Annotated in this window: 52 protein-coding genes and 1 pseudogene (1 of these 53 only partly in view); 27 read left to right on the forward strand and 26 right to left on the reverse strand. The window is 42.5% G+C overall.

The features are described from left to right. Positions 1-114 precede the first annotated feature (114 nt). Together QE417_RS22995 and QE417_RS23000 are read left to right on the forward strand one after the other, a co-directional pair. Positions 115-2,838, forward strand: coding sequence for an outer membrane beta-barrel protein (locus QE417_RS22995; protein WP_311954268.1), 2,724 nt, complete (start codon positions 115-117; stop codon positions 2,836-2,838). An 86-nt stretch (positions 2,839-2,924) separates the two neighbouring features. Further along, positions 2,925-3,731 carry a hypothetical protein gene (locus tag QE417_RS23000; RefSeq protein WP_311954271.1) on the forward strand — a complete coding sequence of 269 codons (807 nt, stop codon included), beginning with the start codon at positions 2,925-2,927 and terminating at the stop codon, positions 3,729-3,731. A gap of 55 nt (positions 3,732-3,786) precedes the next feature. On the opposite strand, the gene QE417_RS23005 is transcribed toward QE417_RS23000, so the two are convergent. Together QE417_RS23005 and QE417_RS23010 are read right to left on the reverse strand one after the other, a co-directional pair. Continuing rightward, complete coding sequence (locus tag QE417_RS23005; protein ID WP_311954274.1) at positions 3,787-4,494, reverse strand: LOG family protein; 708 nt, start codon at positions 4,492-4,494, stop codon at positions 3,787-3,789. A gap of 23 nt (positions 4,495-4,517) precedes the next feature. Further along, positions 4,518-6,002, reverse strand: a complete 1,485-nt coding sequence (locus QE417_RS23010; RefSeq protein WP_311954277.1) for a sodium:solute symporter — start codon at positions 6,000-6,002, stop codon at positions 4,518-4,520. A 170-nt stretch (positions 6,003-6,172) separates the two neighbouring features. Here QE417_RS23010 and recR point away from each other — a divergent pair, with 170 nt between their 5' ends. The 3 genes from recR to QE417_RS23025 are packed head-to-tail and all read left to right on the forward strand — an operon-like array spanning position 6,173 to position 8,432. Next, positions 6,173-6,790 (forward strand): recombination mediator RecR, encoded by a 618-nt coding sequence (recR, locus tag QE417_RS23015; protein WP_311954279.1) that lies wholly within the window; start codon positions 6,173-6,175, stop codon positions 6,788-6,790. Between the two features lie 3 nt (positions 6,791-6,793). Continuing rightward, the gene (locus QE417_RS23020) at positions 6,794-7,633 is read left to right on the forward strand and encodes a glycosyltransferase family 2 protein (protein WP_311954281.1); all 840 of its coding nucleotides are present in this window, start codon (positions 6,794-6,796) and stop codon (positions 7,631-7,633) included. After that, complete coding sequence (locus QE417_RS23025; RefSeq protein ID WP_311954283.1) at positions 7,617-8,432, forward strand: SDR family oxidoreductase; 816 nt, start codon at positions 7,617-7,619, stop codon at positions 8,430-8,432. Before QE417_RS23020 ends, QE417_RS23025 begins: the two co-directional genes overlap by 17 nt. A gap of 119 nt (positions 8,433-8,551) precedes the next feature. Here the strand turns inward: QE417_RS23025 and QE417_RS23030 are convergent, their stop codons facing one another. Continuing rightward, positions 8,552-9,412 carry an SDR family oxidoreductase gene (locus QE417_RS23030; RefSeq protein WP_311954285.1) on the reverse strand — a complete coding sequence of 287 codons (861 nt, stop codon included), beginning with the start codon at positions 9,410-9,412 and terminating at the stop codon, positions 8,552-8,554. Between the two features lie 62 nt (positions 9,413-9,474). Further along, entirely contained in the window at positions 9,475-10,425 is a 951-nt protein-coding gene (locus QE417_RS23035; RefSeq protein WP_311954288.1) for an ion channel, read from the reverse strand. 309 nt (positions 10,426-10,734) lie between these two features. Between QE417_RS23035 and trpD the strand changes: the two genes are divergently transcribed. From trpD to trpA, 4 genes are all read left to right on the forward strand, one after another. After that, positions 10,735-11,721 (forward strand): anthranilate phosphoribosyltransferase, encoded by a 987-nt coding sequence (gene trpD / locus QE417_RS23040; RefSeq protein ID WP_311954289.1) that lies wholly within the window; start codon positions 10,735-10,737, stop codon positions 11,719-11,721. A gap of 97 nt (positions 11,722-11,818) precedes the next feature. Next, positions 11,819-12,439, forward strand: coding sequence for a phosphoribosylanthranilate isomerase (locus QE417_RS23045; RefSeq protein ID WP_311954290.1), 621 nt, complete (start codon positions 11,819-11,821; stop codon positions 12,437-12,439). Between the two features lies 1 nt (position 12,440). Then, entirely contained in the window at positions 12,441-13,622 is a 1,182-nt protein-coding gene (trpB, locus tag QE417_RS23050) for a tryptophan synthase subunit beta (protein ID WP_311954293.1), read from the forward strand. Positions 13,623-13,743: 121 nt separating this feature from the next. Beyond that, entirely contained in the window at positions 13,744-14,514 is a 771-nt protein-coding gene (gene trpA / locus QE417_RS23055; protein ID WP_311954296.1) for a tryptophan synthase subunit alpha, read from the forward strand. Between the two features lie 110 nt (positions 14,515-14,624). On the opposite strand, the gene QE417_RS23060 is transcribed toward trpA, so the two are convergent. Beyond that, positions 14,625-15,245 (reverse strand): L-threonylcarbamoyladenylate synthase, encoded by a 621-nt coding sequence (locus QE417_RS23060; protein WP_311954298.1) that lies wholly within the window; start codon positions 15,243-15,245, stop codon positions 14,625-14,627. Positions 15,246-15,481: 236 nt separating this feature from the next. On the opposite strand from QE417_RS23060, the gene QE417_RS23065 reads away from it, so the two are divergent. Then, entirely contained in the window at positions 15,482-17,827 is a 2,346-nt protein-coding gene (locus tag QE417_RS23065) for a PAS domain S-box protein (RefSeq protein ID WP_311954300.1), read from the forward strand. Here the strand turns inward: QE417_RS23065 and rpoN are convergent, their stop codons facing one another. After that, complete coding sequence (gene rpoN, locus QE417_RS23070) at positions 17,828-19,300, reverse strand: RNA polymerase factor sigma-54 (protein WP_311954302.1); 1,473 nt, start codon at positions 19,298-19,300, stop codon at positions 17,828-17,830. 166 nt (positions 19,301-19,466) lie between these two features. On the opposite strand from rpoN, the gene mscL reads away from it, so the two are divergent. Further along, entirely contained in the window at positions 19,467-19,856 is a 390-nt protein-coding gene (mscL, locus tag QE417_RS23075) for a large-conductance mechanosensitive channel protein MscL (protein WP_311954304.1), read from the forward strand. Here mscL and QE417_RS23080 read toward each other — a convergent pair whose 3' ends face one another. After that, positions 19,857-20,723: a ChaN family lipoprotein gene (locus QE417_RS23080; RefSeq protein WP_311954306.1), complete on the reverse strand. Its 867-nt coding sequence runs from the start codon at positions 20,721-20,723 to the stop codon at positions 19,857-19,859. 145 nt (positions 20,724-20,868) lie between these two features. Here QE417_RS23080 and rpmH point away from each other — a divergent pair, with 145 nt between their 5' ends. The 4 genes from rpmH to tsaB all read left to right on the forward strand — a co-directional run bounded on the left by rpmH (position 20,869) and on the right by tsaB (position 22,418). After that, positions 20,869-21,027, forward strand: coding sequence for a 50S ribosomal protein L34 (gene rpmH / locus QE417_RS23085; protein WP_158827814.1), 159 nt, complete (start codon positions 20,869-20,871; stop codon positions 21,025-21,027). Between the two features lie 77 nt (positions 21,028-21,104). Beyond that, positions 21,105-21,506 (forward strand): ribonuclease P protein component, encoded by a 402-nt coding sequence (rnpA, locus tag QE417_RS23090; RefSeq protein WP_311954310.1) that lies wholly within the window; start codon positions 21,105-21,107, stop codon positions 21,504-21,506. Next, positions 21,481-21,723: a membrane protein insertion efficiency factor YidD gene (gene yidD / locus QE417_RS23095; protein WP_311954312.1), complete on the forward strand. Its 243-nt coding sequence runs from the start codon at positions 21,481-21,483 to the stop codon at positions 21,721-21,723. The genes rnpA and yidD overlap by 26 nt, the downstream gene beginning before the upstream one ends. Before the next feature lie 8 nt (positions 21,724-21,731). After that, positions 21,732-22,418 (forward strand): tRNA (adenosine(37)-N6)-threonylcarbamoyltransferase complex dimerization subunit type 1 TsaB, encoded by a 687-nt coding sequence (gene tsaB / locus QE417_RS23100; protein ID WP_311954314.1) that lies wholly within the window; start codon positions 21,732-21,734, stop codon positions 22,416-22,418. 1 nt (position 22,419) lies between these two features. Here the strand turns inward: tsaB and QE417_RS23105 are convergent, their stop codons facing one another. Beyond that, positions 22,420-23,844, reverse strand: coding sequence for a DUF5723 family protein (locus QE417_RS23105; RefSeq protein WP_311954315.1), 1,425 nt, complete (start codon positions 23,842-23,844; stop codon positions 22,420-22,422). Positions 23,845-23,928: 84 nt separating this feature from the next. Beyond that, positions 23,929-25,494 carry a hypothetical protein gene (locus QE417_RS23110; RefSeq protein WP_311954317.1) on the reverse strand — a complete coding sequence of 522 codons (1,566 nt, stop codon included), beginning with the start codon at positions 25,492-25,494 and terminating at the stop codon, positions 23,929-23,931. Between the two features lie 92 nt (positions 25,495-25,586). Here QE417_RS23110 and QE417_RS23115 point away from each other — a divergent pair, with 92 nt between their 5' ends. Further along, complete coding sequence (locus QE417_RS23115) at positions 25,587-25,973, forward strand: DUF423 domain-containing protein (RefSeq protein WP_311954320.1); 387 nt, start codon at positions 25,587-25,589, stop codon at positions 25,971-25,973. Between the two features lie 5 nt (positions 25,974-25,978). Beyond that, a complete protein-coding gene (gene priA / locus QE417_RS23120) occupies positions 25,979-28,465 on the forward strand; it encodes a replication restart helicase PriA (RefSeq protein WP_311954323.1) in 2,487 nt (828 codons plus the stop codon). 3 nt (positions 28,466-28,468) lie between these two features. On the opposite strand, the gene QE417_RS23125 is transcribed toward priA, so the two are convergent. Beyond that, on the reverse strand, positions 28,469-28,798 hold the full coding sequence (locus QE417_RS23125; RefSeq protein WP_311954325.1) for a hypothetical protein: 330 nt from the start codon (positions 28,796-28,798) through the stop codon (positions 28,469-28,471). A gap of 280 nt (positions 28,799-29,078) precedes the next feature. Here QE417_RS23125 and QE417_RS23130 point away from each other — a divergent pair, with 280 nt between their 5' ends. From QE417_RS23130 to QE417_RS23155, 6 genes are all read left to right on the forward strand, one after another. Continuing rightward, on the forward strand, positions 29,079-30,911 hold the full coding sequence (locus QE417_RS23130; RefSeq protein WP_311954328.1) for a PAS domain-containing sensor histidine kinase: 1,833 nt from the start codon (positions 29,079-29,081) through the stop codon (positions 30,909-30,911). A gap of 230 nt (positions 30,912-31,141) precedes the next feature. After that, complete coding sequence (locus QE417_RS23135) at positions 31,142-31,645, forward strand: hypothetical protein (RefSeq protein WP_311954331.1); 504 nt, start codon at positions 31,142-31,144, stop codon at positions 31,643-31,645. Continuing rightward, on the forward strand, positions 31,642-33,084 hold the full coding sequence (locus tag QE417_RS23140; protein WP_311954334.1) for an ankyrin repeat domain-containing protein: 1,443 nt from the start codon (positions 31,642-31,644) through the stop codon (positions 33,082-33,084). The genes QE417_RS23135 and QE417_RS23140 overlap by 4 nt, the downstream gene beginning before the upstream one ends. Positions 33,085-33,094: 10 nt before the next feature. Next, on the forward strand, positions 33,095-33,826 hold the full coding sequence (locus tag QE417_RS23145; RefSeq protein ID WP_311954337.1) for an ankyrin repeat domain-containing protein: 732 nt from the start codon (positions 33,095-33,097) through the stop codon (positions 33,824-33,826). Next, a complete protein-coding gene (locus tag QE417_RS23150) occupies positions 33,819-34,061 on the forward strand; it encodes an ankyrin repeat domain-containing protein (protein WP_311954340.1) in 243 nt (80 codons plus the stop codon). Before QE417_RS23145 ends, QE417_RS23150 begins: the two co-directional genes overlap by 8 nt. A 146-nt stretch (positions 34,062-34,207) precedes the next feature. Next, complete coding sequence (locus QE417_RS23155; protein WP_311954344.1) at positions 34,208-34,936, forward strand: ThuA domain-containing protein; 729 nt, start codon at positions 34,208-34,210, stop codon at positions 34,934-34,936. A 91-nt stretch (positions 34,937-35,027) separates the two neighbouring features. On the opposite strand, the gene QE417_RS23160 is transcribed toward QE417_RS23155, so the two are convergent. The 6 genes from QE417_RS23160 to QE417_RS23185 form a co-directional block, all read right to left on the reverse strand. Continuing rightward, positions 35,028-36,965, reverse strand: coding sequence for a hypothetical protein (locus QE417_RS23160; protein ID WP_311954347.1), 1,938 nt, complete (start codon positions 36,963-36,965; stop codon positions 35,028-35,030). A 346-nt stretch (positions 36,966-37,311) separates the two neighbouring features. Continuing rightward, positions 37,312-38,886: a sodium:solute symporter gene (locus QE417_RS23165; protein ID WP_311954349.1), complete on the reverse strand. Its 1,575-nt coding sequence runs from the start codon at positions 38,884-38,886 to the stop codon at positions 37,312-37,314. A gap of 26 nt (positions 38,887-38,912) precedes the next feature. Next, positions 38,913-40,076 carry a four-carbon acid sugar kinase family protein gene (locus QE417_RS23170; RefSeq protein WP_311954353.1) on the reverse strand — a complete coding sequence of 388 codons (1,164 nt, stop codon included), beginning with the start codon at positions 40,074-40,076 and terminating at the stop codon, positions 38,913-38,915. Then, positions 40,073-41,116, reverse strand: coding sequence for a 4-hydroxythreonine-4-phosphate dehydrogenase PdxA (gene pdxA, locus QE417_RS23175; RefSeq protein ID WP_311954356.1), 1,044 nt, complete (start codon positions 41,114-41,116; stop codon positions 40,073-40,075). Before pdxA ends, QE417_RS23170 begins: the two co-directional genes overlap by 4 nt. Continuing rightward, positions 41,109-42,047 (reverse strand): dihydrodipicolinate synthase family protein, encoded by a 939-nt coding sequence (locus QE417_RS23180; protein WP_311954359.1) that lies wholly within the window; start codon positions 42,045-42,047, stop codon positions 41,109-41,111. The genes pdxA and QE417_RS23180 overlap by 8 nt, the downstream gene beginning before the upstream one ends. A gap of 54 nt (positions 42,048-42,101) precedes the next feature. Then, on the reverse strand, positions 42,102-43,250 hold the full coding sequence (locus QE417_RS23185; RefSeq protein ID WP_311954360.1) for an iron-containing alcohol dehydrogenase: 1,149 nt from the start codon (positions 43,248-43,250) through the stop codon (positions 42,102-42,104). A 324-nt stretch (positions 43,251-43,574) separates the two neighbouring features. On the opposite strand from QE417_RS23185, the gene QE417_RS23190 reads away from it, so the two are divergent. Then, positions 43,575-44,447 carry an AraC family transcriptional regulator gene (locus QE417_RS23190; protein WP_311954364.1) on the forward strand — a complete coding sequence of 291 codons (873 nt, stop codon included), beginning with the start codon at positions 43,575-43,577 and terminating at the stop codon, positions 44,445-44,447. An 89-nt stretch (positions 44,448-44,536) separates the two neighbouring features. Here QE417_RS23190 and QE417_RS23195 read toward each other — a convergent pair whose 3' ends face one another. Then, positions 44,537-44,965 (reverse strand): secondary thiamine-phosphate synthase enzyme YjbQ, encoded by a 429-nt coding sequence (locus QE417_RS23195; protein WP_311954366.1) that lies wholly within the window; start codon positions 44,963-44,965, stop codon positions 44,537-44,539. A gap of 158 nt (positions 44,966-45,123) precedes the next feature. Here QE417_RS23195 and QE417_RS23200 point away from each other — a divergent pair, with 158 nt between their 5' ends. Then, positions 45,124-46,350, forward strand: a complete 1,227-nt coding sequence (locus QE417_RS23200; RefSeq protein ID WP_311954368.1) for a sensor histidine kinase — start codon at positions 45,124-45,126, stop codon at positions 46,348-46,350. A 111-nt stretch (positions 46,351-46,461) separates the two neighbouring features. Here the strand turns inward: QE417_RS23200 and QE417_RS23205 are convergent, their stop codons facing one another. The 6 genes from QE417_RS23205 to QE417_RS23230 form a co-directional block, all read right to left on the reverse strand. Then, on the reverse strand, positions 46,462-47,445 hold the full coding sequence (locus QE417_RS23205) for a 2-hydroxyacid dehydrogenase (protein WP_311954372.1): 984 nt from the start codon (positions 47,443-47,445) through the stop codon (positions 46,462-46,464). Between the two features lie 25 nt (positions 47,446-47,470). Then, the gene (locus QE417_RS23210) at positions 47,471-48,433 is read right to left on the reverse strand and encodes a wax synthase family protein (RefSeq protein ID WP_311954374.1); all 963 of its coding nucleotides are present in this window, start codon (positions 48,431-48,433) and stop codon (positions 47,471-47,473) included. Further along, positions 48,430-48,861, reverse strand: coding sequence for a hypothetical protein (locus QE417_RS23215; protein WP_311954377.1), 432 nt, complete (start codon positions 48,859-48,861; stop codon positions 48,430-48,432). Before QE417_RS23215 ends, QE417_RS23210 begins: the two co-directional genes overlap by 4 nt. A gap of 428 nt (positions 48,862-49,289) precedes the next feature. Then, the gene (locus tag QE417_RS23220) at positions 49,290-50,141 is read right to left on the reverse strand and encodes an SDR family NAD(P)-dependent oxidoreductase (protein WP_311954379.1); all 852 of its coding nucleotides are present in this window, start codon (positions 50,139-50,141) and stop codon (positions 49,290-49,292) included. A gap of 35 nt (positions 50,142-50,176) precedes the next feature. Next, on the reverse strand, positions 50,177-51,016 hold the full coding sequence (locus tag QE417_RS23225; protein WP_311954380.1) for an SDR family NAD(P)-dependent oxidoreductase: 840 nt from the start codon (positions 51,014-51,016) through the stop codon (positions 50,177-50,179). 466 nt (positions 51,017-51,482) lie between these two features. Continuing rightward, a complete protein-coding gene (locus tag QE417_RS23230; RefSeq protein WP_311954382.1) occupies positions 51,483-52,388 on the reverse strand; it encodes a helix-turn-helix domain-containing protein in 906 nt (301 codons plus the stop codon). A 351-nt stretch (positions 52,389-52,739) separates the two neighbouring features. Here QE417_RS23230 and QE417_RS23235 point away from each other — a divergent pair, with 351 nt between their 5' ends. Continuing rightward, positions 52,740-54,641 (forward strand): HAMP domain-containing sensor histidine kinase, encoded by a 1,902-nt coding sequence (locus QE417_RS23235; protein WP_311954385.1) that lies wholly within the window; start codon positions 52,740-52,742, stop codon positions 54,639-54,641. Here the strand turns inward: QE417_RS23235 and QE417_RS23240 are convergent. Continuing rightward, positions 54,638-55,162: a hypothetical protein gene (locus QE417_RS23240; RefSeq protein WP_311954387.1), complete on the reverse strand. Its 525-nt coding sequence runs from the start codon at positions 55,160-55,162 to the stop codon at positions 54,638-54,640. The two genes, QE417_RS23235 and QE417_RS23240, sit on opposite strands and share 4 nt — an antisense overlap. Positions 55,163-55,218: 56 nt before the next feature. Next, positions 55,219-56,076 (reverse strand): chromate resistance protein ChrB domain-containing protein, encoded by an 858-nt coding sequence (locus QE417_RS23245; RefSeq protein WP_311954390.1) that lies wholly within the window; start codon positions 56,074-56,076, stop codon positions 55,219-55,221. A 140-nt stretch (positions 56,077-56,216) separates the two neighbouring features. Between QE417_RS23245 and QE417_RS23250 the strand changes: the two genes are divergently transcribed. Next, positions 56,217-57,302: a DUF5700 domain-containing putative Zn-dependent protease gene (locus tag QE417_RS23250; protein WP_311954392.1), complete on the forward strand. Its 1,086-nt coding sequence runs from the start codon at positions 56,217-56,219 to the stop codon at positions 57,300-57,302. A gap of 77 nt (positions 57,303-57,379) precedes the next feature. Here QE417_RS23250 and QE417_RS23255 read toward each other — a convergent pair. After that, positions 57,380-57,671, reverse strand: a pseudogene (locus tag QE417_RS23255) (NADH:flavin oxidoreductase) (it continues 816 nt past the right edge of the window).

A 57,671-nucleotide genomic window follows, 5' to 3' on the forward strand; every position in this document is an offset into this window, starting at 1 on the left:
ATGATTTTAACTTAATTTAACAAATCAAATATGTGGTTTTTATATATCTTGTGCCTGTGATTTCACCAACGATCACACCGTTTACACCTTAACATATCAACCTTACACAATTTGATGAAGAATATTCTTCTGGCCGCTTTGCTGGTTTTAACATTTAATACATCTTTTGCTCAAAATAAATCGGGAATTAAAGGTCTCGTTATCGATTCGGCCACCAATAAACCAATGGAAATGGTGACCATTGGCATTACCAACCTTAAAGATTCAACCTTTGTTTCCTATACCTCAACCACCCAAAAAGGTGAGTTTTCGTTCAGTAGTATACCTTCCGAAAAGCGGCTGGCCATTATTGCATCGCACACCGGTTTTGCCAATTTTGTAAAACTGGTTACCCTTAAAAAAGGCGAAACGCTGGATATGGGCACCATAATTCTGAAAACTCAAAGTAAAATGCTGGGCGAGGTAGTGGTATCGGGGCAGCGCCAGGCCATCACCGTAAACAAAGATACTATTGAATTTGCGGTAGAAGCTTTTAAAGTGCGACCTAATGCCGTGGTGGAAGAGTTGTTAAAAAAACTACCGGGCGTGCAAATTGACAATGATGGAAGCATTAAGGTAGGAGGAAAAGCCGTATCGAAACTCACTATTGATGGCAAAGAGTTTTTTAGCAATGATATACGTATTGCCACCAAAAACCTCGACGCCGCATTACTGGATAAGGTGCAGATTTTTGACGATCGCGAAAACGATCCTGACCATTTAATTGATGATTCGAAGGTGAGTAAGATCATTAACCTTAAATTTAAGCGGGCTTTTAAAAAAAGTATTTTTGGTAAAGTATATGGTGGGGGCGGCAGCCGCAACAGGTTTGAGTCGGGCGCATTGTTTAATGTGTTTAGAGATACCTTGCAGGTGAGCGTTATTGGCGTGGGTAATAACTTGAATAAAACAGGCTTTTCAAGCAATGATCTTTCGCAACTGGGAGGTTTTAATCGTAGTGGGCAAGATGGCATTTACAACGGTACGGCAGCAGTGGGGGGCAATGGCTGGGGCGGTATCGAAAAGATACTTTCGGGTGGTTTTAACCTTAATAATGATTATGGTAAAAAGCTTAAAATGAACCTCATTTATTTTTACAGTAACTCACAGATAAAACGGGTTAGTTCGTCATTTACCCAACAGTATTTAAATGCCGATACGCTATTATCAAATAATACTTACAATGCAACGTCGGTAACCAGCAAACATAATGCTACCGGCCTGGTAAGATGGATGCCCGACAGCACCCTTACCATTACCTACACGCCCAAATTATCATTTACAGGTGATAAAAATGAAGCAAGTGGAGATGCCACCCAATTAAATCGTATTAAACCGCTTACCCAAAGTTTTAACTCTGTTAGTAATGATAACAGCAGTTTGCAGTTTCAGCATACTTTTACCTATCATAAAACATTAAAACGTAAGCGCGAATCGCTTACCATTAATCATAACCTCAATATTAACCCCGACCAATCCACTGATTTTAATTATCTGGCCCTGGCTTCACAAACCGCGGCCATTAAGTCTGAAACGCTGGACAGGCTTACCGATAATGCTAACCGCAATACATCTGCCGGGCTCGACGTAAGTTACCGTTATCCGTTTTCGGAAAAAATAATTGCTAATGTGGGTGCCAGTGGCCGTTACAGCTATGATGCACGCAGGTTAATTGTATTTGATAAAAATCTGCAAACTGGCCAGTATACCGCCTATTTAGATGATCAAAGCACCGATCTTAACCGTAACCAATGGAGCGAGGGAATTAAAGGAGGTGTGTTTTATCAAGTTACCAAAAAAATATCATTTGATGTAAACCTGGCTGGCGAGTTTTTGCAAATACGTAACCGCTTCAACAAAAACGTGCCCGATGCCAAACAAAACTATTTTAACTTTTTACCCTCGGTAAGGTTGCAGGCTTATGATTTTTCGGTTAACTACAACACCAGTGTATCGCTGCCGTCGGTTTACAACATACAGCCTATCACCGTTCGTACTACGCAACTTTACGCTTTTACGGGCAACCCTTCCTTAGTTCCTACCCGTAACCACAATTTCAACGTAAGCTATAACAAGTATATTCAAAAAAGCGAAATGTTTATTTATAGTAACGCCAGTGCTTCGTTTGATGAGAACAGCGTAATTAACAAATCGCAAATTAGCCCCGAAGGTATAACGGTAAACATGCCGGTTAACCGAAGCGGGCAATCCAATTTTAACTTTAGCATAGGTTTAAGCAAAAAGTTAACTACCTCTAAAGTTTGGCAAATAAGCTTCAACCCGTACATGTATTTTTACCGCGCGCGCACATCCGTAATCCTCAATCAAAACGAAGGTTATCAAAATGCAAGCTATTTTTCAATAGGCCAATCGGCAAGTATTGGCTGGAGAGAGATTGTTGAAATAACACCGCAATACGCTGTTATACCACAAATAACCTCGTATAGCGGTGTTAATTTCGAGAAAATTAAATTCACCTCGCATCGTGCAGGTGCCAATTACACAGTAAGGTGGCCTAAGCACATTTATTGGGAAGGAAACTATAATTACAATTATAACCCGTTGGCCGCAGCGGGTTTTCAAAAGAGCTCAAACCTGCTTAATTTGAGTGTGGCACTGCAAATGCTGAAAAAGGACAGGGGAGAGCTTAAGTTATCATGCTATGATCTGCTCGATCAAAACATCAATACTTATCGTTACGCCGGCACCAACTCTATAACCGATAGCCAAAACCATATTTTGAAACGCTATTTTTTGCTAACCTACATGGTTAAGTTTAATAAAACCACTACTAAGTAGCCGATAACATTATAATCTAATATTTGAGCACGTAGTTAAAACAAAATGCCTTTTTAGTACTTGCTTCATAATATTAAAAACGGTAAATGAAGCGTAACGAAAAAATTGTGCTGGCAGTTATTGTCGCAGTTTTTACCCTCGTGTATATAGTTGCTGAGTGTGCTTTTGAAATGACCGATCAACGGCATGAGTACCAAAACGGGTTACCTATATTTATCATATGCTTTTTAATAACGGCTTATTACAGCTTTAGGTACCATGGCTTTAAAAAGTGGGAAGCCTACACCACTTTACTTTTTGGAAGCGCATTTTTTTGGCTTGGAATAGTAACGACTACAGATAAGCTACACTATTTATACGATGCCATGGTTCACAAACAAGACGAGGCGGTTGTGAAGGTGTTAAGCGTTAAAAAGCATTTTGTAAAAAGTTCTTTTTCATACACTAATGTGGTTATCTCCTATGATAATAACGAGGTGGAGATGCAAACCTCGCGCATAAACTTCTTTTTGCTGGAACACAAAAAAAATATACGAATTGTGATAGGTAAAGCAGATGGTTACGGCTATTATGTTACTAAACTTTATGATGAGCCGGGAGAAAGAAGCGCAGCCCGTTATAAGTACTGGAAGTTTTGGTGGAGCCGCAACTGGTTTTGGCCGGCAGCACTCTTGGCTTTTATACTGGTAGTTGCTTTGATGGTTAAGTTCGGTAAACCGCCCAAAACTTATAATTACAATGAAATTCGTGACAAAAAGCCTGTATCATTTTGGCGAATGATGGCTATTCTCATGGCTGTATTGCTAAGCTTAGCATTATTGCTTTACGTTGGTTTAATAGCTTACGTTTACCTTGTACATGGCGGTTGCCCGCATTGCAATTTCTGGAAATAAAGATGGTTCATAATCCTTCCTTGAACTATGAACCATCAACCATGAACAAATGAAATTAAAAGTTGGGTTTCAATAAATACTTGTTGTAGAAACGGAAGATATGCTCGCAAGCTTCTTCGGGGGTATCTACCAAACGGTAAAGGTTTAAATCATCGGGGCTAATATTGTTTTCTTTGCCCAGCATGGTTTTCTCTACCCATTCAAATAAACCTTTCCAATAATCAACACCTACAAACACAATTGGGAAACGGGCAATTTTACCGGTTTGTATGAGGGTAATAGCCTCAAACGATTCGTCGAGCGTACCAAAGCCGCCTGGTAGTACAATGAAACCCTGCGAGTACTTCATAAACATTACCTTGCGCACAAAAAAGTAATCAAACTCCAGCAACTTATCGCGGTCGATGTACTTATTATGAAACTGTTCAAAAGGCAGGTCGATATTTAAACCTACTGATTTGCCACCGGCCTCGTAAGCGCCTTTATTGGCTGCTTCCATAATACCCGGACCACCGCCCGAAATAACGCCGTAGCCCTGCTCCGATAGTAAACGGCCGCATTCAACCGCCATTTCGTAATAAGGGTTTTCGTTCTTGGTACGTGCCGATCCGAAGATGGAAACGCAGGGACCAATCTTGGCCAGTTTCTCAAAGCCATCCACAAACTCGGCCATTATTTTAAATATGGCCCACGAGTCTGACACCTTTATTTCATGCCAGTTTTGATTCTGGAAAGCTCTTCTTATTTTATCATCACCTGTCATATATCAAATCAAATTATAAATAGTTACAACGCTGCAATATGCTTTTTAGCCTTTGAGGTAAGCAGCAAGCCCGCAAAGGTAATTAAACCATTAACGATGATAAGTTCGTTATCAAATACATAACCACCCAGCAGCTCTTTTGATTCGGTACTTAAAAAGTAACATACAGCCGGCGATATTAAACATATAAATGGCACCAGCTTATCATTAACCTGCCTGCTGCTCATAAACAAGCCAAAGCCATATAGGCCAAGCAGCGGCCCGTAGGTGTACGATGCTACCTTAAATATAGCGCTCACCACGGCATCATTATTTACGGCATTAAACAATATAATGGTTAAAAACATTAACGCAGAAAATGCAATGTGCACATAATGCCGCATTTTTACCATGGCAGGGCTGTTAACATCGGCGCGTTTGTTAAAGTTTAAAAAATCAACACAAAAAGACGTGGTTAAAGCCGTAAGCGCCGAATCGGTAGTGGCAAAGGTAGCAGCCGTTAATCCCAGCATAAACACAATGGCGGGTAAAGTGCCTAAGTATTTGAGCGCAATAGTGGGGTACAGGTAATCGGTTTTTTCGACCGTGATGCCATTTTTAGCCGCATAAATGTATAGCAGGGCTCCCACACTTAAAAAGAAAATATTAATGATGACAAATACCGTGGTAAAGCTGAACATGTTTTTTTGTGCTTCGCCTATGTTTTTACAGCTCAGGTTTTTTTGCATCAGGTCCTGGTCAAGACCGGTCATGGCTACAGTAATAAACAATCCGCCCAAAAAGTATTTAACAAAATGGAACTTGCTGGTAACAAAATCTTCCCAAAAGAAAATCTTGGAATAACTGCTGTTTTTAATAGCTTCGGCAGCCTGCAAAATGTTGAAATCTAGACTACGACAAATAAAGTAGATGGATAAAAACACCGATGATACCAGGAACAGCGTTTGCAAACTATCGGTTATAATAATGGTTTTTAAGCCGCCTTTAAACGTGTACGACCATATAAGCACTAAACAAATAAGTACCGTAGCGGCAAATGGAATTCCATAACTATCGAATATAAATCGCTGTAAAACAATAACTACCAAGTACAACCTGAACGATGAGCCAATAGTGCGACTGATTAAAAAGATAGTTGCTGCTGTTTTATAGCTCCATTTACCCAGGGCACTTTCAATATAACTATAAATTGACGTAAGCTGCATGCGGTAATAAAGCGGCAGCAAAACCGTAGCTATAATAATAAACCCCGCCGCGTTGCCCAGTACAAACTGAAAATATGCAAACTGGTCGCCCCCGGGCGAGCCAACCTTGCCCGGTACCGATATAAAGGTAACGCCGCTTAGCGCCGTGCCAATCATACCAAACGCTACCAAATACCACTTGGAGTTACGGTTGGCCACAAAAAAGGTATCATTATTGGCCGATTTGCGCGACGTGAGATAAGATATGAGTATGAGCACCAAAAAGTAGGCGGCTATAAATAAAAGTAAAACTCCTGGCGACATAGTTTCAGTTGTTAATTTTGAATTTTTAAACGTTGAAAAATTAAGCCCTCTCCTCCGGGGAGGGTTTGGGAGGGGTTAATACTTTCGCATATTTACGAAATTTAGTAAGTATAAATTAAACCTGTACGCAATGCACCGGTTATTATTATGCAATTTATTAATTTTGAGCAATGAATTTTTCGTCGAAGTTGCTGGAGAATGCGGTTGCAGAGTTTTCAAAACTACCGGGAGTGGGGCAAAAAACAGCTCTGCGTTTAGTGCTGCACCTGCTTAACCAGGATAATGCCGATGTTGAGCGCTTTAGCATAGCCATGACCAAGCTGCGCAACGAAATACAGCACTGCCGCACCTGCCATAATATATCTGATTTACAGGTTTGCGAAATATGCGCATCCCGCAAGCGCGACCACGGTACCATTTGCGTGGTTGAAGACACGCGCGACGTAATGGCCATAGAGAATACAAATCAGTACACTGGCGTTTATCATGTACTCGGCGGACTAATTTCTCCCATGGATGGCGTAGGCCCGTCTGACCTGCAAATTGATTCATTGGTAGAAAGAATGAAGGCCGGTGAGGTTAAAGAAGTAATATTTGCGCTTAGCGCAACCATGGAAGGCGACACTACGATTTTTTATTTGCATAAAAGGTTAAAAGATTACAAAATAAACATATCAACCATTGCTCGTGGCATAGCATTTGGAGGAGAACTGGAGTACGTGGATGAAATCACCTTAGGACGGTCGATTGCCACCCGCGTACCTTACGAGAGTTCTCTATCCAAATAACATATGCAGCTTTCTACTATCATCATTAATCATAACCAATGCCGCCAGTTAAGGCAGGCGTTAGCTGCACTAAAACAGGCTACCCTGCATTTGGATGCCGAAGTTATTGTGGTAGATAACGCTTCTGAAGACTTATCGCTCAGGATGCTGAAAGCTGAGTTTCCGGAGGTGCAGGTTATTGCTCATGATAAACCTCAGGATTTTGCAAAAGCTGCCAACAGCGCGTTAGATAATGCCAGAGGCAGCTATGTGCTCGTGCTTAATCCTTCGGTTATTGTTGGTGATGAAACTCTCGACAAGTTGCATGAGTTTATGGAACTGCACACCGATACAGGCGGACTTTCGGTACGAATGCTGGATGCGGAAGGAAACTTCATTGAAGGTTCGAATAAAAACATGCCGCCAGAATGGGTTAAGTTTTTTCAGCTATCAGGATTATCGCGCCTGTTCTCCAAATCACGCTTATTTAGCAAACATTACCAGGCCGGTTGGATAGAAGAGTTTGAAAACACCGAAATGGATGTACTGAATAACTGCTTTATGATGCTGCGCAAATCGGTATTAAACGAGATTGGTGTTTTTGATGAACGCTTTAAGTCTTATGGTTGTGATATTGATTTATCCTATCGTATACGTTTGGCCGGGTTTAAAAATTACTATTATGCCAAAACCTTTGTAATACAGCAGGGACAGGTTCAGATAAATAAATTAAGCTGGCAATACATCAAAAACTTTTACGGTGCAATGTTTACTTTTGCAGCTAAATACTTATTCAGGCTGCCCGAGTTGCGTTTAAAAACCTTACCAGGGTGGTCGTCTCCGGCCTATGAGCTTAAACAATAAAGTTATTATTATTACCGGTGCTTCATCGGGTATTGGTAAGGCGCTGGCTTATGAACTGGCTTCGCGCGGTGCAAACCTTGTACTGGGTGCCCGCCAGTTTGTAACCCTTTGCGAAATTACCAGCGATATACAAAAACAATTTAACGTAAAAGCCTTAGCCGTACAATGTGATGTAACGGTTGAAGACGATTGTGCACTGTTAGTAAAGCAAGCCAAATTAACCTTTAACCGGGTAGATGTGCTCATTAACAATGCAGGCATCTCTATGCGTGCCCTCTTTCAAGACCTCGACCTGCAGGTGCTGAAATCCTTAATGGATGTAAATTTTTGGGGAACGGTATATACAACCAAACATGCCCTGCCCGAAATTTTAAAAACCCAGGGTAGCATCGTAGGCGTATCATCAATAGCCGGTTATAAAGGTTTACCCGGCCGTACGGGTTACTCGGCATCTAAATTTGCCATGAACGGTTTTTTGGATGCATTACGGGTAGAAAACTTAAAAACCGGTGTGCACATCATGACGGCCTGTCCGGGTTTTACGGCGTCCAACATCCGTAATACCGCACTTAATAAAGATGCCAAACAACAAGGCGAAAGCAGCCTTGAAGAAGATAAAATGATGACCGCCGAAGAAGTGGCCAAAGCTATTGCAAAAGGCCTTGAAAATCGCTCACGCACACTGGTTTTAACCGGTCAGGGTAAGCTCACGGTATTCCTAAGCAAGTTTTTCCCGGCCTGGTTAGATAAGCTGGTTTACAATGTTTTTGCTAAGGAGAAAGATCCGTTGTTGAAGTAACTATAAACACGTCATTGCGAGGTACGAAGCAATCTCTGAAGTATGTATGACAGACTTGCATCTGCAGAGATTGCTTCGTACCTCGCAACGACGAGATCGTATAATAAGTTATAAAGAACTCACCCATTCACCACTTCACCCCCATTTACATGAATAATTTGCCCGGTGATGTACGATGCATCCTGCGAAGCCAAAAACACGTAAGTAGGGCCAACTTCTGAGGGCTGACCAGCGCGGGCCATAGGTACGTCTTTACCAAATGATTTTACTTTCTCCTCATCAAAAGTTGAGACAATGAGCGGTGTCCAGATCGGGCCGGGAGCAACGCCGTTTACCCTGATCTTTTTTTCGGCCAGGTTTTTTGAAAGCGAGCGGGTAAAGGTTACAATAGCGCCCTTGGTCGATGAGTAGTCAATCAACCCCGGCGATGCACGATACGCCGTTACTGATGTGGTATTGATAATGGTATCGCCCTCGCTTAAATGCTTTAATGCCGCTTTAGCAAAACGGAAGTAAGAGTAAATATTAGTTTCGAAGGTGGTTTCCAGTTGCTCATCATCAATTGCCTCCAACTCTTCCTGCGGAAATTGTACAGCGGCATTATTTACCAATATATTGAGCTTACCTAATTCGGTAACGGTTTGTTCAACAGCTTGTTTACAAAAATCGCTATTGCGTATATCGCCTTTAATCAGGATGCATTTTCGGCCTGCTTCTTCCACTAATGTTTGGGTTTCCTGGGCATCGGTATCTTCATCAAGATATACAATGGCCACATCTGCACCTTCTTTGGCGTAGTGTACGCTTACTGCCCGGCCAATGCCGCTGTCGCCGCCGGTTATTAATGCTACTTTGCCTTGTAATTTGCCTGCGGCCTTATAATTGGAGTTGATGTATTCCGGCTGGGGTGTCATCGCACTTTCGTTGCCGGGTTGATGTTCTTGTGTTACTGCTGGGAATTCTGTGAGTTTATTTTCCATAGTTTAGTAGTTTAAATACTAAACCGGTTTATTAACTAATAGTTTATTTTTAATTTAAATTATTAACTCAACGAAATGTCTGCCTGTGCAAAGTCACTTATCTTACCTAAATCCAAAATCATCTTGCCATCCTCACCTGCATAAAAGGCAGGGATGAACCGCGCTCCCCAAACTACCTCATCGTATTGATATGAAGTGCGCGAGTGTACGGTTTCCGAAAATGCATCATCATAAGCCTTTAACAACACGGCAAAGTTGGCATTGCTGCGTTCCAATTCCTCTTGCGTAATATCTCGTAGCGGGCTATCATCATTCAGCGGGTGTACAACCGTCCAGCTCAAGGTTAGTATGTTAGCCTTAGTGCGCTCAAGTGCCAGCGGAAAAAACTTGCGGACGGTTTTACCGTCAACCTCTTCGTTGTACGAGAAAACCACGCTAACATCAAGGTCAATCAGCGTATTAGCCCGCATATTGGCAAGCCTGAACATCAGGCCACGCTCGCCCTGCAAGTAGGGAGCAACCAGCAAGTTTTCACTAAAAACAATTTTAGCCGAGGGGCGCGAAAACCGTCCGTATAACAAGCCCGTAGCCAAAGCAAAGGCCAGCAAACCCAGCATCGACTCAAAGGCGGCAATGGTATTGGTTACAAACCCTTTAGGGCTAATATGCCCATAACCCACGGTAGATAGTGTTTGCGCCGAAAAAAAGAAAGCATTATAATAATGCTCAATGGAATTTCCGCCATCGGCACCTCTCAGGTTTTGTATGCCGGTTAAATTGTAAACGGCTGCAAAAAACAGGTTGGTTACCAGGTACCCGCTAACAATAATTACCCAAAAGCGGGTCCAGCTCATGCTAATCAAATGGTTGTAAATATCGGTAGTACGAAAAAAGGGTAGGCCCCGGCGGGTTACATTAATTGAACCATCTTTATTAATAGTACGCTGCCTTACCGCCTCACGGCCAAAACCTAAATCATCTTCAGCGTTGCCTGCTTTTTTACCAATTGCCATATAGGGTTGTAGAGAAAAATATATTTGCTATAAAAATAGAGGTATGATTTGCATTTCAAAAAATCAATAATATATTTGCCAACACAAAATCAATAATGAAATTACAAAACAACAACTGGTGGTGGCTTAACGAGAAATCGTAAGGCAATCTCCTGTTTTTGTAAATACAAAATATTACGAAGGGTTGCCCAAAAGGCAACCCTTTTTTTTGCCCCCCAGCCCCCTGAAGGGGGAGCAAAAGATGACTTGATACAGGGACATTATTAAACAATTTAAAAAGGCAGCTCCCCCTTTAGGGGGCTGGGGGCTATGAAAGCTATACTTAACCACTTATTCGAACATAAAACATTCAGCCGCGAGCAGTCGAAAGAAATTTTGACCAATATTGCTCAAGGCAAATACAACACCTCGCAAATGGCGGCGTTTATGACTGCCTATTGTATGCGTATGATTACCGTTGATGAGCTTGAGGGCTTCCGCGATGCCATGCTGGAACTGTGCCTGCCGGTTGAATTACAGGCCGATAATTTGATTGACCTGTGCGGAACGGGTGGCGATGGTAAAGACACGTTCAATATATCAACGCTGGCCTCATTTGTAGTGGCCGGGGCGGGGTATAAAGTGGCTAAACATGGTAACTACGGTGTATCGTCGGGCTGCGGATCAAGTAATGTGATGGAGTACCTGGGCTACCAGTTTACCAACGATATGGATAAGCTGAACGGTAGTTTAGATAATGCGGGAATTTGCTTTTTACATGCACCGTTGTTTCATCCGGCTATGAAAACGGTAGCACCCATACGTAAGGAGCTTGGCGTAAAAACATTTTTTAACATGCTGGGCCCAATGGTAAACCCGGCGAGGCCAAACAACCAGATGGTAGGCGTGTACAACCTCGAACTGGCAAGGCTGTATGCTTACCTTTACCAAAAGGCCGACGTTAATTATACCATTGTAAATGCGTTGGATGGTTACGACGAAGTTTCATTAACAGGTGATTTTAAGACGTTTTCTGCTGAGGGAGAAAAGATAAACAGTATTGCGGGGTTAGGGTTTGATAAGGTAGATGCTGCCGACATAACCGGCGGGCATACCGTAGCCGATTCGGCTGGTATATTTATGCAGGTGCTTAATGGCGAGGCCACTACGGTGCAAAACAATGTGGTACTGTGCAATGCGGCATTGGCTATACGTACCATAGAGCCTGCCAAATCATTTGCCGATTGTTTTTATGAGGCGGAAGAGTCGTTGTTGAAAGGGAGTGCTTTGAAGAGCTTTAAGGCATTGTTGAATTGATATTCAGTTCATGGTTCATAGATGATGGTTCATAGTAAGAATTATCAAGCCAATAGGAGCTACTATGAACTATGAACCATCATCTATGAACTATTAAATGAAAATAAAAGTATGCGGCATGAAAATGCCCGGTAACATAAAAGCCATTGCCGGTTTAGAGCCCGATTACATGGGGTTTATATTCTATGGCAAATCGCCCAGGTACGTGGGTAGCTTGCCTGCCAATGAATTGGCTGCATTACCTGCATCTATTGTTAAAACGGGTGTTTTTGTGAATGAGGATTTGGAAACGGTTAAGCAACTGATCAACCAATATCAGCTTGCTGCCGTACAATTACATGGCGGCGAAAGCCCGGAATACTGTGCTGAATTACGCGAACAGGTTACGGTACTTAAAGCTTTTGGTGTAGATGAAACTTTTGATTTTGAGGTGTTAAAAGACTATGCCAACAGTGTCGATTACTTTTTATTCGATACCAAAACCGCAGCACATGGCGGGTCGGGGCAGGTGTTTGATTGGCAGGTGCTGGATAGGTATAATTTAGAGGTTCCTTTCTTTCTTTCGGGAGGATTGAGTGCTGAAAATTTACCGGAAGTAAAACAACTTAAACACCCTGCGTTTTATGGTGTTGATTTAAACAGCCGCTTTGAAATAGAGCCGGGTTTAAAAGACGAGGAGAAACTTCGCAGTGCTTTTACATTATTGAGAACAAACTAACATGAAATATACGGTTAACGAACAAGGTTATTACGGCGATTTTGGCGGTGCTTACATCCCCGAAATGCTGTACCCCAACGTAGAGGAACTACGCCAGCAGTACCAAAATATTATTACCGACGAAAGTTTTAAGGCAGAGTTTGAGTCGCTTTTGAAAGACTACGTGGGGCGCCCGTCGCCTTTGTACCATGCCAAGCGCCTGTCTGAAAAGTATGGAGCCAACATTTTCCTCAAGCGTGAGGATTTAAACCATACCGGTTCGCACAAAATAAATAACGCCATTGGGCAAATACTTTTGGCGCAGCGTTTAGGCAAAAAACGCATTATTGCCGAAACAGGTGCCGGTCAGCATGGCGTGGCTACAGCTACCGTTTGCGCGCTGATGGGGATTGAATGTGTGGTGTATATGGGCGAAATTGATATGGAGCGCCAGGCACCAAACGTTGCCCGTATGAAAATGTTGGGTGCTAAAGTGGTTCCGGCTACATCGGGCAGTAAAACGCTGAAAGACGCTACCAATGAAGCCATGCGCGACTGGATTAACAACCCGGTTGATACGCATTACATTATTGGTTCGGTAGTGGGACCATACCCTTACCCCGAAATGGTGGCTAAGTTTCAATCCATTATTTCGTTAGAAGCCAAAAAGCAACTGCTTGAACATACCGGTAATGAGTTACCGCAATACGTGTTGGCCTGTGTAGGTGGTGGCAGTAACGCCATGGGCATGTTCTATCATTTTTTAGAAGATGAGCAAGTAAAACTGGTTGCCATTGAGGCCGCTGGAAAAGGGGTAAACAGTGGCCACTCGGCTGCTACATCTGTTTTGGGTAAAGAGGGTATACTGCATGGCAGCCGCACCATTTTAATGCAAACCGAAGACGGGCAGGTGGTGGAGCCTTACTCCATTTCGGCCGGATTGGATTACCCTGGTATTGGTCCGCAACATGCGCATCTGCATAAAATTAAACGCGCCGAATATGTGAACATTACCGATGATGAAGCTTTGCAAGCCGGCTTATTGTTATCACAACTGGAGGGCATCATCCCGGCCATTGAATCGGCACACGCCTTTGCCTATCTCGAAAAGATGAAGTTTGAGCAAACCGATAACGTGGTCATTTGCCTCTCAGGCCGTGGCGATAAAGATTTGAGCACTTATATTAAACATTTCGGATTTTAACACTACAAACCGTCATTGCGAGGTACGAAGCAACCTCTGCGTAGAAAAGCAATCCTGCTAAGCATAGTTTAGAGATTGCTTCGTACCTCGCAATGACGAGACGTTATATAATAAAATAATAATGAACCGACTAAACAGCATGTTCAACCAAAAGAAGAACAACCTGCTATCTGTATACTTTACTGCGGGCTACCCCGAACTTAATACCACTGTCGACATTGCTGAGGCTTTAGAAAAAGCCGGTGTCGATTTTTTAGAAATAGGCTTCCCGTACTCAGACCCGGTAGCCGATGGGCCAACCATTCAGCACAGTTCGCAACAGGCGTTAGATAATGGTATGACGCTGAACGTATTGTTTGACCAACTGGGCGAACTACGTAAGCGCGTTAGCATCCCTGTATTACTCATGGGTTATGCTAACCCCATGGTGCAATACGGTGTTGAACGCTTTTGTGCCAAAGCTGCTGAAGTGGGGGTAGACGGCGTTATTGTACCCGACCTGCCCATGTATGAGTACGAAACCCTGTACAAGGAATGCTTTGCCAAACACGGCTTAAGCAACATTTTCCTGGTAACGCCGCAAACGGCCGAAGAACGTATTCGCAAGATTGACGGCCTGAGCAATAGCTTTATCTATCTGTTATCATCAGCTTCGATAACCGGCGGGAGCCTTAATCTTTCAGATGTTACCGAAACTTACTTTAAACGCATTAAAGATATGGAGCTGAACAACCCATTAGTTATCGGTTTCGGCATCAGCAATAAAGCTGCGTTCGACAAGGCTACTGCTTATGCCAATGGTGCTATTGTGGGCAGCGCGTTTGTGAAATTTCAGGCAGAGGAAGGGTATTTGGAGCGGATACCTGATTTTGTAAAGAGTATAAGGAGTTAAATTTTAAATAGGTTGTCATTTCGAGTGATAACGAGAAATCCTATACAGTGTGCAATGTCTCGCGTATAAGATTCCTCGCTATCGTTCGGAATGACATTTTATTTATATAACTACAAATACGCCTCCAAATCACCCTTACCCTCACGTATTACCTCAAACTCACCCGAGGTTACATCTACTACCGTCGAGGCCACGTTGCCGCCGTAGCCACCGTCAATTACAATATCTACCAAATCCTGGTATTTTTCATATATAAGTTCGGGGTCGGTTGAGTATTCTATAATATCATCATCATCTTTTATAGAGGTAGATAGGATAGGGTTGCCTAACAAATTTACGATCTCGCGTGCTATGGCGTTATCAGGCACACGTATACCCACAGTTTTCTTCTTGGAACTAAGTAGCTTAGGTACCAGTCCGCTCGCATTTAAAATAAAGGTAAATGGACCAGGCAGGGCTTTCTTTAACACCCTGAATACGGTATTATCAATAGGTTTGCTATAATCGGCTAAGTTTCTCAAATCGTAGCAAATAAAAGAAAAATTGGCTTTTTCGGGCTTTATATTGCGTATACGGGCCACAGCTTCAATAGCACGATGATTAGTAATATCGCAGCCCAAACCATAAACCGTGTCAGTGGGGTAAATTATTAAACCGCCACGGCGCAATACTTCCACCACCTGCTCTATAGCTTTAGGATTGGGGTTTTCGGGATATATTTTAAGTAACATAATATTTATTTAGCAAATATATAGTGTAAATAGTTTTAGCAATCGTATAACATAATATTGCCTATATGTTTTTTTGACGGTCATTTAACCAATAGGCACTAATTTAATTGGCAAAAAACTTTTAAGTACCTGGAGGTTAAATATTAAGTGAAAATTTGTACTCCCAATAATGATGTTCTACTTTCGTATGGTAACGTTTTCCTGCCTTATAACGTAAAAATACCCACACTGTGAAAATGAGGTTAGGAGAAGTCGGAATTTCTATAATTTATTTAACTGTTTGCAGCTTATGGATAGCCATTAGCGATCGCATATTGTTCCTGTTTAGTGAGCAATTTACTCCCGCGCAAATAGAATTAATTGCCAGTAGCAAAGGTGTGTTTTTTGTGCTGATTACTACTGTTTTGTTGTGGTATCTTATCAAACGCAATAATAAAAAGCTTATTGACGGCGAACGCCAGTACCGGCAAATGTATGAGGGTAGCCCGCTGCCTAAATGGATCTACGACCCGCAAACACTCCAAATAGTATCTGTTAACGATACAGCAATAGCTTGCTACGGTTACTCGCGCGAAGAATTTCTACAAAAAAGCATACTTGACATTAGGCCCGAATGTGATAGGGAAAGGGTTTTAGAGGGCGTTAAGACAGTAAGTCCGAATCTCAGGCAATCCGGTTTGTTTACACATAATAAGGCCGATGGTAGTTCGATATCTGTTTCCATAGGATCACAGCAAATTGAGTTTGCAAATAAGCCCCATGTTATGATAACGGCGCAGGATGTTACCGAAAAGCTGTTATATGAAACCAAACTCAAATTACTTAATGAAGAATTGCTTGAAGAACGCAACAAACTGAGCGAAACACAGCAAATAGCTAAAGTAGGTGGCTGGGAATTTTATTTGGATAACCGGCACCTGGTATGGTCAGACGAAATGTATATCATTGCTGGGCTATCACCAGATAGCGGACTGAATTTATACGATCTTTTTTTACAACAGGTTAACCAGGAAGACCGTCCTCTGATCGTATCAGGTATTGAGGAACTGATAAAAACCGGGAAGCAATTGGATGTTGTTCACCGTATAGACTTGCTTGATGGCAATACCCGATACATCAGGCAAATGGCCAAACTGGTACGTACACCCGATGATAAGCCCTATAAGCTAATTGGATCGGCACAGGATGTAACGGAGGTTAAATTGTTAGAGCAGGAGCGTAATAAATACCTGTTTAACTTAGAAGATACGCTTAACAGCATCAACGAGGGCTTTTACACCCTAAATTACGACCTGGTATTTACCAAGGTAAATAAGAAATTTGAATTAGAAACCGGGCTTACCAGTGCCGATGTTATAGGCAAGGGCTTAAAAGAAGTTTTCCCTGGCATTGAGGGGCGACTAACTTATACACAGTATAGTAAAGCGCTCGAAAACAATATGCCTGTGAGGTTTGAGGCATACTGGCGTCACTTTAAAAAATGGCAATATGTAGAGGCCTATCCAACCGGCGAGGGTATTGCAGTTTACTTTATTGATATTACCGATAAAAAAGAGAAAGATATTTTGCTTAAAGAGGCTATATCCCGTTATGAAACAGTATCTAAAGCAACCAAAGATGTAATTTACGATTTAAACGTATTAAATGGCGAGCTCAAGTTTTACACAGATGTATCGGGTTTATTAGGATGTGAGCCTGAGGATATTGGTAATACGTTGGAATGGTGGCGCTCTCAAACGCATCCCGATGATATTAAGAAAGTATTGGATAGCCAGCGTATGGTTTTAAATAAAGGAGAAACCAACTGGCAATGCGAATACAGGGTAAGGTGCGGTAAAAGTAACGAGTATAGAAATGTGTATTCGCAAGGTTTTTATGTGTATAATTCTGATTATGAAGCCATAAAGCTGATTGGTGCCGTTAAAGATATTGATGAATTAAAGCGCACGAGCGAGGAAAACAAACGCCTGGCCGACATCATCACTAAAATTAATAATATGGTTATTTTAATGGCGGTTGACCATAGTATAACCTGGGCCAATAAGGCGTTTGAAGAATATACCGGTTATACCTTGAATGAGCTGAAAGGTAAAAGTCCGGGTTCGGTGTTAGGAGGGGATAGGCTGCCGCCGGGAACAATTGAAGAAATTCGCCGGCGTAAAGAGAACCTGGAAACATTTACTATTGATTTACAGCATCATTTGCATTCGGGAGTTAGCCAGTGGGTAAATATTGAATATACTCCATTGTTTGACGATAATGGCTTGCATACCGGCTATATTGCTGTACATCAAAACATTACCGATCGTAAGGCTCGCGAGGTGAAAATTTATCAGCAAAATAAAGTGTTACAGGAAATATCCTGGATGAGTTCACATGAAATACGCAGGCCTGTTGCCTCTATTTTGGGCTTAGCCTATTTAGCTAAAGATACCAAGGCAGTTGACGACCGTGAACAGATCATTGAAATGATAAATACCTGTGCCGAAGAACTGGACGATATTGTGCACACCATCACCAATAAAATAAGTACCGAACTCTACACTGGTAAAGACTCTATTGAACTTAAGGAACTGGATTAATTACAGCTCCTTACGCAGCCTTGCAACCGGAATGTTCATTTGCTCACGGTATTTGGCAACAGTACGGCGGGCAATGTTGTAGCCACGCTCTTTCAATATTTCGGTCAATTTTTCATCGGCAAGTGGGTGGCGTTTGTCTTCGCCGCCAATGCAGTCTTCCAAAATCTTTTTAACCTCTTTGTTCGATACCTCTTCGCCACTTTCGGTTTGTATGGCTTCGGAGAAAAACGATTTTAGCAGAAAGGTGCCAAATTCAGTTTGTACGTATTTAGAATTAGCCACACGCGATACGGTTGAAATATCCATAAGAATACGGTCGGCAATATCTTTTAAGATCATGGGGCGCAGGTTACGCTCATCTCCGGTTAAAAAAAACTCGTACTGGTACTGCATAATGGCATTCATGGTTTTAAGCAGGGTTTGCTGGCGCTGCTTAATGGCATCAATAAACCATTTGGCCGAATCGAGCTTTTGCTTAACAAATTGCACGGCCTCTTTCATCTTTTTATCGCGTTGCGAAGCCTTGTCATAATGCTCAAACATTTCCTGGTACGAGCGGCTTACGCGCAACTCCGGAGCATTTTTGGCATTGAGGGTTAGTATAAGCGTGCCATCGTTATTCGTGATATGAAAATCGGGTATTACCTGTTGCTGTTTGGTATTTACCTCGTTCGAATCGCCCGGTTTGGGGTTGAGCTTTAAGATTTCGTTTATCACACCACGTAACTCCACGGAGTTCATGTTAAGTGATTTCTCGAGCTTATCGTAATGCTTGCGGGTAAATTCCTCTAAATAGTGTTCAACAACCAGTATAGCTTTTTTAATAATAGGATCATTTACATCCTTGCGGCGTAACTGTATCAAAAGGCATTCCTGCAAAGTACGTGCGCCAACTCCCGGAGGGTCAAAGCCTTGAATTACTTTCAGCATTTCCTCCACCTCTTCGTCTTCGGCCATTACGTTTTGCGAAAAGGCCAAATCATCGGTTAATGACATGATAGGGCGGCGTAAATAACCATCATCGTCCAAACTGCCTATAATTTGCTGACCGATACGGAAATCCTTATCATTCATGGGCAGCAGATCAAGCTGGGCCTGCAAATTCTCAAAAAATGAGCTTTGAATGGCTATCGGCATTTCCTTGCGTTCTTCCTCATCGTCGCCGTTTTGATCATAGCGCGATCCGTAGTCATTTACGTTTTCTTCCTGCAGGTAATCATCTATATTAAACTCATCATACTCGTTGCTTTCTTCGTTGCCCGAGTAATCTTCGTCTGGGTCACGGTCGGGGTATTGCTCCTCCGGCTCGCTCATGTTGGTTAAGCTTAAATCTTCAAGTGCGGGGTTTTCTTCCAGTTCTTCTTTAATACGGGTATCGAGCGATACGGTAGGCACCTGCAGCAGCTTAATAAATTGTATTTGCTGAGGCGAGAGCTTTTGTAAAAGTTTTTGTTGAAGGTTCTGTCTTAACATAAAAATAGATGCGCCAAAAATACATCAAACGGCGTATTAAACAAAAGTAAATGTTGATGATTATTGGTTAAGGCAAAACTGCGCCTTTTGTTTGGTGGAATAAAAAATTTTGAAGTGCGGTGTTAACTCGTAAATTAGCTTTAATTATAAACTAAAACTATTAGCCATGTCATTTATTAAAGAGTTTAAAGAATTTGCCGTTAAGGGTAACGTGTTAGATTTAGCCGTTGCAGTAGTTATTGGTGCTGCTTTCGGTAAAATTGTTAGCTCCCTGGTCGAAGACATTATTACTCCGGCTATACTAACACCGGCACTTAAAGCAGCTAACCTTTCTAATTTAAGCCAGTTGGTAGTTCCGGGCACGGCTATTAAGTATGGTAACTTTTTATCGCAAATTATATCATTCATCATTGTAGCCTTTGCTTTATTCTTATTTATTAAAGCTATTAACCGCTTTAAAAAGGCAGAGGCTGTGGCGCCAACAGTTGCACCGGCTCCAACAAAAGAAGAAGTTTTGTTAACCGAGATACGCGATATTTTAGCGGCCAAAAACTAACTAAAAGCTTTTTGGTAAGCGCCCATCGGTTACAATAATATAATTGTTGCTTTTGCTGTATTGGCTCCAATCAACATTGGTAAAGTCTTCTACCGCAAAAGCAGCAACGTTAATGATACGTGCTTGGGGCGCGTATTTTTTTAGTTGCGCGGCTGCACCCAGCTGATCTTCGCTATGAAAGCCGCCGTTTACCTGCATAATTTTGCTGCCGGCATGAGTTTTAAGGTATTTAGCAATGCTCCAGCCCATGGTGGCATCCCACAGGTTTTGCGATTGATAAATTTGCATACCACCCATATTGGCGTGGCCACCCATTATGTTTACAAACTTTTCATAATAAGCACCGGTAGCCGTATCAATAGGCAGGGGAGGCAGGTAAGTTTTGGCAACGGTGCCTAATTGGTTCAAACTTTTTAAACCCAAACGGGTAACCCGGTTGGTATAACGCGAAGGGGCATTGGCAGCAATAACCGGCAACTGTTTTTGCTTAGCCAATTCAACCATCGGGCGGTAATCTTTATAATTTTTCCATGCACGGGCATCACTAATGAGGTTTTTTTCGCGGATAAGGTCATTTAAATATTCGTTCAATACCGGCTGGGTATCTGTTTCAAACATTTCTAATGATAGTACAGCCTTAGCCTGATATTTTTCAACAAGTTTGGTAAACAGCGCCAGCTCAAGTGTATGTCCTACCGAATCATTATGTTCTTCGCCGTAAAATAATACATCGGCTTTAGCCATATCGGCAATAATATCATCTAAAGTGGCCGGCTTTTGGGTAGCCGTATTATATATTTTATAGGTGCTTTGTGCCGATGTGATGAGGGCCGACAACAAGAGTATTAATAAGCAGATGTGTTTCATAAGCGTGTGGTTTTCACTCTAATTTACATGCAAAAATGCATATTCTTAAATAGTAACAATTATATTTGAATACTTTAAGAAAAATACTAAATTTGCACTCCCGTTTTTAAGGAATTAGGAATAACGATATTAGAATATAACAATCATGAAAAGAACGTTTCAGCCGTCTCAACGTAAAAGAAGAAACAAACACGGTTTCCGTGAGCGCATGGCAACTGCTAACGGCAGAAGAATTTTAGCAGCAAGAAGAGCTAAAGGAAGAAAAAGATTATCAGTTTCTGACGAGCGTCGTCATAAAGCATAATACTGGTTGCTTGCCACTATAACAGTGGGGTGTGCCGTTGTTATTTAATAATTACCGGTTAACCAGTTAAGCAATAAATGTATACTTTTAAAAAGGAAGAACGGCTATGCAATAAAAGGCTTTTAGATAAGCTTTTTCATAGTGGTTCTTCCTTTTTGTGTTATCCGTTTCGGGTATCGTGGCTGCAAGCTCCTGAACCTCAGCAAGCTACCGTGCAGGTAGTTTTTGCCGTTGCTAAGAAGCGTTACCGCCGCGCGGTAGACCGTAACCTGATCAAGCGCCGCACCCGCGAAGCTTATCGTGTGCACAAACAAGAGCTTTTATACAAGCCTTTGCAAGAGCAAAACAAACAGCTCATTTTATCGGTAAATTATATTGGCAAAGAAATAAACGACTTTGCCTTTATGGATAAAAAAATGGCTAAACTCATGGTACAACTTTGTGAACAGGTATATGCAAGCACTTATAAGGCTGTTTAAGGCAGGCGTTGGTGCTGTGTTTATTGCACTTATCAAAGTATATCAGTATATTATATCTCCAATTTTGCCATCATCTTGCCGCTACACGCCCACTTGCTCGCAATATGGCGTTGAGGCTATAAAAAAATATGGCCCGTTTAAAGGCGGATGGTTAACTTTGAAGCGCATTGGCCGCTGCAACCCCTGGGGCGGGCATGGCCATGACCCTGTACCCTGAAAATTATTATGAGCTTAATACTTCAAATAGAAACCGCTACCACTGCTTGTTCTGTTGCCTTAATTTTAAATGGCGAAACGCTGGCCGTAAAAGAGCTGAACCAGCGTAACGTACACGCCGAGGTAATTACCGTTTTTATTGAGGAAGTATTTGCTACTGCAGGTAAAACCTATCGTGATGTGGACGCCGTTGCCGTAAGCAGCGGACCAGGTTCATACACCGGCCTGCGTATAGGCGTATCAACCGCTAAGGGTTTGTGCTATGCCATGGATAAGCCATTGATCGCTGTTGAAACCCTGCAGGCTATGGCAGATGGTATGGCCGCAAAAAATGGCGGACAGGATGTGTTGCTTTGCCCCATGATTGACGCACGCCGTATGGAAGTTTATACAGCGCTGTTTGATGCCAAAGGTGATCGTATTAAGCCCACATCGGCCGAAATTATTGGCGATAACAGTTTTGCCGATATACTTAAAGATCACAAAGTGTTATTTTTTGGTGATGGAGCCGCCAAATGCCAGGCAGTGCTGGGCAAAAGTGAAAATGCGTTATTTGATACTGATTTCATAAACTCTGCCACATACTTAACCCATGGTGCTATGCAGGCTTTCAATAAACAAAAGTTTGAAGATGTGGCCTACTTTGAGCCTTTTTACCTTAAAGATTTTATTGCCGGTAAAAAAGCAGGGGCCTGATTTAGTTGTTGTTCCACCGTTTCCAGGCACGTCCTAAAGGGCCTTGTTCCGAGCCATCGAAATAATAGCTGTCGTTTTTCCAACGTTCCAATAATCGGCCAAATTTAAACGAGAAGCCAAAATAGATGTTGCCACCAGAGTGCGACATGGTTTTGGTAACAGCGTTTTCATTTTCGTTGCTGGCGCTGTACAGGTTCAGGCTCTTACCTAATTGCTCACTGCCTACAAACACCTCAAAATTGGGCGATTTGTACATCAGTTGCAGGCCTAAGTCAAACTGCGAATCTTCATTTAATATGCCGCTTAAAGCAGTGCTGAAACCGCCTTTAAATTGCACGTTATTTACCAAAGCGGCACCTGTACCATAGCCGTAAATTTGTTTGGCTAAAATGGCGGTAGGCATGTAGGTGACGCCATCACCGATCTGAAATTTTTTAGCCACCGAAAGTTCGGCCCGGCCTACTATTGGCTTAACAAAGGCTCCTTGACGCGGATTGCTCTCCAATAATTTAGTTAAAGCATCCTGCACATTTTTTTCTCTTTGGGTGCCCCCTAAATCGGTTAGTTGAGCTACGCCGTTAACACGGTAGGTAGTTGCATTGCTTCCCCATCTTATAAAGCCCAGATCTTTAACATTGCCCTGAATGATAAAACCATTCGGTGCAAATGTGGCACCCATGCTTATTGCGGCTCCCGGGCTGCGGAACAAGGGCAGCAAATCGCGCCGCTGAAACTGGCCTAATACATAAGTGCTTTGAAAGGTGCCCCTAAGTCTTAGCGAGGCCATATCAATTTGGCCGGGAGGGACAATCAATTCAGATTGAGTAATGTTGAGATTATTGTAACCTATACCCGAAAGTAAACTCAATTTGACACCTACTGCAAAATTACGGGTTACCTTCTCGCGGTAATTAACGCTGAACTGATGAAATGCCTCGTAGAATGCATTATTGTTAAATAAATCATCATAAACCGGGCTTTGGGCAAACTTGCCTATGCCGTTAAACAGGGCAATGGTTTCATCGGTTACATGGCCGCGGCCATTACCTTTTATCTGGTATGAAAGGCCTACTTCCTGTTTGCCGCTCATGCTGGTAAACATACGTAACATCCCAACGTATACGTTTACGTTGGCCATCATGTTGTTATACTTTCCTTCGCCTATGGTAAAAGCGCTGTTATCATACTTTCCTAAAAACAAGCGCGATTTAAGCGTATACTGGGCATTACCCTGCAAGTAAGTATTGGCATTAAAGTTAGGGATCAGATTGAATGCAAACTGCCGGCTCGAATCGGGGATAAAGGCGGCCTGCGACGGATTTTCGAAAGAATCGAACAGCGAACCTGTATTATACTGGGCATACCGTTGGGCAAAGCAAGAACAACTGATGAAGAGCATCAGCACTCCAATATAAATTTTAGACATTAAATAGGATTATCAATAGTTAGTAGCCAATTATACGTAATCCGTTGGCAATTTATTACAACATTATAAACTAAATGTAAAAAATTAGTTACCATTTGTAGTTGTACTATCGGGCTTGAGCAACTTAATACACAAGTTAGTATAAAATTGATTTTCGGACCCTGATAGCTGGTAGGCTGCGGCATAGTAGTTTTTAAAGCCGGGTTCTTGCTGGTAGACTTCGTTATAATAAGGCTTTAAAAGGCGTTTAAAGGCATTGCCCGCATTTTTGAAGTGAATAAAGTAATTGATATTGCAGCGCTCGGCCACCAGATTATTAAATTCAATAAACTCGGTGCCTTTGCTTAGATACTGGTTGTTGAAGTAGTTTTGTTTGTAGTTATTAATTTCGCGCTGTGAGTTAGCCAGTACCAGGTAGTTATCTAAAATAATGAAATACGGCTTACGGAATAACGACATTACATCGCCCAATAAAAACAGGGGGATTTGATTATAGTTAAACTGCCCGCAATCATCTGTGATCATATTGCTGATGTTGTAGCAAAAAGGTTTTAAACCTGCACCGTTTTTTAGTTTTATAATAGCCAGCTTTTCCTCAAAACGGGTGGTTATTATGGCAAATTCGTTATCCAGCAGTTTGTTAAATTCCGTATCAAACTGTACACCGGTTTCGCTTTTTATTTTTTTGAACAGTGCCGAACGGTCTTTCTCTAACCCGGTTTTTTGTTCCCATTTAGCCAGTAAGGTTTTAAACCGGGCAACATCATTAAAACCGTAGCTGCTGCTGTATGCGGTAGTAATAGGAAATATTTCCTGTAACGACAGTTCAACGGGCGCCATTTGCCTGAAAAGGTCAAGATAGCTCATGGCTGCAGTTTGTTTAAAAGTGGTAAAGCCATTAAAAATCAGGGCATCGCTCTTATAATTTAAACTGAGAGCAGTGGTGGCGGGTAACATCTGCAGCCCTTTAAAAATATCAGCCTGCCCTTTTTTATAAAACTGGTTAAGCAATTTGCCGCTTTGCTGGTAATTAATGTACAGGTTGCCTAAGGTGTTTGAATGCTGCTGATCAGACAAAAGCGCAAAATTGTCTTTATCGCTGGTTTTGTAATTCAAGCTTTCTTCTAAAAGTGGTTTAGAAAAACTACCTGCCCAGATATTGCCATCTTTAGGTGCTATGTAAAAGTTTTTCTGTAATGAATCGGTACGGATGATGTAACCGGTTTTGCCTGCAATTTTAATGGATTGCAACTTTAACCTGGCTAAAGCCTCGGGCTGTAAAGCACCCGTAGCTGGTATGGTAACCAGGTATTCTAAAGTATCATTAGCCTGTGGATGGATCGAAAAGAAGATGTCCTGAGCATTAAATACAGCTTGAGTTGAAACATTTTCTAAAATTAAACTGCGGATGCTGTGCAGTTCGTTCATTTTTTGTTGGCCAATAATTGAAGTGAAGAGTTGGCTGTTGTTGTAAATATCGTAAAAACTGGCATCGTTATTAAACTCAAATACTAATGCAGCCGATGAAGGTATGGTATTTATAACCTGTGCCGTACGAGGCCCTGCCAGGTTTAAGTTATCGAAGTACTTAACTGTTACTACCACGGTAGCCGCAACCAAAAGTATAGTGATAATAATCAGTCGTTTCATAATAAATTAAGTTAGGCAAATGTAGATTTTTACCTGATGCCAATAAAGTAATACTTGCAATTGGTTAATTTAGCCATCTGTTTACGCTGCACATGAATAAAACCATCATTACTACCGCTGCTTTTTTAGGTATGTTAGCCGTAATAAACGGCGCTTTTGGTGCACACGCGCTCAAAGCCAAACTCGAACCTCAGCAATTACAGGTTTGGGGTACGGCGGTACAGTACAATTTTTACCATATTTTTGCATTGCTGGCTTTAGCGGCCTTAAACAAAACCGATAGTGGTTTAACCTATGCAAGCTTCTGGTTGTTTACTTTAGGTATCGTGTTTTTTTCGGGCTCGTTATACCTATTATCATGCCGTGCAATATTGCAGTGGGACTGGCTGCGTATATTGGGGCCTATAACCCCAATAGGCGGCCTGTTGTTTATTGCAGGTTGGATTACCCTGGCACTTAGTGCAATAAAGGCTAAATAACCCACATGTTAGAGTTTGCCGATAATCATCATACCGACCGTTTAACGCTTTTTGCCGAGGTAATACTACCCCTGGCAATAGCTAAAAATTATACTTACCGTGTTCCGTACGAAATGAACGATGCGGTAGCTGTGGGTAAACGGGTAATGGTGCAGTTTGGCAAAAGCAAATTATACACCGCTATTGTAGCCGGTATTGGTACCGAAGCTCCTCAAAAGTATGAAGCCAAATACCTTTTAGAAGTACTGGACGACCGCCCTGTGGTAACCCAGCAACAACTGGAGTTTTGGAAGTGGCTGGCCGATTATTACCTGTGCAACGTGGGCGAAGTAATGGCCGCAGCACTACCCGCAGCCCTCAAACTGGCCAGCGAAACTAAGATCATGCTCAACCCCGATGGTAACATCGACCGTTCGCTGTTGCATGATAAAGAGTTCTTAATTGTTGATGCGCTCGACATTCAGCCCATACTCAGCGTTAGCGATATAGTTAAACTGCTGGGGCAAAAAATTGTAATGCCGGTGCTTAAATCAATGTTCGATAAAAACATTATCCACATTAGCGAGGAGGTAAGCGAACGTTACAAACCCCGCAAGCGCAGTTACATCAAGCTGAATAGTTTATATAACGAGCCCGATATGCGTCGCGAGCTTTTTGCCGAACTGGAACGCCGTGCACCCAAACAGGCCGATGCCGTGCTGGCTTATCTTAAACTATCGCGCGAGCAACCCCTGGTATCAAAAAACGATTTAATGGAAGCCAGCGGTGCCAGTGCTGCTATTATCAAGGCATTGAGCGATAAAGAGGTGTTTTACATCGAAGAGCGCAATGTAAGCAGGTTGTATTATGAAGAATTTGACTTAGCGGCTAATTTTGAATTAAGCGAGGCACAGCAAAACGCGCTGACTGATATACAAAATCATTTTAAAGAAAAAGAAGTGGTACTGCTGCACGGCGTAACCTCATCGGGTAAAACCGAAATTTATATAAGGCTGGTAGAGGAAGCATTACATGCCGGTAAACAAGTGCTATATCTGCTGCCCGAAATTGCCTTAACCACCCATGTTATTGAACGCCTGCGCAAGTATTTTGGTAACGATATTGGCGTGTACCATTCCCGCTTTAATGATAACGAAAGGGTAGAGGTTTGGCAAAAGGTGCTCAATCATGAGTATAAAGTGGTTTTGGGTGCACGTTCGGCGGTGTTTTTGCCGTTTGATAATTTGGGTTTGGTGGTAGTGGATGAGGAGCACGAAACCTCGTACAAGCAATTTGACCCCGCGCCGCGCTACAACGCGCGCGATGCCGCTATTTACCTGGCCGGCCGGTACCAGGCTAAAGTATTGCTCGGTTCGGCCACACCATCGTTCGAGTCGTACTTTAACGCCCGTACAGGCAAATTTGGTTTGGCCGAAATTACCGAACGGTTTGGCGGTGTAAGCCTGCCCGAAATTGAGGTGGTGAGCATTACCGAAGAAACCAAAAAGAAAACCATGCAGTCGCACTTTAGCAGTGTGCTCATGAATGATATACAAACGGCGCTCACCAACAAAGAGCAGGTCATATTATTCCAAAACCGTAGGGGATATGCACCCGTGCTGGTATGCCGGGTATGTGCATTTACACCTAAATGTATTAACTGCGATGTGAGTTTAACCTATCATAAAAGCAGTGCTCACCTGCATTGCCATTATTGCGGCTATAAGGAAGAAAGCCTGAGTGTTTGCCCCGCCTGTGGTTCAACCCACCTGGAATACAAAGGTTTTGGCACCGAAAAAATAGAAGACGAGTTACAGGTTTTATTACCTGATGCCCGCATTGCCCGTATGGATTTAGATACTACCCGTGCCCGTAATGCTTACCAAAATTTGCTCAACGATTTGGAAGAAAAACGCATTGATATACTGGTGGGTACCCAAATGGTAGCTAAAGGACTTGATTTTGCCGATGTAACAGTAATAGGTATTATCAACGCCGATAGCTTGCTCAAATATCCGGATTATCGAGCCAACGAGCGCAGTTTTCAAATGCTGGCACAGGTAAGCGGCAGGGCAGGGCGCAGGGGTAAGCAAGGCAAGGTGGTTATACAAACCTATAACCCGCAGCACCGGGTAATTGGCCAGGTTATAAGCAACGATTATAAAGAACTGTACCTTAGCGAAATAGACGAGCGTAAAAACTTTAAATATCCGCCCTTTTACCGCATTATCCAGATGGATATTAAGCACAAGGATGCCGAGAAATTGCACTACCAGGCCGAATACCTTGCAGTAGAATTGCGTAAACACTTTGGTGACAGGGTAATTGGTCCCGAATACCCGCTTGTAAGCCGTATACGTAACTTTTACATCAAGAGTATTATGCTAAAATTTGAAAAGGATAACATATCTATTGTGAAGGTAAAATCAGTGATACGCGATGTTATCCTGCAGTTTCAAACCACACAACTCAGCAAAGGCTGCATTATACAGCCCGATGTAGATCCGTATTAATACTTAGCGTTTTATATCATACAAGTGAATAAAGTTGGGGCCATTTGCATTAAATCCGCAGGCAAACTTTCGTTCCGATACCGAGTATGAAATGTCTACCTTAATGTTATCTATTTTAAAGCTCTCGGGTAAATTATCAGGGCTGTAATTAATATTATCAACTCTTATAAGCCATCCGCAACCATCTGCCGCCGGGGTACATCCATCAATAACTGTGGCTGAAGTAGCGCTCAGGCGATCGCTATTTTCACAATTGTCTTTTTTACAAGCTGTAATCAATGTAAGTATCACCACTGCTTTTAGGGCATGCTTTAAGTTGTTAAGTGTTTTCATAAACGTGCTTTTACAACACATTACGTTTAACTACCGTATAACGAAACATTGATACATGTTATCAAATTGTTAACAATGAGATGTTTATGCGAGAAATGACAATGACGTTCTACAGGTGAGAGCTTTTAACTAAAAGTATATAACGAGTATATGCCTAAAGGCTTAGTATTCATAATAGGAATATGTCATATAAATCTCACTAAAATGGCTCTCTTATTAGTTTTTAATTAAATAGATTCATTTATTTGTGGAATAATATCTACCGGTATTAAATACAACTATGAAATTGGATAAGGCGGCCCACCCTGCTGGCTTCGAAGTATTGTTTTATCAAAACCCGCAACCTATGTGGATTTTTGATGTGCATACTTTAGGTGTTTTAGAAGTTAACAATGCTGCTTTAGTACGTTATGGATACAGCAGGGATGAATTTTTGAGCAAAACGATACGCGAACTGCGCCCGCCTGAGGATGCGGAGTTTATTGACGAAATTTTACCGCAGATTAGAAGCACAGAAACCAATTACCGGGAGTTTAGGCATTTAACCCAGGACGGACGAATTTTATATGCCGAAATTATATCATACAGTATAAATTATAATGGTGTGGCTGCCCGTGTGGTTTATGCCCGTAATGTTGATGAAGCGAGGGAACTTGCCGGTAAACTTAAACTTACCCAACACCGGTTGCTGCAGATATTGGAAACAACGGTGATCGGTTTTTTGCAGATTGATTTTGACTGGACCATTAACTACTGGAACCATGCCGCCGAAGATTTAACAGGCTATTACAGGGATGCCGTACTGGGTCGAAAGCTATGGGACGTGTTGCCAGAGATAAGGCATTCCAACTTTTATAAATACCTGCACCAAACCATGGAAGAGCGTCACAGCATTGATTTTGACGATTACTTTTGGCCTACGCAAAAGTGGCTTGTGTGCAATGCCTATACTACAGAGGAAGGTATAATTATTCACTTCAGAGACATAACCCGCAAAAGGCTTGCGCAGGAAAACCTGCTTGAGAAAATTGACCAGCTAAAAGAAGTGTCGTTTTTAAACTCGCATGCTTTGCGTAAACCTATTGCCAGTTTGTTGGGTTTAACACAATTAGTTAGCGGCGATATGATAACCCCTCAAGAGTTTAAGCAAATATCGGCGCTTATTAACGAGTGTAGTATTGACCTTGATAATATTGTTAGGGAAATTAACCGCAGGGTAGGCGATGAAGAGTACATGCAATTGCTGGATATTGAGGCTTCAGTTTTTGATTTCGGAAATTTGGTAAAAGATGTGGTTGCTAAATTGCAACCGCTATACAAGCCTACAAAAATTGCAATTTCGGGTATTACTCATCAGCAATTTTATGGCCTGCGGCAAAGTATCGAGATGGCCTTAATGTATTTAATTGAAAATGCGGTAAGGTACTCGGCACAAGGCAGTAATATCTACATTAAAACTGAAATTATAAATCAAAATATAGTACTTTCAGTTGAAGATGAGGGAGTTGGAATGGACATGGAGCAATTGCAAAACTTGTTCATTAATATAAACCGCCAAAAACATGTAAGCGCCACGTTAGGGCTGCCTAAAATTAATGAAGTTTGCCGCCGTCATCATGGTAGTATGTGGATTGAAAGTATACCCGGCAAAGGTTCCGAATTTTTTCTGAGGTTCCCGCTGTCAAATGTATCGGCTTATAAGGCAACCGGTAAAACCGATTTTTCGGTGTATCATAATGCTACCTGTGATATTGGTTACAATGCCGGGCTTGATATCAGTATATTAAACTGGACCGGTTTTCAAAATTACTACACTGTTAGGGATGGATGCCTTGAATTAATAGAGATATTAAAGAAAGAGCCTTGCAGCCGCGTTATTAATAACAACTCTGAGGTTGTTGGTGGCTGGATGGATGCCTGTGATTGGGTAATAGACACGCTATTTCCGTTGGCCGAACAAGTGGGGATTAAGTACGTGGCATGGGTGTATTCTCCAAGTACATTCAGTAAACTATCGGCCGCTTACATGCTCATGAAGCTTAATACCAGTATAGTTATTGAAGGTTTTGCCGATCAGCAAAGCGCCGAAGACTGGCTTTCAGGACTTGAGTAAGTTTCTTATTGATACTGTTTTTTTAATGGCTGCGTAAATTTTATGCAGCCATTTTTTGTGCCTGTGAATTGTTATTAAAGTAGTAAATAAATAATTGATTGTTAAATATTTATAACATTTAAAATGTCGTAGTTTATCTCAGTATGACAGGCATAACATCAACGCTTATCTTAATAGCTGCCAACATTTTTAAACAATCATGCGTTTATTGCTTGTATTAACTATTAGTTATGCTTTTAGGCGCAAACAACACGCATCAACAACACAATAGCGAAGAAGCTTTCATTGTACAGCTTATAAATCATGAGCGGTACACAGAGGCTTACGGGTTGCTTTTAAAAGAGCAGCCTGGCAATCCTGCTACGTATTTTAATACAGCGCTCTGTTTGTACTGGGTGCAAAATTACAGTGCAGCCCTGCAGTTTTTAGATAAAGCCGACATGGCCTTACAGGGTATGGCTAACCTATCAGCGCAACCACCCGACGCTGTTTATCAATCCATCATAAACAAGCAAAACCAAACCAACGACCATTTTATACCGGTAGATAAAAAGTATGTACTACTTTTTGGCAACCGGTTTAGGGATGCCATTGTACGTTTAAAAACCGATTGCTGGCTACAGTTGAATGAATGGGGCAGGGTAATTGAAACAGCAACTCCTCTACGGCATAAAAATTATGGCAACATAACTTATGCTTTGCAAACAGCCCAAAATAAACTTTCACAATCATGAATGAATTTAATCAGATCATAGACGCTTATCAAAAGAACATGTTTGCTCAAGGGCAACAACCTATTAATGTAAGTGCATTATACCAGGCGTTGCCTGATATTAATATTAAGAACGATAGCGAAGAAAGCCTGTATCATGTGGCTGCCCGTTTTGCCGATGCCCAGGCAGTGAAATTTTTAAAAGATGCCGGTTTAAAACCATCAACCGATAAATATGGTAACACGCCTCTACATGCACTTACCACTACCCGGTACGATTTTAAAAGCGAGCAACTGGAGACCAAAGCTGCGCAGATTTATGATACGGCAACCGCATTGCTTGAGGCAGGGGTAAATGCTAAAAAGAAGAATGACTCGGGCAAACTGGCGTATTACGAAGCTGGTTTGCAGTACATGTATCCATTTTTGCAGGCCATGGCCGATGCCGGTATTAAAATGAATGCCACAGCCGATGAAGGCAAGAACCTGCTGCACACCATTTGCGATAAACTGGTGCACCGTAAAGATTTGCCGGGTGCAATAGAGGCTGCTACTAAAACAGCCCGTATCCTCCTCGAAAAAGGTGGCATCGACCCTAAAGATAAAGATATTTTTGAAACTACCCCCTTAACCTATGCGCAGCGGAGCGGTGTTAAAGAAATTGCCGCCCTGCTATCAGGCAACGAGGCCGACACTGCAACCGGCGGCATGACCATACACGAGGCCGTATTAAACCGCGATGTTACCGCTGTTGAAGCTATTATAAAAAGCGGTGCCGATTTGGATGAAATGTCTGATCATTACCGCCGTACAGCACTTATGCTGGCTTGCGAGTACCCGTCGGCACCCATGGTGGAGTTGCTGCTTAATGGTGGAGCAAATGTTAATTACCGCAGCGGTACAGGCGAAACTGCCGCTTTTTGCCTAATTACCAAAGGTATAAGCAATTTTGGCCGGGGCATGAGTCAGGATTTAAAAGACATAGTGAGCATGTTGCGCAGTCTTATTGCTAAAGGGCTTGATATGGATGCCGAGGTAAATCATGAAGGCGATACCGTGTTAAACCTGATTTGCCAGGCCGGTTACCTGGCCGATTTAAATACCCAACTGGCCGAAGAGATGGTTGAGGCTGGTTGCAATATTAATAAGCCTAACCTTGCCGGTAAAACACCGCTCATGTCGTTTGCGGCACGTGGTAACGAGGCCAAATACGGTATAGCCGAACTGCTGCTCGATAACAATGCCGATGCCACCTATGTAGATAAAACCGGTAATACCGCGCTGATGTATGCCGCCGCCAACCCCGATAAAGCATCGGCCAAAACTATTACCGGGTTGCTGCTGGATGCCGATACTTCAACTCTTGAAAAGGTAAATAATGCCGGGCAGACCGCTATGGATATTGCTGTAAATAACAATAACGAAGCAGTAGTAAAACAAATACTTACCGTAACCGAATAACTTATTTGCTATGGATAACATGTTTTTAAATGCATGTAAAAATGCACAAAAAGGAATTGTAGAAGCCTTCCTGAAAAAAGGTGGGATTAACGTTGATAAACGCGACGGATTAGGTAATACGCCACTGTATTACGTATGCAGCAAAGGCGCTAAAGATATAGTTAAGCTGCTGATTAATGCCGGAGCCGATGTTAACCTGGCTAATAACACCAGCGAAACACCGTTGCATCTGGCTGCACGGGCAGGCAGTAAAGAAATTATAAAAATGCTTGTTGATGCCGGGGCTGACGTAAATGCCGGTAATAATACTGGCCAAACACCTGTATTTTATTCGGTGCTGGCTTATAAAACCGAAACTGCGCTGTACCTTATTACTTTAGGTGCCGATACCGGGGTAAAGGATAATGGCGGTTATAATATTTTTGACCATGCAACTGCCAATGGTATGCGCGAGTTAATAACTGCTTTAGGCGAGGCAAACACCGTGCAAAAGGATGATCATGGCAACACGCCGTTGCACCAGGCTGTGTATAATAATCAGAGCGAAACTGTAATGGCCCTGCTTAAATCCTCGGCAGCAAATGTTAACGAGTTGAATAATGGCGGGGTTAGTGCGCTTATATTAGCAGTAAATAACTCAAATATGCATGTGGCCGACTTGCTTATAAAAAATGGTGCCGATGTTAATTTGCACCTGCACAACGGTAATTCGGCACTGCATTATGCGGCTGGTAATGGGTAATCATCATTTGGGTAAGCTTTTACTGCAATCGGGTGCCGACATTAACTCGCGTAACAGTTTTAGCGAAACACCGCTGATTGTTGCCGCACAATGTGGGTTTAACGATTTTACCGCAATGCTTATTGATAATGGTGCCGATGTTGCTGCCGTTGACAATAATGGCCGCAGTGCCATGGATTTTGCAAGCGAAAGCGGTTATACCGAAATACTGGAACAATTGCTTGCCGCAAGCTAAATACTTATATTATTGATAAATAATAATCCCCATCTATTAATATCTATGGATGGGGATTGCTTTTAAAAAGCAATGAAACTTTGTATTATTCAAGCACTTAACAATTGCACATAATTTGTAGTTTAGCGTTAACCAAAACTTAAATTATGTCTTCTTTTTTTAAAGTGCCGTTATTAATGGTAGCCTTGCTTTGCGTTGGTACGCTTTGGGCAAAACCCAAGGTCTTAATATTCAGCAAAACGGCCGGTTTTCATCACAATTCAATTAAGCCCGGAATAGCGGCCATTCAACTGTTAGGCAAACAAAATGGTTTCGATACCGATACCACCACCGATGCCTCAAAGTTTACCTTCGATAATTTAAAGCAATACGCTGCTGTTGTATTTTTGAGTACCACCGGCGATGTGCTGAATGATGCCCAGCAAACCGAGTTTCAAAAATATATACGCTCGGGCAAAGGTTACGTAGGCATACATGCCGCCACCGATACCGAGTTTGACTGGCCCTGGTACGGCGAGTTAGCAGGGGCTTACTTTAGCCAGCATCCTAAAATACAAGAGGCAGTTTTAAACGTAGTTGAACCCGCCAACGGATTTACCCAACACTTACCCGCCAAATGGACAAAAACCGATGAATGGTATAACTTTAAATGGATATCAGACAAAATTCAAGTAGTACTTACCCTCGACGAAAGCAGCTATAGCGGCGGAACCAATGGTGCAAAGCATCCCATGAGCTGGTACCACGAATTTGACGGCGGCAAGGCATTCACTACTGCCTTAGGCCACACCGATGAATCATATACTGATGAACCATTCCTCAAGCACCTGCTGGCCGGGATAAATTATGCAATGGGAAAGAAAGTAAAATTGTAGTTCTATCAGAGGAGAAAACTACCTATCGTTCGAAATGACATGATAGGACATAGGATTACAATAAATAAATCCCGAGTCCACAATCAAAAAACTACTCACTTACCAGCGTTACGTAGCTCCGAGCAGGTAGTTTGAACTGTAACTGCCCGTTGGTTACTTTTTTGCTGCCCGCTTCTTTGGCGCTGTTTTCGGCATTGGTAATCATTATCTTAAACTTTTTGGCCGATGCAGGGATGCCGGTGATCGTAACCGGGCGTTCGGCACTGTTATTTACTAAGTGCAGCGTGTAATTTCCCTTGCTGTTATCGCCCAATGCGGCGCATGATATATCGTTATTGCTGCTGGATAAGGGCATGGCATAAAGGTCTTTCGAAGTAGATGCCAGCTGTTTTAAATTCCAAAAACGCTGGGTTGGACGCAACGCCCCGTTATCGCCAAATATACCACCTCCTGCAAGTGGCGAGTAATCGGCAGTTAGCTGCCATTGCAGTATGGATGCCGGTTGACAAATGGCCAGTAAGCGGGTATATAAGTTAATTTCGTCGATAGCGTAAACAGGTTCCTGAAAAATGATGGGGTATTGCCATGCAGCTGCATCAATGCTGCCCTCGCCAACCAAAAGCGGCACGTTCATTTGTGTTGCGGCCTGTGCCCATTTTTGTAACGTTCCAGTTTCCCAACCACGCCATGAGTGAAAGGATATGGCGCCGATATAAGGTTTAGCGGCCGGGTCTTTCATCGCCGCATCTAAAAACAACCAGCTGTTTGCATCCGAATTATCGCCCAGTAAAAGTTTAGTTTTTAAACCTTTGCTTTCCATATAAGCACCAAAGCCTTTTATAAACTCCGCGTGCTCTTGCGCCGTCATACGGATGTTAATACCCAGGTCCGATTCGTTGAACGAAAAGTATTTAGCTTCAACGCCATAATTGTCTTTTAAGTAAGTGAGGTAACGGGTAAGCGAACGGTAAATATCCGTCATTACCTCCTTGCGCAGCGGGTTGCCCCAAATGTTGTTAACAGGCCCCTCGTGAAAAGTGCCTTCAATAGCCCAATCAGGGCCCGACCATGCCGATACAATTACCGGCAAGCCAATTATTCCAAGCCGCTGAGCCATTTTCATAGCATCGGTTACCTGTGATGGTAGTTGGTTTTGCTGGGCAAGGTCCAATGGATTAATATCCTTGTTAGGTTGCCAAAAACGCCATGGCATTTCAACGCGGCTCCAGGCCAATGGCAGGTTGTTGAGGCTGTAATCTATTACCTGCGGGTCGGTAGTAGGGTTTTGCAGCCTGAAATTGCCGCCAAAACCGTCAAACTTACGGCCTTGCTGTGCGGTATTTAAAGTTAAGGTAGCAGGTGATTTATCCACCTCGCCATTGGCTTCAATTTTATAAGTTTTTTGTATCGATTCTCCTTTTTTTATAGATGCTGCACGTATGGTAAAATATACCAGTACTTCGCCCGTTTTTTCGTCTTTACGCAGCAGTATTGAATCGCGGTCGTTGCTTTTTACTTTGAGTTCCAGGTTGGCTGATTTAAACTCAAAACCCTTTGCCATAGTTCCGCTCAGGCCTTTGATAGCAGCAGTAGTTAGGGTTGAGGTATTAACCGGCTTATCATCATCGGTTAGTTTTAATTGTATTGCGTTATCGGGTGCAAGGGGTAGCCTTACCATAAAATAAGCACCCACAAAATTAGTATCGGCATGGGCAGTTAACTTTACATTGGCCTGGGCCTTGGTACTGCCTTGTTCGGTAACTGTATTTTCGAAATAAAGGCTATCAAGGTTGGTATTAACTATCTGTTGGTTACCGTTGCGGTTATATACGGGGCGTTGCCTTTCGCGGGCGGTGGTGAGTATTTGTACGCCATCGCTCTTAATGTATTGCAAACTGGTTTCGAAACGCAGTAACTGGCCTTGCTTGCGTATGCCGGTAATGTTACCCCAGGGAGCTAATTCGGCCTGACTGTGTGCTTCATTTACCAACATAACCATAGCTGCAATTACAACGAGAAAATATTTCATAGAGGACGTAAAAATATAAACTTTTGCCTCATTATACGGGAGTCTTGCATGGCAGGTTCGTAAGTTTTTCGAAATTCAAATGTTCAATTTTGAATTTTTTAAATGCCATGCTTTTTCCATGAGTCAAAAAGTTAAAATTCGACTGGTGAAAGACCGGATGGTTTAAAGGAGCCGTGTTAGTGAACAATATACAATAACAAGCATGTCATATCGAACAATAGTAATCGAACTCTTTCAAATTGCTAAGCTAATCGCCTCGAAAAGATTTCTCGTACCTCGAAATGACAGGGTGGAATACAGTGAAAAGAATAAATCCGAAATCGAAAATCCGACCTCCGAAATCCAACTAAGCTTCTTCCAGTTCCAATTGCTTTTCCTTACGACGGGTTTCGCGCCATCCGCTGAAAAGCAGGTTGCGGTCGAGCTCTGGTTTGGGGAAGAAAAGGCTGGCAATATATCCCACAAAAATAACTACGAGGTGACTGTACACGCCCAACATAAGTTTATTGTGCGTAAAGTTGTATTTACCCAAATCAAGCAGCAAGGTTTTGTTTTCGCCAACGCCAATAGGGGTAGAGGTTAAAAATGCGTAAGAGGTGAAAATAATACAAACCACAATAGCAATGTTAACACCCTGGCGGTTTGCCCGCGAGCTCAATAAGCCTAACAGGAAGATACCTACGATACCGCCCGAGAAGATGGCATAAAGCGTAAATACTACGCCAAGTACTCCCTCATTACCTATACTGATGTACAACATGCCGATAGCCATAGATAACAAACCCGAAAATACCACCATTACACGACCACCAAAAAGGTACTCATGATCGGGGCGGTTAGGACGCAATTTTTTATAATAATCTTCAACACCTACGGCGGCCAATGAGTTTAAATCGGCACTAAGACTGCATATGGCGGCCGAAATCATGGCGGCTAAAATGAAACCAACCACGCCGGTAGGCAATTGTGTTATGATAAAGTAGGGGAATACGCCATTAGAGTTTACACCCGCAGGCAATGGGTTTTGTTTGTAATATACAAACAGGCAGGTACCTATGAACATAAACAGTGTCCAAACCGGTACGGTAAGCGATATGCCCAGTAATGATGCTCTGATGGCTGCTTTATCGTCTTTTGCGGTAAGGTAACGTTGTACAACAGTTTGATCGGTGCCGTATTTCTGAATGGCGTAAAACATACCATTAATGGCCATTACAACAAAGGTAAGCTTGCTGAAATCAACATCATACGGGCCAAAACCTGTGCGGTTATTGGCCGATGCCACGCTCCATATTTCGGAAATGCCGCCTTTAACCGAGAACAGCAATACGAGTAAAACCACAATACCGCTGGCAAACAACATAAAACCCTGAAATACATCGAGCCATATTACGGCTTCAATGCCGCCCATGAGGTTTACAGCTATGATAATTAAACCGGTTATCACAATGATAGCAAAGGTGTTACCGCCGGTCATGTTACTTAAAGCTACAGCCAACAAAAAGAAAACGGTACCCATGCCCGAAAACTGCCTTAATACAAAGGCAATAGAACTGTAATAGCGGGCAACCGTACCAAAGCGCTTTTCAAAATACTCGTAGGTGCTTAAACCAATAACCTTACGGTAAAGCGGCACAATAAACCATATAACCCCTAACAATACAACAGGCACCATTAAGCCTTGTACTAACAAGATCCAGTTTGAGGAAAAGCCTTCGCCGGGGTAGCCTAAAAAGGTAACACTGCTAATGAGTGTAGCCAGTAATGACATGCCGATGGCCCACGCCGGTACGCGCCCCTTTGCAGCAAAGTACGATTGGGTGGTGTTTTGATTTTTGGCATAGCGTAACCCAAAATACAGGGTTAAAAGCAATACGCCAATAATAATAGTGTAATCTATTATGCCTAAAACGGGCTTCATAATTTAGCTTGGTTCGGTTTAGTAAATTAAAATGCCCATACTTTATTGCTCCAGCGGTAACTGCCGGGCTTTAAAGTGACGTGCAAATTAGCATATGGTTTAGTTACTGCACTCCTGATAACGCCCGGCGCCAGTTCTTGCACAGGGTTGATGGTGTCAATGTTCAGCGCGTCGAATATTGCTGCCGCTGTCGATCCTCCTTCAATTACCAGTTCGCGCACCCCAACCTGCTCAAAAACTTTTTTTACAGCAAGTGCCATCTGGGTGCGGCGATGTACAGCATTATCACCGTTATGATCATCATCCTTAACGGAGATGCTCATAACGGCTTTATTTTGTTGGCTTATAAAACCTGCGGTTTCATTGGCCCAATAGTTTAAAAGAGTTTCTTCGGCATTGCCCGGCTGCATCAACAGTTCTGGCATATAACTCACCGGACCATTTTCTGCATGTAATTTTTCAACCAGGTTTGCACTCGGTTTAAACGTGCTGCCGCTAATATACAATATCGGTCCAGTCAATTTAAAATCGCCTATGCTATTGTTACTTTTTCCTGCTGCAAACAGTTTATCCATGCAGGCGGTAAAAAATCCGGCTGCTCCGGCGGCCAGTGTACCGGGCTTTAGCTTATCTGCCCAGTTGGCTAAATCGCCATGGGTTTCAGCTTCGCCTACAACAATGCTTTTACCGTTTAAATTTACATGGTGAGGCTGCACGGCCATTTGATGGGCAGCGGTTTTAAAGCGGGTAAGCACATGCGAGTGCTCCACCGGAAACTCAGGATCGTACCCAAAGCTGGTTTGGTGCACCGGAACATTATTAATGTAATAATGCCCCTTAACCAAGGTACGCCCAAGTGTAGGGTTAGCCGGCACAACAATGGTACGGCTTAAACCCATAGCTTCGCACTGCGCATTAATTTCGGCAATAACATGCCCGCGCATAACCGAATCTATCTTTTTAAAAATAAAATCGGGGTTTAAAGCTTTGAGTTGCTGGCTAACATTGCGGGTAACCTCAATGGCATCTGCTTCTTTTAATGAGCGTGCATCGGTATTAATTACCAGCATATTGGCTGTGGTAGCCGCATTTACATTGCGCGATATTTCAACCTTAAGGCCATAATGAAGGCCAATGCCGCCAATTTCGGCGGCACCGGTTAAATCATCCGCAATAACGGCTATCATCATACCGTAGCTGTGGTTTTATGGTGGGCCAATTGCACTGCCGATTCAATGGCTAAAATCATGGCGTCAGGACTGGCAATGCCTTTACCTGCAATTTCAAAAGCGGTACCATGATCAACCGAGGTACGGATGATTGGCAAGCCCATAGTTATATTCACGCCTTTTACGCTGTCCATTTGTTTCTTTTCGGGATTCCATTTAAAGCCGGTAAGCTTGAAAGGAATGTGGCCCTGGTCATGATACATAGCCACAACGCCGCCGTAATAACCGGTAGCGGCTTTAGAGAACATGGTATCGGCCGGAACAGGGCCTTCCACATCATAACCGCGTGCAAGGGCTTCCTGTACTGCCGGGAGTATCTCGGCATCATCTTCGGTGCCAAATAAGCCCGAGTCACCTGCGTGAGGATTCAAGCCTGCAATACCAATTTTAAGGTTGGTTTCGCCAAGGCTAATAAGGCCGTTGTGCAGCAGTTCGGTAACCTCAAGTATGCGGTCTTTTTTAACCAGATCACAAGCCTGACGTAACGATACGTGGGTTGAAACGTGAATAACCTTCATGCTATCTTCAACCAAAAGCATGGCGTATTTTTTAGTACCGGTGTACTCGGCATAAATTTCGGTATGACCGGCATAATGATGACCAGCCTCGTTAACCGATTTTTTGTTGATAGGACCGGTAACGGTAGCATCAATTTCGCCAGCCATAGCCAGCTCAATAACTTTAGTAACCGATTTGAAAGAAGCATCACCAGCCGAGGCTGATATAACACCAAATTCAAGCTTATCAACATCAAAGTTATTCAGGTCTAAAACATCCGGGCTGCCAATTTCAAATTTGGCTTCCTGTACGCTTTGTATAACATTGATGTTTAAGTTTAAACCAATTCTCTCATTAATGTGCTTAAACACACCTGCATCACCCACAATAATAGGGCGGCAAATGTCGTATATTTTTTGCTCGGTAAGCGCTTTTAAGGCAATCTCGGGGCCAATGCTGGCCGGATCGCCCATGGTAATTCCTATAATATGTTTATCAAGCATGGGTTGGCTGTTTAAATGCAGTAGATTCTTGTTGTAAAAGTTGATAATAGGCTTTGATGAGGTTTTGCTCATCGCGCTCATGTAATGCCCCTAAAGGCGACATCATGTGTGCTTCACACAAGCCGTTTTCCTGCATCAGTACTTTAAGTGCACGTAACGATTCGCCCAGGGTACGGCCCGATTGGTATACGTTGCCCAGCGTATCAGATAGGTGCTGGTAGTAATACGCTTTTTCGGTGTCACCTGCTACAACGGCTTTGGTCATTTCGCAATAAATTTCGGGGGCTACGTTTCCGGTACTCGGAATTAAGCCGTCGCCGCCGTTAAGTAGGGCGTAGGCCGATTTGGCTGCCCAACCCAAAAAGTGACTAAAATCTTCACGCTTCGACCATAACTCTAACGAACGCTCCAAACGGCCATCATTACGCTCCGAATCTTTGGTGCCTACAATATGTTCGTGGTAGCTCAATTCCTCGATCAGTTCCAGCGGAATTGACATGTGTGTGGTTGCCGGTATATTGTAAATAATCAGCGGACCGTTAACAGCCTCGGCCAAACTAACAAAGTAGTCCTTCATTTGCTCTTCCGACAGGTGGTAGTACGTGGGCAGGGTGGCCGCAACCGCAGCAGCACCGGCATCTAAACTGGTTTTGGCCAGTTCAACGCTTTCTTCGAAACAATTGCCCGATATACCTACATAAAAATCGGTACCTGCCTGTTTTAAAGCAGCCGTTTTTTTAATGAATGACTGTTTTAAAGCCGCAGGTAACGAAGCTGATTCGCCCGTTGTGCCTAAAATAAAAGGCATTGCCTCGTTGTTGTACAGGTTGTGTACAATACGCTCTACCGCACCCTCATCTAACTCATACCGGGCAGTAAGTGGCGTTACCAGCGGAACAACCGTGCCTTTGTATTTCTTTTGTATCTTCATTTATATAGTCTGGTGCTTACACCATGTTTTAAATCAACTCTAATTCAGCAACCGTTATTCAAAGGCCGCGGTATATATATCAATAGCATCCTCGCGCGATACGTGGCGCGGGTTGTTCACCAGCAGGCGTTGTATCACCATGGCTTCATCGGCCAGTTGTGGTATAACATCTTTGGTTATGCCCACTTCTTTTAAAGTAGCCGGTATACCACAGGCGGCAATCAGTTCGCGTATTTTGGCAATACCCGCTTGGGCGGTGCTCAAATGATCGGCCTGGCGCTCGCAGCCTAAGGCTACGGCCACATCGGCATAACGCTGTGGCGCGGCAGGTACGTTAAATTCCATTACATAAGGCAGTAGCAGGGCATTTGATAAGCCATGTGCCAAGTGGAAAGTACTACCTAACGGATAAGAAAGCGCGTGAACCGCAGCCGTATTAACCGGACCTAAACAAAAACCACCCAGCATGCTGCCCATGGCAACCTGCGAACGGGCTTCTTCGTTTTTACCGTCTTTTACCGCAGCAACCAAATGCTCGGCTATCAGGCGCATGCCTTCGTAGGCATATACATCTATGAAAGGCTGGGCAAATTTGTTGGTGTAGGCCTCGAGGCAGTGCGTAAGTGCATCTAAACCGGTGGCTGCTGTAATGGCAGGGGGCACCCCAATGGTTAGCAACGGATCAACATAAACTACATCGGGCACTAAAAACGGACTGATAATGCCTTTCTTCTGATGCTCATCATCAACCAAAATAGCATTGGGCGATACCTCGCTGCCCGTACCCGATGTGGTAGGTACGCAGATGAGTTTGATTGCACGGCCGTTAAGCAGACCGTTACCTACAATGGCCTCTAAAGGCTGATCATTTTTTAACTGGGCGGCTACCAGTTTGGCAATATCCAGCACACTGCCACCGCCAATGCCTAACACCACATCGGGGTTGGTGCCCTCAAAACCATCCATCAATGCACGAAAATCGGCAAATGAGGGTTCTTGGTTAATATCGGTATTAATATGTACAGTTACACCCGCCTCTTTCAGTTTGGTTACAAAGGGTTCCAGCTGTGAAAGCAGTGGGGTAATCGTAATAATAAGAACTTCGCGTGCGGCAGGCAATACCTCATCAATAAGGTTAGCTAACGAACCATTGCCGAAAACCAGTTTACCCGGAAAATGAATTTTTAGTAGTTGTGGAACCATATAGTATTATAACAGGTAGCCCAAAATCATACAAAATATGCCCGCTGTTAACGCAAGGCGCTTAAAAATTAATTACTTACTGAGTATAAGCTTTGTTATACCTGGGTTAGTAAGGTAACTTCAAGATAATACGAGCGGTGCTTGTAGTTTGATTATTGGTTACTTATTCACAAACATATTAAAGGTTGCTGCTTAATCTTTGTAGTATTTTTTCTATAAATAGTATCATCTTAGCATAATCTAAACACTCTTGTACAATTTAATGGATAATTTATATAATATTGACCGCAATTTAGAGTTTAGCTATATTTACAGGAACCAGTTATGAAGCCGCTTTATCGTAAACTACCCGGCAAAATTGAGAGCTCGTTTAGTGTTAGGCACGATGTTATGCCCAACTATGGCAACATATGGCATTACCACTCAGAACTTGAACTGCACTATAATATAAAAGGAGAGGGTGTACGCTTTATTGGCGATAACATAGGCAATTTTGCTTCGGGCGAATTAATTTTGCTTGGCGAAAACCTGCCCCATGCCTGGCGCTGCCGCGAAGAGTATTATCAGCCTAATTCGGAACTGAAAATTGAGGCTATTGTAATGCACTTTTTGCCCACCTGCCTGGGTAAAGATATTTTGAATTTGCCTGAAGCCTATGTAATACCGCGTTTGTTTGAACGGGCAAAGAGCGGTATGATCATTAACGGCGAGGCCAAAGAAAAGGTTGTTGAATTGATGAAGCAGGCTATTGAGGCTACCAACCTCGACCGTATCATCATCATGATGTCGATTATGAAGCAGCTGGCCGAAACCAGCGAGTATAAACCCATTGTAAACGAGATCAGCGCGTTTCAGCAAAATACTGATCTGGATGATAAGCGCCTGAGCAATATTTACACTTACACGCTATCCAACTATAAGCGCGATATTACGCTTAAAGAAATTTCGGCACTGAGCAACCTGAGTGTAACCTCGTTTTGCCGCTACTTTAAGCTCATGACCAATAAAACGTATTACGATTTTTTAACCGAAATACGCATTAGTCACGCCTGCCGCCAATTGGTAGAAAACAAACTCACCACCGAGCTCATCTGCTTTAATTGCGGTTTTAATAATATCTCCAACTTTTATCGTCACTTTAAAAAGATAAAAGGGGTAACGCCGGTAGAGTATAAGCGGAAGTATTTGAATTATTAACCTCACCCAACCCTCTCCAAAGGAGAGGGCTTTAAGAAAGAAGGCTTCCCACAAAAATTAGATTTAAAGTCCTCTCCTTGGTGGAGGATTTAGGAGGGGTTTCCCCACGCCGTTACCACCACATTCCTTGCCCCACCATAATCCCGGTGCTCGCATAAATATATGCCTTGCCACATGCCCAGCGCCAGTCTTCCGTTATGTACGGGTATCATTATCGATGTGCCCAGCATAGCCGCTTTGAGGTGGGCGGGCATATCGTCGGGGCCTTCATCGGTGTGCAGGTAGTCGGGGTCGTTTTCGGGCACGGCTTTGTTAAAGTAAGTTTCAAAATCTTGCCGTACGGTGGGGGCGGCATTCTCATTTATAGTAAGCGATGCCGAGGTATGTTGTATAAATACCTGGCAAATGCCGGTTTGTATTTCCGCTAATTGTGGAAATGCTTGCACAATTTCGGACGTAATGAGGTGAAATCCCCTCGGCCGTAATCTAAGTTTTATGTTTTGCTGAAATATTTTCATATAGTTAAATGATACTTGCTTAATGCTTAAAGAATAAAATTATCACATGAGATAATTTTATTACTTTTGTTATAACTTTTTTCTGCAACTTTAAGTAAAAGGTAATATGGTATTATTCTTGAATAATACTCCCTGATTAATTTATTGAACCCAAAGTTATGGACACTTTAACAGCGCCCGTGCCTGCCAACGAAATGGAAAGGCTTACAGTTTTAGCCGAGTTGGATTTAGATTATTCGGCTTTGAATGATAACCTGAAAAGCCTGAGCAAACTTGCAGCAAAAATTGCAGGTACCGAAATTTCAATGGTAAATTTAATTGATTCGTTTACACAATGGACGGTTTCAAATTACGGTCTCGACCTTGACCAGATGAACCGCGAAGATTCGGTTTGCCAATACACTATAATGCAGGATGAAGGTTACGAGGTTTTAGACCTTGCTGCCGATGACCGCTTTAAAGAAAAGTTTTATGTAACCAGCGATCCCAACCTGCGTTATTATTACGGTGTGCCCCTGCGTGCCGATAATGGTGTAAACCTGGGTGCTTTATGTGTACTGGATACTCAATTACGCGTACTTTCTCCCGAAAAAATTGAAATGCTCAAGATAATAGCCGACGAGATCGTTAACAGGCTTAGGGCATTGCGGGTAATTGAAAGCATGCGTGGACAAATCAACGAGGCTACTGAAAATCAGCGCCGTGTTGCGCATGATATACGTGGTCCGTTGGGTGGTATTATTGGCCTTGCACGCATTATTAGCGAGCAGGGCGACGAGAACACCATGGAAGAGGTACTGGAATTTATAGGTCTTATTCAAAAGAGCGGGCACTCTATTTTAGAACTGGCCGATGAAATATTGAGCATAAAGGCGGTGCCGGCCGAGAATGCCAATAAGTTAGGGAACGATGAATTTAATCAGGTAACTTTTAAAGAAAAACTCATCAAATTATACACCCCCCAGGCATTAAATAAAAAAATAAAGTTTACGGTAAACACCAGTGCCGATACCCAAAACATTCCTTTTCTAAAAAATAAGTTACTACAAATTGTAGGTAACCTTATATCAAACGCTATTAAGTTTACCCCCGAGGGTGGTTCTGTATCTACTCATTTATCAATTGATGCTGTTGATCAAGGCCGTAGCTTACAAATTAAGGTAGAGGATTCGGGCGTGGGTTTAAGTCCTGATAAAATACAGCAGATTTTGAGCGGTCAGGGTGAATCAACCACCGGAACCGGCGGAGAGCAGGGGTATGGATTTGGTTTAGCTTTGGTAAAACATTTAATAGATGGTTTAAAAGGTAATTTACAGGTAGTATCAACCACCGGAAACGGTACCGTATTTACGGTTAGTTTACCTCAGGCCATTTCTAAAATATAAAACTTCTGATCGCCGTGCAAGGCTGCCCAGTCTTTGTACGTACTGCCTGTAGCCGTAAGGTTACGGGCAGTTTTTGTATCCCTGCAAAAGTTAAAGCATGATGTTATGCACTTAATTAACCCTGTTCAGCAACTCTTCGCCTTTAACAAACGCATCAATATTGGCAAATGTTATGGTTGCAATTTGCTCCATGGCTTCGCGGGTAAAAAAGCCCTGGTGTGATGTGATGAGCACGTTAGGGAAAGAGATAAGGCGGGTGATCAATTCATCCTGTATCACGTCTTCGGAGTAATCATTAAAGAAAAGGTTGGCTTCCTGTTCGTAAACATCCAGGCCTAAATAACCCAAATGGCAGTTTTTTAATGATTCTATTACATCCACCGTGTTAATTAATCCGCCTCTGCTTGTATTAATAAGCATAGCTCCTTTTTTAAACAGGGCAAGCGTTTGGGCATTAATCATGTGGCGGGTGCTGTCCATCAACGGGCAGTGTAACGATATAATGTCGGCATCGGCCAAAGTCTCCTCTAACGTGCCATATACAATGCCCTGTGCCTGTAAACCCGCGTCCGGATAAATGTCATAGGCGCTTACGTGGCAGCCAAAACCTTTAAGTATGTGGCAAAATGCTTTACCAATGTTGCCGGTTCCAATAACCGCCACCTTACGGTTGTGCAGGTTAAACCCCATCAGTTTTTCGAGCGAAAAGTTGCCCTCACGCACGCGGTTATAAGCTTTATGTGTTTTGCGGTTGAGTGTTAATATTAAGGCCAGGGCATGTTCGGCTACAGCTTCGGGCGAGTAGGCCGGTACCCTAAGCACGGGCATACCTAATGCAGTGGCTGTTTTAATATCTACGTTGTTAAAACCTGCGCAGCGCAGTACAATCAATCGCACACCATTATCATGCAGTTTTTGCAGTATAGCGGCATTAACGGTGTCGTTCACAAAAATGCAAATGGCATTAAAGCCTTGTGTTAGTGCAACGGTTTGCTCGTTAAGCGGTAAAACAAAATAGGTAATTTCATGCCCGGGGTTAAACTCGTTAAAAAAGTCCTGATCGTACTGGTGGGTGCTAAATACGGCAATTTTCATAAGTGATAGGTGTTTAGCATCAAAGTTATAAACTTATACCGGTTACAGGCCATATTACATGCTGTATAAATTGAGCATGAAACAAGAGCGGGGCTGGTAAAACAATGCAGCAAAAAGTCCATGTTTTACATAGCAATGGATGTGTTAGCATAAACGAATTTTGTAGCCACCGTTTTTCTATAAGTACTACTATGCCCTGCAATAAAAAGTACAGCGTAGGCAAGCCATAACCGTTGTTTACCGGCAGGCTTAAAGCTACTTCATGCAACAAACCCGAAAACATGAACGAAGCCAGCAACGCCCATGCCGCGCCAACGTGTTTTTTTAACGGCCGGTAAATAATTACCGAAGTCATTTCGCTAAAGGCCAGGTTCCAGCACTTACCCCAAAAATCGGCTAAACTTTTTGCCCTTGCCGGAGATTTAAATAACAAACCCACATTTACACCGCGCTTACGGAGCGTGCCTGTGCTTATGCTTAACAAGCCAAAGTGTAGTATAAAACTAAAGCCAACAAGTATCAGGCAGCTTATTAAACCATAAGTAAGCGGAGTAATAATGAGAAACGATTTAAGCACATAGGCAACTAAAACAAAAGCTAAGCCTATCATCAACCGGCTTACCCCAAAACGGGTGTTTTGTTGAGCGTTGGGTAGGGGAGCCGAATCCAATTTTTCGAAAGGCTGCACACGCATACCCGCCCAAGCCAGTGCAAAGGTAAGCCATTGTTTAAGGGTAAGGTTTGTTGGCTTGTTACGGTAATCGATTATAGCAGGAATTGGCTTAATGGCTGTAAACGTTACTGCAATTATGGCCAGCATTAACAGTGCAGGAGGCTCATGCCTAAAAAGAAAATAGGTAGCGGCCAAAACCAACGGCATAAACAACCATGCTGTTTTTAACAGCCTTTGTTTTAATAACACATAGCCTAATAAGGCGGTAAAAATGTTAATGATAAAAAAGCCAATAATGTGTTGTGACGTGATCATAACTGGTTTACATTGAGGTAAAAGGCTAAACCATAGGTTAAAGTGAGCATTATAAAAAGGCAAACCAAAGCAACCTCGCCCAGTATATATAACCAGCCGGTGGGGAAGGATGACCTGTCGAAATAAAAGAATTGTACCAGTACGCGGGATAGCCAGTAAATAGTTATAAACGCGCTAACCAACGTGGCCAGTTTAGTACCGTTAACCAGGTCGGGCGCAGCCAATGCCGATAACAGCCCGAATGATAAGTTGATACATAAAATGTATACAGCATACGTCCAAAACAGCTTTTTAATAAGGGGTTGAACGCCGTTGAGTGCCGCCTTCCATTTTAATATATGCGGAATAAATACGCTGCCCAGTACCAATGCAATTTGCGCCAGTCCGGCAACAGTTACTATATGTTTTATGTGACTAAGTAATTCCATAAAACAAATACAATTAAAATACTGAACTTTCAATAAATACTGAAAATAAAATATTAATGGGTTTGAAATTTATTTGATGGCAATTTTAGGTTAATGCGTGATAGACGTGATTATATTTTGATTGCTTGGCAGGGGAAAGAGCTTGCTTATAACTGCAAAAGGCCTCATTGATTATCAATGAGGCCTTTTGCAGTTATATATAGTACCGGAAAAATAGAGTTAACAGGATTAGTTATTAGCAGTTTTAGCAAAATACCTGTTAACCAATAAGTAGCTGGCGCCGGTTGCAATTGCCAGCTTAAATAAGTCCATTATTAAAAAGCAGGGTTCAAAATGCATATTGTATAAGTTTTAGATGATGATTGCTTTCCTACATTGTTTAGAGCAGGCAGGGAGGTAATTGTTACAGCCTCCCTGCCGCTTTTTTATTAATTGGTAAACCCGGTACTTATGGTTTGCTGTTTCCAGTTTTCCAGATCGGTTTTTACCGCCTCTATTTTAGCATAGGCTACATCGTAGGCATCCTGGCCTAAAAACAGGTGCAGGGGAGGGTTAGGCGATGATGCTACTTCGATCATTACGTCGGATGCTTTTTCAGGATCACCTGCCTGGTTATTGTTCATATCCTGCTCATGGAACTGTTGCGACTGGCGCACTGCCGTGTACTCCGCTATCGGGTTTTGAGGTGTGCCCATTGATCCTGATGTTAAAAACTCGGTACGGAAGTAACCCGGTGATACCACGGTTGCGTGGATGCCGAACTCTTTAACTTCAGCCGCCAGTGACTCGGTAAAGCCGTGCACGGCAAATTTGGTGGCACAGTAAATTCCAAAACCAGGGTAGTTGCCGCTAAAGCCGCCAATGGAGGCAATGTTTAATATATGGCCCGATTGCTGTTTGCGTAATTGCGGTAATACCTGCCTGATAACGTTTAAAGAGCCAAATACATTTACCTCAAAGTTATCGCGGGCTTCGGCCTCGCTCAACTCTTCCAGTGCGCCTAACAGGCCGTAACCGGCATTGTTTACTACCACATCAATGCGGTTAAATTTCTCAATGGTTTTGTTAACAGCTTCGGCTACACTATCTTCTGATTTAAGGTTCATGGCTAAGGCCAGGAAACTGTTTGCGGGCGTATCGCCTACAGCCTTGGTCAATTCATCGGCGTTGCGTGATGTTGCAGCAACTGAGTGGCCTAATGAAAGTAATTTTTTAACTAAGGTAAGTCCTAAGCCTTTAGAGGCTCCGGTAACAAACCATACTTTTGATTGAGTGCTCATGGTATATTTGTTTTTAGGTAATTAACGTTGTTTAATTAGCCTTGGTAGGCCATTGATTTACTAAGTTCTTCGTTCAGGCGAAACTCTTTTTCCAGGGTTTCGAGTTTGTGCATGGCGCGGTCGTAAGCATCGCTTCCCAACAGCAGGTACAGCGGCGGGTTTTGCTCGTAAGCCAGTTCGATCATGGCTGCGGCCGCTTTTTCGGGGTCGCCGGCTTGTTTGCCATCCATTTGCAGGTAACGGGCGTGCACATCCCGCACAGCGGTATACTCCTCAATAGGGTTTTTGGTAAGCACCAGCGAATCGGCGTTTAAAAAGCTGGTACGGAATGCCCCTGGTGCAACCACTGTTACTTTAATACCAAAGTCTTTAACGTCCTGCGCCAAAACTTCCGACAGGCCTATAACCGAAAACTTTGTAGCCGCATATATAGCCCAGCCCATTCCCGGCGCAATACCCGCAATTGACGATAGGTTAATAATATGGCCCGACTGCTGTTTACGCAGGTAAGGCATCACTTTACGAATTACATTAAGCGTACCAAATACGTTTACATCAAAGCTGTGGCGGGTTTCTTCGTCGGTTAATTCTTCAATGCTGCCGCCTATACCGTAACCGGCGTTGTTTACCACCACATCTATTTTGCCAAAGGTGGCATGGGTTTCGGTAATGGCCCGGTTTACACTTTCTTCGCTGGTTAGTTCAACCTGTAAAGGCAGGAAAAGGGCAGATGTAGAGTTAACGGCCTGTTTAAGTTCATCTATATTTCGGGAGGTTGCCGCAACCGGCTGACCTTGTGCTAATAACTGCTTTACCAGGCTTAAACCAAAACCTTTAGAAGCACCTGTAATAAACCATACTTTAGTTGTTTTCATAGCCTTTGTTAATTGTTTGTTTTTGATAATACAAAGGTAATATGGCGAGGAGGCAACCGTTTGCAGAATTCAACCCAATGATTGCGAAATTCAAACAATGTTAAAACAACCTTGGCAAAAAGCACTTAAAACCTGCCGTGGAATAACAAAGAACTATGGGGTAATTTTGTGGTTTTGCGAGGTTTTGCGAATAAGTACGGGGAGTTTGCGCTTAAAGAGAGCTGTACTATATAACTTATTCAATGCAAGGGGATAGCGTGCGTGGCACCAGGTAAAATATTTTTTTGATGCTGAAAGTACTTCTTTTTAAGTAGGGTAAAAATACCGTTGGCTTGGTAGGTTAAAGAGCCTAAAAGTAATGCTCATGCTGTAACACTGCTCGGGCTATTTCCAATGAGCGGGAAGGTATAAAACGGAAAGTAACTAAATACCCTCTCCGCCTCGGGTGGAGAGGGTTAGGGTGGGGTTATGCCGCCAATCTAAACTTAGATGGCGTAATTTGTGTTTGCTTTTTAAAGAAGTTGTTGAAATGTGCAGGTTCTTCAAAACCAAGGCAATAGCCAATTTCTGATACGTTCCAGTTGGTGTGGCGTAGTAGTGATTTTGCCTCGCTGGTAATGCGCTCGGCAATCAAATCGGTGGTGGTTTTGCCGGTGGTTTCCTTAATGGCGCGGTTAAGGTGGTTTACATGTACCGATAGCTGCGAGGCAAAGTCTTTAGCCGACCGCATGGTAAATCGTTGCGACGGCGTTTCGATAGGAAACTGGCGTTCAAGTAGTTCGGTAAACACCGCCGTAATACGTGATTTGGCATCCGGGTGCTGGTACAAACTTTCCTGCGGACGGGTCTTTAGCGCAAAGTGAGTAAGTTCCGTAAGGTAGTTGCGTATCAAATCATACTTAAAGGCATAGTCGGAGTTTATTTCCTCAAGCATTTTTTTAAATATGTCGCCGGCTTGCATAAACTGCTCTTCGGTAAGTATATAGGCCGGTTTACCTCCAGGGGCATACATAGGTAGATCGCTCAGCGCCCCGCGCAATTTATCGGCAAAAAACGATTTGGAAAATATGCAGAAGTAGCCTGTATGCTCATCAGACAGGCTTTCAACCGTATAAGGAACCTGCGGGTTGAAAAATATTAAGGTATAACCATTTACCTCAATGCTTTTATCAGCATAATGGAAGCGGTTGTGCCCTTTAGCAAGGCTTACTTTATAAAAATCCCGGCGAGCGTATACTATAGGTTTGGCATCGGGTTTATAGCAATCCTCTGTTTTAAAAACATTAAAGTGGCCAATGTCCTGTTGCAGGTTTTGCGGCAAGTAGTTAAATTTTTGGCTGTAAAAATCTTCTAAAGTTTCGGCCTTGCTCATGGTGGTGAATTTTTATACATCAAAGTTAACCGTTACAAATTTCAAGCAATTGCAATTTGCAAACAATTAATTGCAAAATTCAAACATGAGTACTTTGAAAGGTGTGATTTTTATATTTGTGTTTACCTGAAAACTCCTCGTATATCCGCAAAATCTTATTGAAATACCCCGAAAATACTTTTTTAGTTATATTTAGAAAAAATTATAAGCCCAACTATTGCAACTCAATAATTGTTAATGAAGTTTTTGTTTTCTTTACGACCGGGGTTTGTAGTTCTAACCTTATCTGTAATTTTTTTCATTTCATGCAGGCAAACTCCTCAAGGAGCTGATGCTGACATTCAGGATCAGTTGAGATTAGCAGAAAACTTGCCGGGCACTGTCAATAGAGACAGTGTTTTAAAGCTTATAAAAGGTTTAAAACCTAAAATTAAGAATGAAGATCCGGTAATTGCAGATTACTATTGCCTGCTATCGCAAGTTGAGGACGACAATAATTTAAAGTGTAAGTACGCTGATAGTGCTTTAGCTTTTTTTTCAACTCAGCAGCGCAGAAAAGAGTTTCCTAATCACTATTACAAGGCACTGTTGTGCCGCGGCGAAATAAGTGTATACCTAAAACAGTATACCACCGCACTTAAATATTTTTATCAGGCCCGGCAAACTTTAAACAATGGTAATTGCAAAGATGGTTTCCTCTCGGTACGCATGGCCAGTATTTATTACAATCAAAAAAACTATAAAGCGGCAGCTAAATTATGGGCCGAAAATTATAATCTCATCAAATCCTGCGTAGCTAACTATCCGTTTCAAAAACAGTTTTACACGCTGCAAAGTGTGCTCAACAGTGCAGGTGTATCTTATCAACGTGCCGGAATTTATGATAGTGCCAGGTATTATTATATAAAGGATGTTGAACTAATTAATGAAGCTCAAAAGAGAGGGATTGATGTAAATTCGGCAAGTACGGTATTATACGATAACTTGGGCGGATTAAACTTGACGCAACATCATATAGATTCTGCCCGCAAATATCTACTTAAAAGTATATCATATACTCAAAACGAGCAGGACGGTATCAAAATACCGCCTTATCTTAAACTGGCCGATCTCTATACCCAAACCGGGGAATATCCAAATGCTAAGGCCGCGTTTAACCAAAGCAGGTTGCGTCTCGAGCGTTTTGCAGACCAAAATCTCGACTTAGAGGTGCTGTGGAATAAATTGTATGCTAAGTTTTTGTTTAAGCAAGGCTTGGTGCTTCAAGCATACCGTTATCAGGAAACTTACATTCGTTTAAAAGATTCGCTCGACAATGTAAGCATGTCTTTAAACAGGCTTGATATTAAACGGGAGCTTAATTCATTTGGGCAGCAAAGAGCGGTTACTAAACTGGAGAATGACAATCAAATAAAGAGAGTGTTTTTGGCAGGAAGTATGATCATTGCTTTGCTGGCCTTAATAATTATTTTTTTAGTTTATCGCAACCTTAAACGTAGCCGGAAGCTGCACCAAAGTTCGCTTACGCAAAACCAGCAGTTAGCACAAGCGCTTGCAGAGTTAGAACACGCCAATCAAAACTACATTCGTATAATGCGGGTTATGGCGCACGACCTGCGCAACCCGATTTGGGGCATGACGGGCTTGGCTGCCGTGTTGCTGGACGAGGAAGAAGTTTCGGAGGAAAATCGTCACCTGCTGCAATTAATTGAATCGACCGGGATTACTACCATGGAGATGATCAATGAGCTGCTGAAATCGGGCCTGGCAAACGAAAATGAAGTTTTGGAAACAGAATCGGTTGATTTAAGAAAATTAGTATACGATTCGGTTGAGCTTTTGCAGTTCAAGGCCAAAGAAAAAAATCAGCTAATTATTTTTGAAAGTGCCGATCCGAATATTATGGGCCGGGTTAATCATGAAAAAATATGGCGGGTTTTAAACAACCTAATTGTAAATGCCATTAAGTTCAGTCGTCCAAATGCCGAAATTAAAGTTGGAATTAAGCATGACGATAGCCATATCATCATATTTGTTGCCGATAATGGCATTGGCATATCCGAGAAAGATAAAGACAGCGTATTTGAGATGTTTACTCCCGCTAAAAGGGTAGGCACCGGCGGCGAACAGCCTTTTGGCTTAGGCTTATCAATATCAAAAAGTATCATTGAAAAACACAATGGCAAAATATGGTTTGAGAGCACACCCGGCTTAGGGACCACGTTTTATATTCAATTGCCGTATAGCGGTTAAAACGCAATACCGAACTGAAAGCCAATAGTAAAAGAGGTGGGTCTATCATTCCCAAAACGAAGTGGGAGCGGAATAGCTGCAAAATAGCTGGTGTTTTTATTTTTGATGAGCGTTTTATTTAATACAGGTGTTAGTCCGTACCGGCCAGAGGTTTCAAAAGCGGCTCTGCCGGCAAAGGTATACCCCTTGCCCAAGGCTAACAATATCCCCGGGTGAAATAAAAAATTATTCATCTTACTCGTGCCGTTTTCTGCCCGGATAATGGGCACCATCTCCATCGAAAAACCTACTCCGGCGCTTTTCCAGATATTAATACCGGTGGGCATGCCAACTGTATAGCTGCCATTAAAATTAGTGTGGCTGCCGTTAGTGTCAAAAGTCACAATAGGGTGCAGTACTCCTACATAGCCTGTTATTTTGGGGTAAGTAACCAAAGTGTTTGTTTGTGCTTTTAGCTGCGCAGCAAATAAGCCAGTTAAAATGGTAGTACCTAAGGCGATCATGTAAAGTTTAAAATTCATAGCATATGTTTATGATGCAATGCTATGAACTGCGGTAAAGTAAAAATAGAACCGTTTTAACCTTTGGTATCTGTTTTACTTTTTTTGAGCATTTTACGGTATATAGAGGGGCTTTGTCCAGTATATTTCTTAAAAATTCGCGTAAAATGGCTTTGGTCTGAAAAGCCTGTTAGGTAGGCTATCTCTGATAACGAGTAGGAGGTAGATTGTAAAAAGGATATGGCTTTTTCTATACGCATCTTACGTACATAGTCGCCAAAGGTTTGGTTGTCAAAGTATTTGGAAAACTCGCGAGACAGGTAAGCCGGGTGAACGTTGAGTTGGTTCGATACATCGGACAGGCTCAGGGTAAGGTTAATGTCGAGCTGGTCTTGTATAAAATCTTTTATTTCGGTTACCCAGCCGGGTACTTTGGCGGCTTTTTGTTCTTTAAGATAATTGTTATAAACGTTAAGTAACAACTGGTCGATAGGGTTATTGGTATGCCGTACGCCTTGCAAATGTTTGGCCCAGCTATATAAGGCATCGTAAATAATCATGCCTTGGGTCAATAGTCCATGGTCGTTTTTGATGTTATAAGCAAGCCCGGCCGATATAGCCCATAGCCCTGCGGCTTGTGGTGCCAAATGATGAGCATCAGTATCGGCACCGCGTATAATAGCGGCCATTATTCTCAAGGCCTCATCTTTCAAATTATACTTTTGTATAACAGCATCAAATGTACACAGGTCGTTATGGTGTGATAACTCAACATCAGGCACATCAAACGGTGTAGCATCAAGTTCCACAGCTTTTTGCTTCACCTCCCGCGCCGGTACGTAAATAAATTCGGCATCAACATCTACAAACCTTTTAATAAGCCACGGTGTGGCAATGCGGTCAATTTTGGGGTATTCGCGGGTTATCCATTTCATGAGTTGCAAATATGAATAAAATGCTGGTTCCGCATTTGCATTTATCTGTTTGGGATAACATATTGGGGTGTTGGGATAATGATTTTTACTGTTTTCATAACAAAAGACATTTTTAAATCATAATTAAAACATACCTAAAAATGAAACGCATAATATTTATCTTCTGGCTTATAGTTATTCAATCGGCAGCACTATTTGCCCAAAGTATTGATGCCTCCTTATGTGACCGATATTTTGAAATTACCGACAAATTGCGCAAAGGTGATAGTCTAAGTCGAGACACCTGGAACACGTTTTTGCAGGATAAATCCATACAAACCTATATGGCCGACCAGGGGGTAGACCAATCCTATTATGAAGCTTACCGTAAAAACATGCAGATAGTTTACATGCCTCAAAAAGATGCGATACTGCAACGCCGCCTAAAAGATTCATTAAACTATTGGCTTACTTACACCATTTATCAATACAAAAAGCACGAGGATGGTATGAAAGCTTATCTGCAAAAAATAACTGCCGACCCGCAAGCTTATTTTAATGTGCTTTATAAGTATGCATATACAGCTTTACCCAAACGTGCTCATATCAAACTACCGCAATACATATTTACCATAATACCTATACATAACGATGCACATGCGCAAAACAACTGGATTATTTACACACTGATGTGTGCGTATTTTAATGATAGCAACAAGTTGGGGGCCTTAGGCGGCCACGAGTTGCACCATGCGCTACAACCTGTACCAGATTTAAAACCCGACCACCGCGATGAAAGCGCAACACGGGTAATGTATGCTATTTTGAACGAAGGAAGTGCCGACATGGTAGACAAGAAATACATGACCGATACCGCAAAGACTTTATTGCCTTTTCAACGTTACTTTGAAGAATTTTACAACGAAGCTAAACCGGTGATGCCGCACCTCGACTCGATGCTGCAGCTTAATGCCAAAATGGATACGGTAATTAAGTTCAGGAATTATTTGAAAGGAACTGCGTACACCAGCGGCCATGTGCCGGGTACTTATATGGCTTATTATATAGAAAAGAACGGTTTGAAAGGCAAGTTGCTGAAACGTATTGAAGACCCATATTACTTTTTTATGGTGTACAATGAGGCCGCAAAAAAAGACAAGTCCAAGCCCTACGTGTTTTCAAAAGAAGCGATGGATTATATTGAATTACTGCACAAAAAATATATGCAGCAGGTTAAACATACTTAGATTATTGCGAATCCTGATTTTACTAAAAAGGCTGTTTCAAATTAATTGAAACAGCCTTTTCGTTAAGTGGTAATATATTAAGCTAACACCAACTCAGCTAAAGCTTCTTTACTAAAGCCTTTTAGTTCATCGGTGCGCTCTTCGCGTATTTTTTTTACCCATTGCGGATCTGATAACAGCGGGCGGCCAACGGCTACAAGGTCAAAATCGCCACGGTCCATGCGGCGCAGCAGTTCATCTAACGAGCTTGGTTGTGAGCTTTCGCCGGCAAAGGCTGCCAAAAATTCGCCGGTTAAACCAACCGAACCCACTGTAATGGTAGCTTTGCCGGTCAGTTTTTTAGCCCAACCTGCAAAGTTAAGGTCGCTG

Source organism: Mucilaginibacter terrae (assembly GCF_031951985.1).
Lineage (GTDB): Bacteria > Bacteroidota > Bacteroidia > Sphingobacteriales > Sphingobacteriaceae > Mucilaginibacter > Mucilaginibacter terrae_A.

Coding starts and splice junctions, on each gene's coding strand:
- QE417_RS23105 (WP_311954315.1), bottom strand. CDS start 23,844: ATGTCTAAAATTTATATTGGAGTGCTGATGCTCTTCATCAGTTGTTCT.
- rnpA (WP_311954310.1), top strand. CDS start 21,105: ATGTATACTTTTAAAAAGGAAGAACGGCTATGCAATAAAAGGCTTTTA.
- trpD (WP_311954289.1), top strand. CDS start 10,735: ATGAAAGCTATACTTAACCACTTATTCGAACATAAAACATTCAGCCGC.
- QE417_RS23225 (WP_311954380.1), bottom strand. CDS start 51,016: ATGAAAACAACTAAAGTATGGTTTATTACAGGTGCTTCTAAAGGTTTT.
- QE417_RS23035 (WP_311954288.1), bottom strand. CDS start 10,425: ATGGCAATTGGTAAAAAAGCAGGCAACGCTGAAGATGATTTAGGTTTT.
- QE417_RS23030 (WP_311954285.1), bottom strand. CDS start 9,412: ATGGAAAATAAACTCACAGAATTCCCAGCAGTAACACAAGAACATCAA.
- QE417_RS23025 (WP_311954283.1), top strand. CDS start 7,617: ATGAGCTTAAACAATAAAGTTATTATTATTACCGGTGCTTCATCGGGT.
- QE417_RS23135 (WP_311954331.1), top strand. CDS start 31,142: ATGCTTTTAGGCGCAAACAACACGCATCAACAACACAATAGCGAAGAA.
- rpmH (WP_158827814.1), top strand. CDS start 20,869: ATGAAAAGAACGTTTCAGCCGTCTCAACGTAAAAGAAGAAACAAACAC.
- QE417_RS23245 (WP_311954390.1), bottom strand. CDS start 56,076: ATGAAATGGATAACCCGCGAATACCCCAAAATTGACCGCATTGCCACA.
- QE417_RS23230 (WP_311954382.1), bottom strand. CDS start 52,388: ATGAGCAAGGCCGAAACTTTAGAAGATTTTTACAGCCAAAAATTTAAC.
- QE417_RS23000 (WP_311954271.1), top strand. CDS start 2,925: ATGAAGCGTAACGAAAAAATTGTGCTGGCAGTTATTGTCGCAGTTTTT.
- QE417_RS23200 (WP_311954368.1), top strand. CDS start 45,124: ATGGACACTTTAACAGCGCCCGTGCCTGCCAACGAAATGGAAAGGCTT.
- priA (WP_311954323.1), top strand. CDS start 25,979: ATGTTAGAGTTTGCCGATAATCATCATACCGACCGTTTAACGCTTTTT.
- QE417_RS23190 (WP_311954364.1), top strand. CDS start 43,575: ATGAAGCCGCTTTATCGTAAACTACCCGGCAAAATTGAGAGCTCGTTT.
- QE417_RS23215 (WP_311954377.1), bottom strand. CDS start 48,861: ATGGAATTACTTAGTCACATAAAACATATAGTAACTGTTGCCGGACTG.
- QE417_RS23010 (WP_311954277.1), bottom strand. CDS start 6,002: ATGTCGCCAGGAGTTTTACTTTTATTTATAGCCGCCTACTTTTTGGTG.
- tsaB (WP_311954314.1), top strand. CDS start 21,732: ATGAGCTTAATACTTCAAATAGAAACCGCTACCACTGCTTGTTCTGTT.
- QE417_RS23140 (WP_311954334.1), top strand. CDS start 31,642: ATGAATGAATTTAATCAGATCATAGACGCTTATCAAAAGAACATGTTT.
- QE417_RS23220 (WP_311954379.1), bottom strand. CDS start 50,141: ATGAGCACTCAATCAAAAGTATGGTTTGTTACCGGAGCCTCTAAAGGC.
- QE417_RS23155 (WP_311954344.1), top strand. CDS start 34,208: ATGTCTTCTTTTTTTAAAGTGCCGTTATTAATGGTAGCCTTGCTTTGC.
- QE417_RS23170 (WP_311954353.1), bottom strand. CDS start 40,076: ATGATGATAGCCGTTATTGCGGATGATTTAACCGGTGCCGCCGAAATT.
- QE417_RS23185 (WP_311954360.1), bottom strand. CDS start 43,250: ATGGTTCCACAACTACTAAAAATTCATTTTCCGGGTAAACTGGTTTTC.
- mscL (WP_311954304.1), top strand. CDS start 19,467: ATGTCATTTATTAAAGAGTTTAAAGAATTTGCCGTTAAGGGTAACGTG.
- QE417_RS23210 (WP_311954374.1), bottom strand. CDS start 48,433: ATGATCACGTCACAACACATTATTGGCTTTTTTATCATTAACATTTTT.
- QE417_RS23250 (WP_311954392.1), top strand. CDS start 56,217: ATGAAACGCATAATATTTATCTTCTGGCTTATAGTTATTCAATCGGCA.
- QE417_RS23005 (WP_311954274.1), bottom strand. CDS start 4,494: ATGACAGGTGATGATAAAATAAGAAGAGCTTTCCAGAATCAAAACTGG.
- recR (WP_311954279.1), top strand. CDS start 6,173: ATGAATTTTTCGTCGAAGTTGCTGGAGAATGCGGTTGCAGAGTTTTCA.
- QE417_RS23130 (WP_311954328.1), top strand. CDS start 29,079: ATGAAATTGGATAAGGCGGCCCACCCTGCTGGCTTCGAAGTATTGTTT.
- QE417_RS23065 (WP_311954300.1), top strand. CDS start 15,482: ATGAGGTTAGGAGAAGTCGGAATTTCTATAATTTATTTAACTGTTTGC.
- QE417_RS23115 (WP_311954320.1), top strand. CDS start 25,587: ATGAATAAAACCATCATTACTACCGCTGCTTTTTTAGGTATGTTAGCC.
- yidD (WP_311954312.1), top strand. CDS start 21,481: ATGCAAGCACTTATAAGGCTGTTTAAGGCAGGCGTTGGTGCTGTGTTT.
- QE417_RS23160 (WP_311954347.1), bottom strand. CDS start 36,965: ATGAAATATTTTCTCGTTGTAATTGCAGCTATGGTTATGTTGGTAAAT.
- QE417_RS23150 (WP_311954340.1), top strand. CDS start 33,819: ATGGGTAATCATCATTTGGGTAAGCTTTTACTGCAATCGGGTGCCGAC.
- QE417_RS23080 (WP_311954306.1), bottom strand. CDS start 20,723: ATGAAACACATCTGCTTATTAATACTCTTGTTGTCGGCCCTCATCACA.
- QE417_RS23020 (WP_311954281.1), top strand. CDS start 6,794: ATGCAGCTTTCTACTATCATCATTAATCATAACCAATGCCGCCAGTTA.
- QE417_RS23205 (WP_311954372.1), bottom strand. CDS start 47,445: ATGAAAATTGCCGTATTTAGCACCCACCAGTACGATCAGGACTTTTTT.
- QE417_RS23125 (WP_311954325.1), bottom strand. CDS start 28,798: ATGAAAACACTTAACAACTTAAAGCATGCCCTAAAAGCAGTGGTGATA.
- QE417_RS22995 (WP_311954268.1), top strand. CDS start 115: ATGAAGAATATTCTTCTGGCCGCTTTGCTGGTTTTAACATTTAATACA.
- trpA (WP_311954296.1), top strand. CDS start 13,744: ATGAACCGACTAAACAGCATGTTCAACCAAAAGAAGAACAACCTGCTA.
- QE417_RS23145 (WP_311954337.1), top strand. CDS start 33,095: ATGGATAACATGTTTTTAAATGCATGTAAAAATGCACAAAAAGGAATT.
- pdxA (WP_311954356.1), bottom strand. CDS start 41,116: ATGCTTGATAAACATATTATAGGAATTACCATGGGCGATCCGGCCAGC.
- QE417_RS23060 (WP_311954298.1), bottom strand. CDS start 15,245: ATGTTACTTAAAATATATCCCGAAAACCCCAATCCTAAAGCTATAGAG.
- trpB (WP_311954293.1), top strand. CDS start 12,441: ATGAAATATACGGTTAACGAACAAGGTTATTACGGCGATTTTGGCGGT.
- QE417_RS23240 (WP_311954387.1), bottom strand. CDS start 55,162: ATGAATTTTAAACTTTACATGATCGCCTTAGGTACTACCATTTTAACT.
- QE417_RS23195 (WP_311954366.1), bottom strand. CDS start 44,965: ATGAAAATATTTCAGCAAAACATAAAACTTAGATTACGGCCGAGGGGA.
- QE417_RS23110 (WP_311954317.1), bottom strand. CDS start 25,494: ATGAAACGACTGATTATTATCACTATACTTTTGGTTGCGGCTACCGTG.
- QE417_RS23180 (WP_311954359.1), bottom strand. CDS start 42,047: ATGAAGATACAAAAGAAATACAAAGGCACGGTTGTTCCGCTGGTAACG.
- QE417_RS23165 (WP_311954349.1), bottom strand. CDS start 38,886: ATGAAGCCCGTTTTAGGCATAATAGATTACACTATTATTATTGGCGTA.
- rpoN (WP_311954302.1), bottom strand. CDS start 19,300: ATGTTAAGACAGAACCTTCAACAAAAACTTTTACAAAAGCTCTCGCCT.
- QE417_RS23045 (WP_311954290.1), top strand. CDS start 11,819: ATGAAAATAAAAGTATGCGGCATGAAAATGCCCGGTAACATAAAAGCC.